Source organism: Tardiphaga sp., assembly GCF_028290495.1.
Lineage (GTDB): Bacteria > Pseudomonadota > Alphaproteobacteria > Rhizobiales > Xanthobacteraceae > Tardiphaga.
The window spans coordinates 1-56,288 of record NZ_JAQGJT010000052.1; the positions used below are offsets into that span (position 1 = coordinate 1).

Annotated in this window: 52 protein-coding genes (1 of these 52 running past the window's edge); 30 read left to right on the plus strand and 22 right to left on the minus strand. The window is 63.5% G+C overall.

Annotated features, from left to right (window positions below; genetic code table 11):
- The 4 genes from JWQ24_RS09930 to JWQ24_RS09945 form a co-directional block, all read left to right on the plus strand.
- Positions 1-1,288: FAD-binding protein (locus tag JWQ24_RS09930; RefSeq protein WP_299807143.1), on the plus strand; the 1,288-nt coding region annotated here is incomplete at its 5' end.
- Positions 1,285-1,608 carry a 2Fe-2S iron-sulfur cluster-binding protein gene (locus JWQ24_RS09935; RefSeq protein WP_299807145.1) on the plus strand — a complete coding sequence of 108 codons (324 nt, stop codon included), beginning with the start codon at positions 1,285-1,287 and terminating at the stop codon, positions 1,606-1,608. The genes JWQ24_RS09930 and JWQ24_RS09935, both read left to right, overlap by 4 nt.
- A gap of 35 nt (positions 1,609-1,643) precedes the next feature.
- Positions 1,644-2,513, plus strand: coding sequence for an ABC transporter substrate-binding protein (locus tag JWQ24_RS09940; protein ID WP_299807147.1), 870 nt, complete (start codon positions 1,644-1,646; stop codon positions 2,511-2,513).
- Positions 2,514-2,541: 28 nt separating this feature from the next.
- The gene (locus JWQ24_RS09945) at positions 2,542-3,666 is read left to right on the plus strand and encodes an LLM class flavin-dependent oxidoreductase (RefSeq protein ID WP_299807149.1); all 1,125 of its coding nucleotides are present in this window, start codon (positions 2,542-2,544) and stop codon (positions 3,664-3,666) included.
- 197 nt (positions 3,667-3,863) lie between these two features.
- On the opposite strand, the gene JWQ24_RS09950 is transcribed toward JWQ24_RS09945, so the two are convergent.
- From JWQ24_RS09950 to JWQ24_RS09965, 4 genes are all read right to left on the minus strand, one after another.
- Positions 3,864-4,901 (minus strand): acyl-CoA dehydrogenase family protein, encoded by a 1,038-nt coding sequence (locus tag JWQ24_RS09950; protein WP_299807151.1) that lies wholly within the window; start codon positions 4,899-4,901, stop codon positions 3,864-3,866.
- 240 nt (positions 4,902-5,141) lie between these two features.
- On the minus strand, positions 5,142-6,152 hold the full coding sequence (locus tag JWQ24_RS09955; RefSeq protein ID WP_299807153.1) for an NrtA/SsuA/CpmA family ABC transporter substrate-binding protein: 1,011 nt from the start codon (positions 6,150-6,152) through the stop codon (positions 5,142-5,144).
- Positions 6,153-6,185: 33 nt separating this feature from the next.
- Positions 6,186-6,890 carry an ABC transporter ATP-binding protein gene (locus JWQ24_RS09960; protein ID WP_299807154.1) on the minus strand — a complete coding sequence of 235 codons (705 nt, stop codon included), beginning with the start codon at positions 6,888-6,890 and terminating at the stop codon, positions 6,186-6,188.
- Positions 6,887-7,669: an ABC transporter permease subunit gene (locus JWQ24_RS09965; protein ID WP_299807278.1), complete on the minus strand. Its 783-nt coding sequence runs from the start codon at positions 7,667-7,669 to the stop codon at positions 6,887-6,889. The genes JWQ24_RS09960 and JWQ24_RS09965 overlap by 4 nt, the downstream gene beginning before the upstream one ends.
- 448 nt (positions 7,670-8,117) lie before the next feature.
- On the opposite strand from JWQ24_RS09965, the gene JWQ24_RS09970 reads away from it, so the two are divergent.
- Positions 8,118-9,191: an LLM class flavin-dependent oxidoreductase gene (locus JWQ24_RS09970; protein ID WP_299807156.1), complete on the plus strand. Its 1,074-nt coding sequence runs from the start codon at positions 8,118-8,120 to the stop codon at positions 9,189-9,191.
- A 122-nt stretch (positions 9,192-9,313) separates the two neighbouring features.
- Here the strand turns inward: JWQ24_RS09970 and JWQ24_RS09975 are convergent, their stop codons facing one another.
- Entirely contained in the window at positions 9,314-9,520 is a 207-nt protein-coding gene (locus JWQ24_RS09975; RefSeq protein WP_299807158.1) for a hypothetical protein, read from the minus strand.
- Positions 9,521-9,850: 330 nt separating this feature from the next.
- On the opposite strand from JWQ24_RS09975, the gene JWQ24_RS09980 reads away from it, so the two are divergent.
- Entirely contained in the window at positions 9,851-10,693 is an 843-nt protein-coding gene (locus tag JWQ24_RS09980; protein WP_299807160.1) for a CmcJ/NvfI family oxidoreductase, read from the plus strand.
- Positions 10,694-10,736: 43 nt separating this feature from the next.
- On the opposite strand, the gene ssuD (JWQ24_RS09985) is transcribed toward JWQ24_RS09980, so the two are convergent.
- Both ssuD (JWQ24_RS09985) and JWQ24_RS09990 read right to left on the minus strand, forming a co-directional pair.
- Positions 10,737-11,885, minus strand: a complete 1,149-nt coding sequence (ssuD, locus tag JWQ24_RS09985) for an FMNH2-dependent alkanesulfonate monooxygenase (protein ID WP_299807162.1) — start codon at positions 11,883-11,885, stop codon at positions 10,737-10,739.
- 12 nt (positions 11,886-11,897) lie between these two features.
- Positions 11,898-13,235 carry an LLM class flavin-dependent oxidoreductase gene (locus JWQ24_RS09990; RefSeq protein ID WP_299807164.1) on the minus strand — a complete coding sequence of 446 codons (1,338 nt, stop codon included), beginning with the start codon at positions 13,233-13,235 and terminating at the stop codon, positions 11,898-11,900.
- Between the two features lie 414 nt (positions 13,236-13,649).
- On the opposite strand from JWQ24_RS09990, the gene JWQ24_RS09995 reads away from it, so the two are divergent.
- Both JWQ24_RS09995 and JWQ24_RS10000 read left to right on the plus strand, forming a co-directional pair.
- On the plus strand, positions 13,650-14,159 hold the full coding sequence (locus JWQ24_RS09995) for an Lrp/AsnC family transcriptional regulator (protein WP_299807166.1): 510 nt from the start codon (positions 13,650-13,652) through the stop codon (positions 14,157-14,159).
- Between the two features lie 161 nt (positions 14,160-14,320).
- The gene (locus JWQ24_RS10000) at positions 14,321-15,064 is read left to right on the plus strand and encodes a MetQ/NlpA family ABC transporter substrate-binding protein (protein WP_299807280.1); all 744 of its coding nucleotides are present in this window, start codon (positions 14,321-14,323) and stop codon (positions 15,062-15,064) included.
- A gap of 19 nt (positions 15,065-15,083) precedes the next feature.
- On the opposite strand, the gene JWQ24_RS10005 is transcribed toward JWQ24_RS10000, so the two are convergent.
- From JWQ24_RS10005 to ssuD (JWQ24_RS10015), 3 genes are read right to left on the minus strand one after another with little or no spacing between them, the layout of a single operon-like run.
- The gene (locus JWQ24_RS10005) at positions 15,084-15,656 is read right to left on the minus strand and encodes an alpha/beta hydrolase (protein WP_299807168.1); all 573 of its coding nucleotides are present in this window, start codon (positions 15,654-15,656) and stop codon (positions 15,084-15,086) included.
- A 29-nt stretch (positions 15,657-15,685) separates the two neighbouring features.
- A complete protein-coding gene (locus JWQ24_RS10010) occupies positions 15,686-17,074 on the minus strand; it encodes an LLM class flavin-dependent oxidoreductase (RefSeq protein ID WP_299807170.1) in 1,389 nt (462 codons plus the stop codon).
- Positions 17,075-17,120: 46 nt separating this feature from the next.
- On the minus strand, positions 17,121-18,278 hold the full coding sequence (ssuD, locus tag JWQ24_RS10015; RefSeq protein WP_299807172.1) for an FMNH2-dependent alkanesulfonate monooxygenase: 1,158 nt from the start codon (positions 18,276-18,278) through the stop codon (positions 17,121-17,123).
- A 662-nt stretch (positions 18,279-18,940) separates the two neighbouring features.
- On the opposite strand from ssuD (JWQ24_RS10015), the gene JWQ24_RS10020 reads away from it, so the two are divergent.
- Complete coding sequence (locus JWQ24_RS10020; protein WP_299807174.1) at positions 18,941-19,132, plus strand: hypothetical protein; 192 nt, start codon at positions 18,941-18,943, stop codon at positions 19,130-19,132.
- A gap of 52 nt (positions 19,133-19,184) precedes the next feature.
- Here the strand turns inward: JWQ24_RS10020 and JWQ24_RS10025 are convergent, their stop codons facing one another.
- Together JWQ24_RS10025 and JWQ24_RS10030 are read right to left on the minus strand one after the other, a co-directional pair.
- The gene (locus tag JWQ24_RS10025) at positions 19,185-20,117 is read right to left on the minus strand and encodes an ABC transporter substrate-binding protein (protein ID WP_299807176.1); all 933 of its coding nucleotides are present in this window, start codon (positions 20,115-20,117) and stop codon (positions 19,185-19,187) included.
- 97 nt (positions 20,118-20,214) lie between these two features.
- Positions 20,215-21,186 carry a sulfonate ABC transporter substrate-binding protein gene (locus tag JWQ24_RS10030; RefSeq protein WP_299807178.1) on the minus strand — a complete coding sequence of 324 codons (972 nt, stop codon included), beginning with the start codon at positions 21,184-21,186 and terminating at the stop codon, positions 20,215-20,217.
- A gap of 446 nt (positions 21,187-21,632) precedes the next feature.
- Here JWQ24_RS10030 and JWQ24_RS10035 point away from each other — a divergent pair, with 446 nt between their 5' ends.
- Positions 21,633-22,505: a hypothetical protein gene (locus JWQ24_RS10035; RefSeq protein WP_299807180.1), complete on the plus strand. Its 873-nt coding sequence runs from the start codon at positions 21,633-21,635 to the stop codon at positions 22,503-22,505.
- A gap of 45 nt (positions 22,506-22,550) precedes the next feature.
- On the opposite strand, the gene JWQ24_RS10040 is transcribed toward JWQ24_RS10035, so the two are convergent.
- Entirely contained in the window at positions 22,551-22,796 is a 246-nt protein-coding gene (locus JWQ24_RS10040; protein ID WP_299807182.1) for a hypothetical protein, read from the minus strand.
- Here JWQ24_RS10040 and JWQ24_RS10045 point away from each other — a divergent pair.
- From JWQ24_RS10045 to JWQ24_RS10100, 12 genes are all read left to right on the plus strand, one after another.
- Positions 22,777-23,598: a PhnD/SsuA/transferrin family substrate-binding protein gene (locus JWQ24_RS10045; protein ID WP_299807184.1), complete on the plus strand. Its 822-nt coding sequence runs from the start codon at positions 22,777-22,779 to the stop codon at positions 23,596-23,598. The genes JWQ24_RS10040 and JWQ24_RS10045 overlap by 20 nt on opposite strands.
- Positions 23,598-24,431, plus strand: coding sequence for an ABC transporter permease subunit (locus tag JWQ24_RS10050; RefSeq protein WP_299807186.1), 834 nt, complete (start codon positions 23,598-23,600; stop codon positions 24,429-24,431). The genes JWQ24_RS10045 and JWQ24_RS10050 overlap by 1 nt, the downstream gene beginning before the upstream one ends.
- A complete protein-coding gene (locus JWQ24_RS10055) occupies positions 24,428-25,159 on the plus strand; it encodes an ABC transporter ATP-binding protein (protein ID WP_299807188.1) in 732 nt (243 codons plus the stop codon). Before JWQ24_RS10050 ends, JWQ24_RS10055 begins: the two co-directional genes overlap by 4 nt.
- 749 nt (positions 25,160-25,908) lie before the next feature.
- Positions 25,909-27,429, plus strand: a complete 1,521-nt coding sequence (locus JWQ24_RS10060; RefSeq protein ID WP_299807189.1) for an MFS transporter — start codon at positions 25,909-25,911, stop codon at positions 27,427-27,429.
- The gene (locus JWQ24_RS10065; RefSeq protein WP_299807191.1) at positions 27,429-28,967 is read left to right on the plus strand and encodes an FGGY family carbohydrate kinase; all 1,539 of its coding nucleotides are present in this window, start codon (positions 27,429-27,431) and stop codon (positions 28,965-28,967) included. Before JWQ24_RS10060 ends, JWQ24_RS10065 begins: the two co-directional genes overlap by 1 nt.
- Positions 28,968-28,970: 3 nt before the next feature.
- On the plus strand, positions 28,971-30,647 hold the full coding sequence (locus tag JWQ24_RS10070; RefSeq protein WP_299807193.1) for a glycerol-3-phosphate dehydrogenase/oxidase: 1,677 nt from the start codon (positions 28,971-28,973) through the stop codon (positions 30,645-30,647).
- Entirely contained in the window at positions 30,648-32,195 is a 1,548-nt protein-coding gene (locus JWQ24_RS10075; protein ID WP_299807195.1) for an FAD-binding oxidoreductase, read from the plus strand.
- Between the two features lie 9 nt (positions 32,196-32,204).
- The gene (locus JWQ24_RS10080) at positions 32,205-32,789 is read left to right on the plus strand and encodes a glycerol-3-phosphate responsive antiterminator (protein WP_299807197.1); all 585 of its coding nucleotides are present in this window, start codon (positions 32,205-32,207) and stop codon (positions 32,787-32,789) included.
- A gap of 89 nt (positions 32,790-32,878) precedes the next feature.
- Positions 32,879-33,517, plus strand: a complete 639-nt coding sequence (gene nthA, locus JWQ24_RS10085; RefSeq protein ID WP_299807199.1) for a nitrile hydratase subunit alpha — start codon at positions 32,879-32,881, stop codon at positions 33,515-33,517.
- A complete protein-coding gene (gene nthB, locus JWQ24_RS10090) occupies positions 33,517-34,173 on the plus strand; it encodes a nitrile hydratase subunit beta (protein ID WP_299807201.1) in 657 nt (218 codons plus the stop codon). Before nthA ends, nthB begins: the two co-directional genes overlap by 1 nt.
- Positions 34,173-34,559, plus strand: coding sequence for a nitrile hydratase accessory protein (locus tag JWQ24_RS10095; RefSeq protein WP_299807282.1), 387 nt, complete (start codon positions 34,173-34,175; stop codon positions 34,557-34,559). Before nthB ends, JWQ24_RS10095 begins: the two co-directional genes overlap by 1 nt.
- 119 nt (positions 34,560-34,678) lie before the next feature.
- On the plus strand, positions 34,679-34,906 hold the full coding sequence (locus JWQ24_RS10100; protein ID WP_299807203.1) for a hypothetical protein: 228 nt from the start codon (positions 34,679-34,681) through the stop codon (positions 34,904-34,906).
- A 27-nt stretch (positions 34,907-34,933) separates the two neighbouring features.
- On the opposite strand, the gene JWQ24_RS10105 is transcribed toward JWQ24_RS10100, so the two are convergent.
- The 3 genes from JWQ24_RS10105 to JWQ24_RS10115 form a co-directional block, all read right to left on the minus strand.
- Positions 34,934-36,352, minus strand: a complete 1,419-nt coding sequence (locus JWQ24_RS10105; RefSeq protein WP_299807205.1) for an HlyD family type I secretion periplasmic adaptor subunit — start codon at positions 36,350-36,352, stop codon at positions 34,934-34,936.
- The gene (locus JWQ24_RS10110) at positions 36,339-38,474 is read right to left on the minus strand and encodes a type I secretion system permease/ATPase (protein ID WP_299807208.1); all 2,136 of its coding nucleotides are present in this window, start codon (positions 38,472-38,474) and stop codon (positions 36,339-36,341) included. The genes JWQ24_RS10105 and JWQ24_RS10110 overlap by 14 nt, the downstream gene beginning before the upstream one ends.
- 171 nt (positions 38,475-38,645) lie before the next feature.
- A complete protein-coding gene (locus tag JWQ24_RS10115) occupies positions 38,646-40,979 on the minus strand; it encodes a matrixin family metalloprotease (protein WP_299807210.1) in 2,334 nt (777 codons plus the stop codon).
- Between the two features lie 423 nt (positions 40,980-41,402).
- Between JWQ24_RS10115 and JWQ24_RS10120 the strand changes: the two genes are divergently transcribed.
- The 3 genes from JWQ24_RS10120 (at position 41,403) to JWQ24_RS10130 (ending at position 43,473) form a co-directional block, all read left to right on the plus strand.
- Positions 41,403-41,918, plus strand: a complete 516-nt coding sequence (locus JWQ24_RS10120) for an acyltransferase (RefSeq protein ID WP_299807212.1) — start codon at positions 41,403-41,405, stop codon at positions 41,916-41,918.
- Between the two features lie 94 nt (positions 41,919-42,012).
- Positions 42,013-42,663 (plus strand): glutathione S-transferase family protein, encoded by a 651-nt coding sequence (locus JWQ24_RS10125; RefSeq protein ID WP_299807214.1) that lies wholly within the window; start codon positions 42,013-42,015, stop codon positions 42,661-42,663.
- Positions 42,664-42,702: 39 nt separating this feature from the next.
- A complete protein-coding gene (locus tag JWQ24_RS10130) occupies positions 42,703-43,473 on the plus strand; it encodes an enoyl-CoA hydratase/isomerase family protein (RefSeq protein WP_299807215.1) in 771 nt (256 codons plus the stop codon).
- A 5-nt stretch (positions 43,474-43,478) separates the two neighbouring features.
- Here the strand turns inward: JWQ24_RS10130 and JWQ24_RS10135 are convergent, their stop codons facing one another.
- From JWQ24_RS10135 to JWQ24_RS10145, 3 genes are all read right to left on the minus strand, one after another.
- Positions 43,479-44,420, minus strand: a complete 942-nt coding sequence (locus JWQ24_RS10135; RefSeq protein WP_299807217.1) for a metallophosphoesterase — start codon at positions 44,418-44,420, stop codon at positions 43,479-43,481.
- A 175-nt stretch (positions 44,421-44,595) separates the two neighbouring features.
- Positions 44,596-45,027 carry a heme-binding protein gene (locus JWQ24_RS10140; RefSeq protein ID WP_299807219.1) on the minus strand — a complete coding sequence of 144 codons (432 nt, stop codon included), beginning with the start codon at positions 45,025-45,027 and terminating at the stop codon, positions 44,596-44,598.
- A gap of 29 nt (positions 45,028-45,056) precedes the next feature.
- Complete coding sequence (locus JWQ24_RS10145; protein WP_299807220.1) at positions 45,057-48,005, minus strand: FAD-binding and (Fe-S)-binding domain-containing protein; 2,949 nt, start codon at positions 48,003-48,005, stop codon at positions 45,057-45,059.
- A gap of 229 nt (positions 48,006-48,234) precedes the next feature.
- On the opposite strand from JWQ24_RS10145, the gene JWQ24_RS10150 reads away from it, so the two are divergent.
- The 5 genes from JWQ24_RS10150 (at position 48,235) to JWQ24_RS10170 (ending at position 53,685) form a co-directional block, all read left to right on the plus strand.
- The gene (locus JWQ24_RS10150) at positions 48,235-49,434 is read left to right on the plus strand and encodes an aminotransferase class V-fold PLP-dependent enzyme (protein ID WP_299807221.1); all 1,200 of its coding nucleotides are present in this window, start codon (positions 48,235-48,237) and stop codon (positions 49,432-49,434) included.
- A gap of 86 nt (positions 49,435-49,520) precedes the next feature.
- Positions 49,521-50,318: an enoyl-CoA hydratase/isomerase family protein gene (locus JWQ24_RS10155; protein ID WP_299807222.1), complete on the plus strand. Its 798-nt coding sequence runs from the start codon at positions 49,521-49,523 to the stop codon at positions 50,316-50,318.
- 156 nt (positions 50,319-50,474) lie between these two features.
- Positions 50,475-51,470, plus strand: a complete 996-nt coding sequence (locus tag JWQ24_RS10160; protein WP_299807224.1) for a tripartite tricarboxylate transporter substrate-binding protein — start codon at positions 50,475-50,477, stop codon at positions 51,468-51,470.
- A gap of 144 nt (positions 51,471-51,614) precedes the next feature.
- Positions 51,615-52,157: a tripartite tricarboxylate transporter TctB family protein gene (locus tag JWQ24_RS10165; RefSeq protein WP_299807226.1), complete on the plus strand. Its 543-nt coding sequence runs from the start codon at positions 51,615-51,617 to the stop codon at positions 52,155-52,157.
- A 10-nt stretch (positions 52,158-52,167) separates the two neighbouring features.
- Positions 52,168-53,685: a tripartite tricarboxylate transporter permease gene (locus JWQ24_RS10170; protein ID WP_299807228.1), complete on the plus strand. Its 1,518-nt coding sequence runs from the start codon at positions 52,168-52,170 to the stop codon at positions 53,683-53,685.
- Between the two features lie 6 nt (positions 53,686-53,691).
- Here JWQ24_RS10170 and JWQ24_RS10175 read toward each other — a convergent pair whose 3' ends face one another.
- The 3 genes in view from JWQ24_RS10175 to JWQ24_RS10185 are tightly spaced (at most 31 nt apart) and all read right to left on the minus strand, a layout consistent with a single transcriptional unit that may run on beyond the window.
- Positions 53,692-54,960 carry a class I SAM-dependent methyltransferase gene (locus JWQ24_RS10175; protein ID WP_299807230.1) on the minus strand — a complete coding sequence of 423 codons (1,269 nt, stop codon included), beginning with the start codon at positions 54,958-54,960 and terminating at the stop codon, positions 53,692-53,694.
- Positions 54,961-54,991: 31 nt separating this feature from the next.
- Positions 54,992-55,969 (minus strand): SDR family NAD(P)-dependent oxidoreductase, encoded by a 978-nt coding sequence (locus JWQ24_RS10180; protein WP_299807232.1) that lies wholly within the window; start codon positions 55,967-55,969, stop codon positions 54,992-54,994.
- Positions 55,966-56,288: the 3' end of a Gfo/Idh/MocA family oxidoreductase gene (locus tag JWQ24_RS10185; protein ID WP_299807234.1), read on the minus strand. 739 nt of this gene lie beyond the right edge of the window; the window shows 323 of its 1,062 coding nt (coding positions 740-1,062); its start codon lies off the right edge, out of view; the stop codon is at positions 55,966-55,968. The genes JWQ24_RS10180 and JWQ24_RS10185 overlap by 4 nt, the downstream gene beginning before the upstream one ends.

A 56,288-nucleotide genomic window follows, 5' to 3' on the forward strand; every position in this document is an offset into this window, starting at 1 on the left:
GGTGTCGAAAACGCTGCGCGGCGCGGTCACGCGCCGCAAAGGCATCCGCAAGGCCGGCGACCTCGTGATTGTCGATCTCGTGCGCGACGGCGGCGAAATCACCGGCGCCGTGGCGTGGCATATTTCGACCGGCGCCACCGTCACCATCGCCGCCAAGGCGACGATCGTCGCGACCGGCGGCCTGACGCGGCTCTATCGCCGCAACAGCGCGTCCGCGAACATGGGCGGCGACGGCTACGCGCTCGCGCTGCGCGCCGGCGCCGAACTGATCGACATGGAGTTCGTGCAGTTCTTTCCGATCGGTCATCTCGCGCCTCGCTTGGTCGGCATGGATCCGATCATGTGGGATCCGTTCCGCTACAAGCTCGGCGGCAAGTTGCTGAATTCCGAGATGCGCGAGTTCGAGGAAGACTACGCCACGCGCGACACCCGCAGCGACGGCAAATACGTGCTGACGCGCGACCTGGCGACCTACGCCATCACCAAGGAAGTGGAAGCCGGCCGCGGCAGCCCGGCGGGTGGCGCCTTTCTCAGCTTCCAGCATGTCCCCGCGGCCGAGATCCGCGCCGCTTTCGGTTCGGTGGTGGACCGGCTCGCCGGCAACGGCATCGATCTCGCGAAGCAGCCGGTCGAAGTCGCGCCGATGGCGCACTATCACATGGGCGGCATCCGCGTCGATGAAACGCTGCAGACGCGCGTGCCCGGCCTTTATGCCTGCGGCGAGGCGGTCGGCGGCGCCAACGGCGCCAACCGGCTGTCCGGCAATGCCATCACCGAAGCCTTCGTGTTCGGCGCCCGCGCCGGCCGCAATGCCGCGCAGCGCGCGGCCACGGTTTCGTTGCAGTGGTCGGAAGAGGCGGCCCGCCCGGCACTCGATCTGCTGCGCAGTGCTGCGAAGCGCGACGCGCCGAATCCGGCGGCGGTGGTGGTGCAGTTGCAGGCGGTGATGGCCGACGATGTCGGCCCGTTCCGCACCGACGGGAAACTGCGCGCGGCGATCGCTTCGATCGAACAACTCAAACAGGATATCGGCGATACGCCGGTATCCTCCGAAGCTGCCTTTGACTCCGTGCTGGTGGGCTGGTTGGACCTGCGCAATGCACTTCTGGTCGCGCAGTCCGTTGCCGTGCCGGCGCTGGCGCGTACCGAGAGTCGCGGCGCGCATCAGCGCGACGATCATCTCAGCCTCGACGATGAAGCGTGGTGCGTCAACCAGATCGTGGATCTCTCGGACGGCGCGATCCATCTGCGTAAGGTCGCCCCCACGACCGGAAAGGCCGCATTATGAAAGCCACCCTCCGCATCCAGCGCGGTGCATTCGGCGAGACGCCGCGGCAGGAGACGTTCGACGTCGATTTCGAGCACGGCCAGTCGGTGCTGGATGGGCTGCGCGCGATCCGCCGCGGCACCGATCCGTCGCTGGTGTTTCGCTTCGCCTGCATCAATGCCAATGCCTGCAAGGAATGCATGATGCAGATCGACGGCAAGATCGACTACGCCTGCACGGTACGCCTCAAGGAAGGTGAGACGGTGCTGGCGCCGCTGCCGAAGAAGGCCCTGATCCGCGATCTCGTCACCGAGATCGCGCCGCCTGACGAGCGGCTGTAGCGGCCCCATTTCCCTTCATCATCACGAGTAATGCCATGACCTATGTCGTCGGGGCCCACCCGCAAAACCTGTCGCTGTCGATTCTGGCGCGGCGGCCGCAGGCCGTCGCATCGTTGCGCGAGAAGGGGCTGCAGTTCTTCGTCTATGCCGCGGGGTCGCAGACCATCCCGTTGATCAAGGCCGGCGTGCTGCATCTGGCCGGAACCGGCGCCACACCGCCGATCCTGGCCAAGGCCGAAGGGCTTTCGGCGGCGGTGTTCGGCATGTCCGGCTCGCGGCCGGAGCGGGGTGGCCTCTTGGTGCGCGCCGACAGCGGCATTCACGATCTGAAGGGCCTTGTGGGCAAAGGCATCGGCCTGATGCCGATCTCCTGGCACACGCAGTTTCTCGCCACCGAACTCGACGCCGCCGGCCTCGCATGGCGCGACGTCCGCGCCGCGGAAATCCTGCCCGCGACGGCAAAGGATGCGTTCATCGATGGCCTGCTCGACGCCATCGTGGCCACCGATCCGCTGTATGCGCAAATCGCCAGCCGCGTGAAAACCCGTGTGCTGGCGTCGCCGGGCACGATCTTCTCCAATCGCTCGGTCTATTGGGGATTGAGCGAACTGGTAGAGGACCGCGCCGGGCCGGTGCGATGGTTGCTCGATGCGCTGATCGAATCCGACCGCGCTGTCGCGGCCAATCCGCAGGAGGCCGCAGCCCTGCTCGACGGGCTGAACGGCAACACCGCCGCGCAGTGGCTGCCGGCGCTGACATCGCGCCCGTGGGGCGTCGTGGCTCCGGATGATGCGTTCCTGCACGAACAGCAGCGCCACGCCGACATCTTCACCCGGTTCGGCCTGATTCCGCGCCAGATCGATGTCACCGACACCGTCGACATCAGCCACTTCGCGACCGCCTGACACGTCCTGCAATCAACGAGGTTTCACGATGGAAGTTCTTTGGTACCTGACCGGCCCCGACGGCCGCTACCCCTGGCGCCCGGACGGCGCGCGCAAACTCAGCTATCCCTATTTTCAGCAATTGGCGCGGGCGGTCGATCATCTCGGATTCACCGGCGCGCTGCTGGCCACCGGCGCGCATGACGCCTGGGTGCAGGGCGCCTCATTGATTCCCTTTACTGAGAACTTCCAGCATCTGGTTGCCGCCCATCCGCCGCTGCTGTCGCCGACTTTGCTGGCCAAGATGATCACGACCTTCGACCAGTTCTCGAAAGGGCGGCTGCGCGTCAACATCGTCAATGGCGACGCCAAGCTGATGGCGCAGAACGGCGTCCATCTCAGCCATGACGAGCGCTACGCCTACACGGATGAGTATCTCACGGTGCTGAGCGGCCTGCTGCGCGGCGAAACGGTGAACTTCAATGGCGAACACATTCATGTAGTCGATGCCGGGCTGTCGCTGCCGCCGTACCAACGCCACGTGCCGCTGTGGTTCGGCGGCTCCTCGCCTGCCGCGCATGAAGTCGCGGCCAAGCACATAGACACCTATCTGTCGTGGGGCGAAACGCCGTCGCAGGCCGAGACCAAGATCAAGGAGGTGAAGCACCTTGCGGCGCGTCACGGCCGGGCCGACAAGATCAGCTTCGGCATCCGGCTTTACGTCATTGTGCGCGAGACCGAAGCCGAGGCGTGGGCCGCCGCGCAGGATCTGTACGACCACATGGATGAGGCCGCGATCGCCGGCGCGCAGGCCTATGTCGCCAATATCGACTCCGTCGGCCAGCAGCGGATGTCGGCACTGCATGGCGGTCGCAAGCCGAAGGATCTGCGCGAACTGGAGATCGAGCCGAATCTCTGGGCCGGGATAGGTCTGGTCCGGCACGGTCCAGGCACCGCGCTGATCGGCAGCGCCGAGCAGGTCGTCGCTCGCATTCAGGATTATCGCGACGCCGGCATCGAGGTGCTGATCGTCTCGGGCATGCCGTTGCTGGAAGAGGCGTATCGGTTTGCCGAACTGGTTCTGCCGCACCTTCCGGTCGATCGCGTCGCCGATGACGGCGTCACCTCGGCCTGGACCAAAGACCGCGACGCGGCGTGGCAGAAGAAAGCCTGACGAATATTTGTCGAGAAATACATGGACCGCGGGCCGTCATCCGCTGTCCCGGCGATGAGTTGGCATATCGTGACGCCCCGCCCTCCGCGATAGCCTCTCGCTGTTTGCTTCGATCATGCTTGGCGGCTGTTCTACGGACCAGACGGGAGAATGCTGGATCGACCAACCGATCTTGCGGCAACGTCGATGATCTTAACTCAGAAAAAGCCCTTGGCCGGCAGCGGCGTGCCGTTGACCTCGTAGACGCCGATCGCCTGCGCCTTGTACGTCACCGGATTGTGCGACGACAGCGTACGCGCGTTGCGCCAGTGGCGGTCGAGATTGTCGGACCTCTTGGTGGCAGACGCGCCGCCGGCATCGAACAGCAGGCTGCCACTGCGGATCGCGAGTTCATCGACGACGATCTTGGCTTTGGCGGCGGCTAGCGCTGCGTCCAGCGCCGGCTTCGTATCCGTCGGGTCCACGTGCCATGCGGCGCCGGAGACATCCAGCGCCTCGGCGGCGGCAAGCACCGCGGCTTCCGCGACAAAGGCGTTGCTGGAGATCAGGCCGATGGTTTGCTGCAGGATCGGATCGTCGGCGGGCTTTTCGGTCGGCGCGTAATAGAAGCTGCGCGCACGCCGCCGCACCAGCGCCGTAGCATCGCGCAGGGTGGCGGCGGCGATACCGGCATTGATCGCAGTGAGAAACAACTGCGCAAACGTGTTGGCATAGGCCGCGCCGTAGCCGATATTCGGCGTGTCAAAGATCACTTCGGCTTTTTCGACGCGGACATTGCGGAAATGCGTGGTGCCGCTGCCGGTCAGGCGCTGACCCGAGCCGTCCCAGTCATCGACCAGTTCGACGCCCTCGCGCTTCACCGGGATGATGGTGGCGGCAAACCGGCCGTCGGCGGGATGCGAGACGCGGACCAGCATGGAATCCGAGAAAAGCGAGCCGGTGCTGTAGTATTTCGTGCCGTCGAGCCGGTATCCGTCGCCGTCCTCTGTGATGACGGTGGCCAGCGTGACATCGCCGACCTTCGCGGTGCCGAGCTCGGTGCTCGCCAGTCCGATGAGGTTGCCGTGCACGATCTCGTCGCGCCACTGGCGGCTTTGCGCGTCCTGCGGCGTCAGCGCCAGACGCTCGACCACGCTGAAATGGTTGCGCAGGATATGGGCGACATTGGCGTCTGCCGTTTGCCAGCCTGATAATGACGGCGAGCAGTTCGCGGACCGTCGCGCCGCCGCCGCCATCGGCCTGCGGAATCCGCAGCGCGCCCAGCCGGGAACGGCGGATCAGGTCGATCTGCTCGTAAGGCAGCACCCGGTCGCGTTCGCGCTCCAACTCGCCTTGCGCGATGTGGTCAAACAAAGCCTGCAGGTCCGGCGAGTTGGCGGTCAAGGGCTGCGCGAAGCTGAAGGCGTGGCTGGGAGCGGGCTTGTTCATGGAGGCTGCCTTGCGTGCTTTGGGTGGCGATGCGATCGAGGGCCGCGTCAGATGTTCGCGAGATGATCGGCGACCGTGATCTTTTCTGGCAGCACCTTGCGTTCCGTCAGCCAGTCGGCGGCGGTCTGCAGCTCCGCGACGAACTTCTTGTCGGTGACGGGGAGGAGCTTGTAGGTGCGCTTGCGTTCGATGAACTGGTCGCGGACCTGGTCGCTGTATTTGGCGACTTTCTGCACCAGCGTCTCGGCCTCGACGATGTTGGTATTGACCCACTGCACCTCGGCCTCGTAGGCGGCGGCGATGGCGCGCACGATGGCCGGGTTGTCCGTCGCGAATTTTCGCGAGGTGACGTAGGAGGAATAATCGATCTGGAAGGGGAGATCGCGGCCTTCGTTGAAGATATCGTGGGCCTTGTAGTCGATCCGCGCGATATCGACGCTCGGGCTCCACATCGACCACGCATCCACCTTGCCCGCGGCCAGCGCAGGTGCTGCGTCCGGCGGGTTGAGGTAGACGAACTTGACCTTGGAGCGGTCGACCTTGTGTTTCTCGAGTGCGGCGATCAGCAGGAATTCGCCGAGTCCGGAGCGGTTGACTGCGACCGACTTGCCGACAAGATCCTCGACCTTGTTGATGCCGGAATCGTCCCTGGCGATGATTGCCGTGGTGCGCGGCTCGTAGAGCGCGAATTGCGCGAACACCAGCGGCGAGCCGGCGATGATCGCCGCGAGTGCAGGGGTGGTGCTGCCGCCGAAGCCGTAATCGGCGCTGCCGCCGGTGACCGCCTGAAGGGTCGGCGCATGGTTCGGGAACGGCCCGAGCCATTCCACCTTGATGTTGTCCTTGGCCAGGATCTTCTCGAACTGTTCGCGTTCCTTGGCGATCAGCGTCAGGCCGAAATAGCCCCAGGTCAGGCGCACAGTGTCGGTTTTGCGGCCGGTTGCCTGCGCGTCGGCCGGGACGGTGGCCGCGAGGCTGAGACCAGTCATGGCGCCGACGCCGAGCAGCGAAGTCTGCAGCAGTTGACGGCGCGACGGCGTGAGAAAGCGGTTCGACATGAATTGTGTTCCTGTGAGAATACGGAGTGAGATTCAGGCAACCTGAAGCTTGGTGACAACGCCGAGTTCGTGCAGCAATTGCCCGCGCGAGGCGGCGGGAAGTCCGCGGAGCGCGCGGTGCTCCGACGCAATCGCGCCGTCGCGCATCACAAGGATGCGATCCGCCAACGCGATCGCTTCGTCGACGTCATGGGTGACGAGCAGTACGCCGGGCCGGTGCCGCGCCACCAGCTCCTTGACCAGCACGTGCATGCGGATACGCGTCAGCGCATCGAGCGCGGCGAAGGGTTCGTCGAGCAGCAGCAGTTGCGGCTCCTGCACCAGCGCCCGCGCCAGAGCGACGCGCTGCGCCTGTCCGCCCGACAGGTTGCGCGGCCAGTCGTCGAGCCGGTCGCCGAGACCGACCTCGACCAGCGCCGCAGTGGCGCGCTCGCGCACGGCGGGACCGGACAGGCCGAGCGACACGTTCTGCCACAGCGTGTCCCACGGCAGCAGCCGATGTTCCTGGAATACGACCGCCGGACGCCCGGGCGCATTGATACGCCCGCTCTGCACCGGATCGAGCCCGGCCAGCGCGCGCAGCAACGTCGTCTTGCCGCAACCGCTCTCGCCGAGCAGGGCCACGAACTCGCCGCGCTCGATACGCAGGTTCAGCCTGTCGATGACGACGCGATCGCCATAGGCCTTTGTCAGCCCGGTGACGATGACCGCCGGATCGCTTGCCGTTGCAAATGTCATCGCGCACCTCTGGCGTAGTTCGGATGCCAGGCCAGCAGCCGGCGCTCCAGCAGCCGGGCCATCGAATCGGCGGCGACGCCGATCAGGGCGTAGATCACGATGGTCAGCACGATCACGTCGGTGCGCAGGAATTCGCGCGCGTCCATCGCGAGGAAGCCGAGGCCGGATTGCGCGCCGATAGTTTCGGCGACCACCAGCGCCAGCCACGCGGTGGCCAGCGAATAGCGCACGCCGGTGAGGATCGACGGCAGCGCGCCGGGCAGGATGATGCGGCGGATCAGTTGCCAGGTGTCGAGGCCCTGCACGCGGCCGAGTTCGACGAGCTTGGGATCGATCTGGCGGATGCCGAGCGTGGTGTTGATGTAGATCGGGAAGGCCACGCCGAGCGAGACCAGGAAGATCTTTTGCGCCTCGCCGACACCGAACCAGACGATCACCAGCGGCACCAATGCCAGAAACGGAATCGCGCGGACCATCTGCACGCTGCGGTCGATCAGCGCCTCGGCGATGCGCGAGAAGCCGACGATGGTGCCGAGCGCGAAGCCGATGCTGCCGCCGATCGCAAAGCCCGCCGCGGCGCGCAGCATGCTGACGCCTAGGTCGTTGAGCAGCGAACCCGACAGGGTCAGTTTCCACGCGGTCAGCAGTACCTTGGAAGGCGCGGGCAATACCTGCGGCGACAGCCATCCCGCCCGCGCCAGCGTTTCCCAGACAATGACGAGGATGATGGGCGCGATCCAGGACAGCAGCAGAAGACTGGGCTTGCGTGCAACAGCAATGCGTGGCGTCGGCGCGACGCGCGCGGCTGCCACATATTCCTGCTGGATGACGTAGTCGATGTTGCTCACCGCATTGATCCCGTTCGTCGCGGTGATGTCCGCGAACTCAATTGATGATATGACGCGCAAGCCAGCGGCGTCCGGAGATTCTGCGGTGAAAACATTCTCCCCCTGATAATAAGTCGGTTTGCTGCGCCAACGCCTTCGTCTGGAGGCCAGTGATGCTCTGCTGGCGTGAGACGTAGAAAACAAGCCTTCACAATTTCCTGCAATGCGTACGGGCAGCGCCGGCCGAAGAAGATTTCATTCGACGGGTAGCCGAGTGTGAAAAATCATTCTCATCCTTTTGAGTGAACCATCTTGATCGCGCGCGCCGTGGCTTTCGCGGCTTGCATTAACTTCGCGCCGTGCGTTTATGGGCCGAACCATTGCAGGCGTGAGGGCAAGCATGAGCATGGCACCGATTCGATTTGGCGTGTGGGCCCCGGTTCACGGACCGCGCGCGGCGCATCAGGATCCCGAGGAGCCTTACAATGCGTCGTGGGAGCATAACCGCGATGTCGTGTTGCAGGCGGAGGCGCTCGGCTTCGACTCCACGCTGATCGCACAGCACACGATCAATCCGCATCAGGAGGATCTCGATCAGCTGGAAACCTGGAGTTCCGCGGCGGCGCTGGCCGCGCTGACGAGCCGGATCGAGATTATCGCGGCCATAAAACCCTATTTGTTTCATCCGGTGGTGCTGGCCAAGATGGCGCTGCAGATCGAGAACATCAGCCGCGGACGCTTCGCGCTGAACCTCGTCAACGCCTGGAACAAGCCCGAACTGGAAAAGGCCGGCATCGGCTTCGCCGAGCATGACGACCGCTACGCCTATGGCAAAGAATGGATATCGATCGTAGCTAGGCTAACGGCCGGCGAGCGCCTGACGCACAAGGGTGAAAACTTCGACATCCGCGATTATGCGCTGCGACCGACAGATCTGTACCGCGTACGCCCGGCGATCTATGTCGGCGGCGAGTCGGAGCCGGCGCGCGATCTGGTGGCTGATCATGGCGACGTATGGTTCATCAACGGCCAGCCGCTCGCCGATGTCGCGGCCCTGATCGCGGACGTGGCGTCGCGGCCACGCGCCGGCGTGCCCCTGCGCTTCGGCCTGTCTGCCTTCGTTATCGCGCGCGACACCGACGCTGAGGCCGAGCATGCACATCAGCGGCTGCTTGACCTCGCCAAGCTGGATGCACCGATCAAGGCGATTCAGCGCGCCAACACCGATCCGAAGGTGGTGATGATGCAGACCATGCAGAAGTCGCCGCGGGTCGGCAGCAATGGCGGCACCGCGGCGGGGCTGGTCGGAAGCTATGACACCGTCGCCGCCCGCATCCGCGAATTCCATGCGGCCGGGATCGAGCTGTTCATGCTGCAGTTTCAGCCGCTACAGGCCGAGATGCAGCGCTTCGCAGAGGAGGTGTTTCCACGCGTGAAGGGAGAGTTGGCCACCCGAACGGTTTCATCGCGCTAGGCGGGGGCGGCTTTCCTCATTGAAAGAAACAGACGAACAGCGCGAGGAAGGTCGCATGTCCGAATACCAGGGCCGTCATTTTCGCTGGATACATTTTCTCGCATCCCGGTCGTCGCGGTCGCTCACATCGCGGGCGCGATGCCGTCGCTTTCGATATCGGCGCGTAGCAGCTGCAGTGCGCGGCTGAGTTGAACAGCCGGCGTTACCAAGGTCACGTCAGCCTCGCCGACGGCGGGCCTCGGTGCTTGCGCAGAATGATAGGTTCCGGCAATCGTCGCGACAGCAAGAACGCCGGCAATGGTAACGGCAAGAACGGGGGGATGTGACATCAAGCGTGAACTCCTGAACGACCAGCATTAACCGCCTGCCCGATGTGTTTTGGAATTCCAAATTTCGGCAGATGATGCGCCAATTGTTCTTTCAGCGCGCCAAAAGCAAGACGAAACCGTCGCCCAAAACGGCGGCGTTCGACTCACGAAAAGAAATGCCTGAGTTTTTCGTCAATCCTAAAATGAAGTTATCCCGACACGCTGGCCGCACGAAATCATTCTCTTATTTTCATGGCGCCGTTGGCGTCCGCGTTTACCGAGGCCAGATTTGAGGGTGGAGTCTGCCCGGACGTCATCAACAGAGCAGTCCTCCGCAACCGGGAGAGAGTCATGGGATTGCAGAACGGGAAAATCACGACATCCTCATTCGTGACCGCCGACGTGAATTATCTGGCGCCGACGAACGGCCGGCCCCGCACCTATACGTTCGAGCCGCCGGCCGGCGAACCGCGCTCCAATGTCGTGCCGGAGCCGCATGCCGTGCCGATCCACGATGCGCGGCCGGGCAGCGATCGCTTCACCATCGATGAACACGGATTTGCGCTGGTGCGGCAGCACAGCGCCGTCGCGGATTTCTACGACGATGACAACGTCAAGAGTGTCTATTATCCGGAGGCCGAGCGTCTCCTGAAGGAGATCACCGGCGCCGACCGGGTGTTCGTGTTCGATCACACTGTGCGCAAGCGCGTCGATGGCGTGGCCGACCGGGAGGGCGGGCCGCGGCAGCCGGTGGCGCGCGTGCATGTCGATCACACCGAAAAATCGGGATTGCAGCGGGTGCGCGATCTGATCCCGAACGAGGCCGAAGAATTGCTGAAAGGCCGCGTGCAGATCATCAACCTGTGGCGGCCGATACGCGGGCCGTTGAAGGATTCGCCGCTGGCGGTGTGCGATGCCCGCACGGTCCGCCCCGATGAGTTGATCGGATCCGATCTGGTCTATCCGCATCGCGTAGGCGAGACCTATTCCGTCAAGTTCAATCCCGCGCATCAATGGTACTACGTGCCCGACATGGTGCCGGATGAAATCCTGCTGCTGAAGTGCTTCGACTCGAAGAAGCAGGGCGTGGCGCGCTTCGCCCCGCACACCGCCTTTATCGATCCCACCGCGCCACAAGACGCGCGGCCGCGCGAAAGCATCGAGCTGCGCACGCTGGTGTTTCACGCCAACTAGGATGGCGTGAAGTCAGGCCGGCGCACATGGCGCCGGCCTGACTTCACGACGTTGCCGCATACCTCGTCGAGAATTCGCCGATGATGTTGGTGCGGGCGCGCAGCCGGGTCGGCTCGATGCCGAGTTCGGGGAAGACGAGCTCGGCGACGCGATAGGCTTCCTCGAGATGCGGATAGCCGGAGCAAATAAAAGTATCGACGCCGAGGTCCTGATATTCACGCAACCGCGCCGCGACCGATTTGGGATCGCCGACCAAAGCGGTACCAGCACCCTTGCGGACCAGGCCGACGCCGGCCCACAGATTGGGGCCGATCACCAGCCGGTCGCGCCGGCCGCCGTGCAGTGCGGCCTGGCGCTGCTGGCCAACCGAATCCATCACCGCAAAGCGTTTTTGCGCAGCTTCGATCGCGGCGTCGGAGACTTCGCTGATCAGGCGATTGGCGGCAGCCCAGGCTTCGTCCTCGGTTTCGCGGACAATGATGTGGATGCGCAGTCCGAACCGCATCTTTCGCCCACGCGCGGCCGATTTCTTGCGCACGGCCTCGATCTTTTGCGCGACATCGGCTGGCGGCTCTCCCCAGGTGAGATACATATCGACCTGGTCGGCGGCGAGATCCTGACCGGCATCGGACGATCCGCCGAAATACAGCGGCGGACGTGGCTGCTGCACCGATGCAAAGTCCAGCCGTGCGCCGTCGACCTTGTAATAGCGCCCGTCGAAATCGACCGTCTCGCCAGCGAGCATGCGCCGCCAGATTTCGAGAAATTCTGCTGCCTGTCTGTAACGCTCGTCATGCGGCAGAAAAATTCCGTCGCCGGCGAGTTCGACGGCGTCGCCGCCGACCACCACATTGAGCAGCAGGCGGCCGTCGCTGAGGCGATCCAGCGCCGCGGTCTGCCGGGCGGCGAAAGCGGGGGAGGTCACGCCGGGGCGCAGCGCCACGAGGTACTTCAATTGCTCGGTCACCGCGGCGAGACCCGTGGCGACGATCCAGGAATCCTCGCAGTGCTGACCAGTCGGCAGCAGAACGCCGCCATAGCCGAGTCGGTCAACGGCGGTGGCAACCTCCTTGAAGTAGCGAAAGTCCGGCGGGCGCTGCTGTCGGCTGGAGCCAAAGTAGGCGCCGTCGCCGTGGGTGGGAATGAACCAGAACATGTTTGGCGGGACGCGGGTGGGCGACGACAGGGTCATAACAAATCTCCTTCAGGCAGGAATAGCGGCGCCGGCGCGCTTCGCGTAACGGCTCGGCGGGCGCTCGAGGCCGAAATGGTCGCGCAACGTGCGGCCTTCGTACTCGCTGCGGAAAATACCGCGCCTCTGCAGCAGCGGCACCACTTCGTCGACAAAGACCTCAAGCCCGGTCGGCAGCACGTCGGGCATCAGGTTGAAGCCGTCGGCGGCGCCGGCTCTGAACCAGGTCTCGATATCATCGGCGATCGCCTCAGGCGTGCCGATGATAAAGCGGTGGCCGACCCCGCCGCCGAGCGCCTTCAGCAATTGCCGAACCGTCAGGTTGTCCTTGCGCGCCAGCGCGACGGTGCCGAGAAACATCGTCTGGTTGGCGTTGGCCGGCAGCGGCAGGTCGGGCAGGGGCTTGTCGAGTTCGAGCCTGTCAGGCGAGACGTGCAGCGTGCCGGCGAGGCGCGCCAGGCTGTATTCGATCGGCACAAGCTCCCACAGTTCGTCCTGTCGCCGCTTCGCTTCCGCCTCGGTGCTGCCGATCACCGTCGCCAGTCCCGGCAGGATCACGATGGAGTCCGACGCGCGGCCATAGGCGACGGCGCGGGCGCGCAGGTCGCGCGCATAGGCCACGCCTTCCTCGACCGACTGCGCCAGCGTGAACACGGCGTCGGCCTGCGCGGCCGCGAGATCGCGGCCGTCGCCGGAGCCGCCTGCCTGCACGGTGACGGGACGCCCCTGCGGCGAGCGCGGCACGTTGAGCGGGCCATCGACCGAATAATACTGGCCGCGATGGTTGATCGCATGCACCTTGCCGGTATCGACGAAGCGCGCGCTCGCCTTGTCGCCGACAAAGGCGTCGTCCTCCCAGCTATCCCATAGCTTGTGGACGACCTCGACGAATTCCTTGGCGCGGTCGTAGCGCGCCCTGTGCTCGAGTACGGCGGGCAGGCCGAAGTTGCGGCCGGCCGCAGCGTCCGCGGTGGTCACCGCGTTCCAACCGCTGCGTCCGCCGCTGGCGTGGTCCAGCGTCGCAAAGCGCCGCGCGATGTTGTACGGCTCGTTATAGGTCGTGGATGCCGTCGCGATCAGCCCGATATGGGTGGTCGCCGCTGCCACACTTGCCAGTACGATGGTCGGCTCCAGCGACTGGATCGGGCGGTAGTCAACGCGGTCGGTGATCGCCGGCGTATCGGCGAGAAAGATGGCGTCGAATTTGCCGCGCTCCGCGACCCTGGCGACGTTGACGTAGTGGCCGACATCAAACCCCGCATGGGGATCGCTCTCCGGCCGCCGCCACGCCGATGCATAGACGCCCGAATGAAGCAGGTTGACGTTGAGGTGTAACTTTCGTGTGGCCATGGCGGTATCCCGGTTCGCGGTGGTTCAGGTGTGTGGCTGATGCTTTGGAAGCAGTAGGATCGTCTTGTTTCAGAATGCGGAGCGGTCGCTTTCATCCATCGATGACGTTGCAGAACGAATGATATTTCAAACTTCGGTCGTAAGCAGCATTGGTAACCGAAGCCCGTTGTGTTTCGGCGGTGCGCGCATTTAGATCGCGCCACAAATAGTTATCGCGTTGCATCACCGAGATGAAGAGACAACGACTATCTCTGGCGCAGTTCAATACGATCGCGGCGTGCGCGGCGTCGTTCGTAGTGAAAACATGCGCGGATGATCGTGATGCAGGAATATTACTTCTGCAGCGCCGTCGGTCGTAATGTCCGCGAAATCTCTCACCCACATTGCAGTGCACATCACTCAGGAAACACTCTTATGGCCGATGATATTACGCCGCCTCTGGAAGTCGCCCGCCGCATCGATGCCATCGATCGCAAGATCCTGCGTGTGTTGCAGGAGAATGCGTCACTTTCCGTGGCCGACATCGGCGAGCGCGTCGGGCTGTCCTCGACGCCGTGCTGGAAGCGTATCCAGCGCATGGAACAGGACGGCATCATCACCGGAAAAGTAGCGCTGGTGGATCAGAACAAGATTGGCCTTGGCATCACGGTTTTTGTTTCGGTGGAGAGCAACGATCATTCCGACGAATGGCTGAAGAAGTTCGCTTTCGCGGTCAGGGCGATGCCGGAGGTGATGGAGTTCTATCGCATGGCTGGCGACGTGGATTACATGCTGCGTGTCGTGGTGTCCGATATGCAGAGCTATGACGTGTTCTATCGCCAGCTCATCGCCGCCGTCGCGCTGAAGAACGTCACCTCGCGCTTCGCGATGGAGAAAATCAAATCCATCACGGCGTTGCCGGTGCCCGCCTATCAGGCGGCCTGAGCTCCAACCAACAGGAAGACGTTGCGGCGAGCGCGATACGGACGATCATGGCTTCTAAAAAGCGAGGAATCAGAATGATGAATGTTAAAGATAGGAGCCGAAGGTCTATACTGCGAACTGCCGCCGTTGCGGCGCTGCTGTTGACCGCCGCGATCGCGAGCATGCCGCCGGCCTGCGCGCAGGAGCCCTCCACCATTCGCGTCGGCGTCACCGCAGGTCCGCACGCCGAGGTGCTCGATGCCGTAAGAAAGGTCGCGGCCGAGCGCGGGCTGAACATCAAGGTCGTCGAATTCACAGATTACGTGTTCCCGAACCAGGCGCTGGCCAACAAGGATCTGGAGGCCAATTCGTTTCAGCACGAGCCGTACCTGAAGAACCAGATCGGCAAGACCGGCTGGAAGCTGGTCAAGGTCGCTTATACCACGGTGTCGCCGATGGGCTTCTACTCAAAAAAGTACAAGAGTTTTGCCGACGTCCCGTCGGGCGGCACCGTGGCGATCCCGAACGACCCGACCAACGGCGCACGTTCGCTGCAAATTCTGGTCGCCAATAATATCCTCAAGCTCCGCGACCCCGGCAACGTGACGGCGGGCATCACCGACATCTCGGAGAACCCGAAGAAGCTCAAGTTCGTCGAGCTTGACGCCGCGCAACTGGCGCGGTCGCTCGGCGATGTCGATGCAGCAGCGGTGAACAACAATTATGCGGTGCAGGCGGGTCTCGACCCCGTGCGCGACAGCCTGATCAAGGAGCCGCTGGAGAGCCCGTGGGTCAACATCATTGCGGTGCGCGAGGAGGACAAGGACAAGCCGTGGGTGAGGAAGCTGGTCGAGGCGTATCGCTCCGAGCCGGTGAAGCAGTTCATCCTGACGCGGTTCAAGGGCGCGTATTTGCCGGCATGGTGAGGCGCGAAGCCCGACACGGCTAGCCGGAACGACGGAACGGCTGCGGCCATGCGCGCTCTGCTGCAGTCGTAAGCCCATCGAACATGTCAAGTACGGCCGGCCACGGGCCGTACCCCGACGCGATGTTGATATGGCCGGCCGTTCCCGCATTGACGAAGTCCGATCCCCAGGCGGTCGCGAGGTCCCGGGCGTGCACAAGCGTCATGAAGGGATCGTTGACGCTTGCCACGACGATGCTGGGAAACGGCAGGCGCGCCGTCGGTATCGGCGCGAAGCTTCGAAGCAGTTCCGGTGTGTGGGCAGGTGAATCGACATCGGCGGGCGCCACCAGCAAAGCCGCGCGGATCGGCAGTTCCGAAAATCGCGACGCCGCATGGGCTGTCAGGATACAGCCGAGGCTGTGTGCAACGATGATCGCGCCCGGGGTGGCGACGGTCGCCAGGGCAAAACGCAGCAGCCATGCCTCGAGATCCGGCGTGTCCCAATCGTCCTGCTCGACCCGGCGAGCCTGCGGCAGCGATTCCTGCAGCCAGCTCTGCCAGTGGCCCTCTGGCGAGCCGTTCAGTCCAGGAATGATCAGCGCTGGTGTCATGCCGGATGCCGTCCTGCTGTGATCGAATGTTACTCCGCGGCGATGGCGACCTGCGGGTCGTGGCGATACAGGCTGGCCGGATGCGGCGTCGTGAGACGCGCGCCTTGACCGAACAGTTTTTCGCGAAAAGTCCCAGGTGCGTACGTCTGCTTGTAGAGGCCGCGCCGCACCAGCTCAGGCACCAGCAGATCGACGATGTCCTCGAAGCTCCCCGGCGAGATCGCGAAAGCGAGATTCAGTCCGTCCACGTCGGTCTGCGCCACCCACGTCTCGATCGCGTCGGCGACTGATTCCGGCGTGCCGACGATGACCGGGCCGATGCCGCCGATGCCGACATGCTCGGCGACCTCGCGCACGGTCCAGGTGCGGTCGGGGTCAGCGCGCGTGATATTGTCCATCGCCGTGCGGCCGGCCTCGTTGTGGACGTGGCGCACTTCCTGGTCGAGGTCGTAGGTCGAGAAATCGACGCCGGTCCAGCCGGACATCAGCGTCAGCGCGCCCTCGTGGTTGATGTAGCGTTTGAGGTCGGCGTGCTTGGCCGCGGCCTCCGCTTCGGTGTGGCCGAGGATCACCGTCATCATGCTGAACATCAGGATAGCGCGCGGATCGCGGCCGGCTTCCACGGCGAACGTGCGGATCGCCGCGACGCGCGGTGCGATCACCTTGGCGGAGGGGCCGGACATGAAGACACATTCGGCGTGCTGGGCCGCGAACAGTTTTCCGCGCAGCGACGTGCCGGCCTGGAACAGCACCGGCGTTCGCTGCGGCGAGGGCTCGCTGAGGTGGATGGCATCGACCTTGTAATTCTCGCCGTCGTGCCGGACCCGATGCACCTTCGATGGATCCGTGAAGATCCCGCGTGCTCTGTCGCGCAGCACGGCGTCGTCCTGCCAGCTTCCCTCCCACAGTCTGTAGACAACCTCCATGTACTCTTCCGCAACGTCGTAGCGGTCGTCATGGGCTTTCTGCTGATTTTTTCCGGCGCCCTTGGCGGCGCTGTCGAGATAGCCGGTGACGATGTTCCAGCCGATCCGTCCTTCGGTAAGGTGATCCAGCGTCGACATCCGGCGCGCGAAAGGGTAGGGCGGCTTGTAGGACAGCGTACACGTCACGCCGAAGCCGAGATGTTCGGTGACGGCGGCCATCGCGGAGACCAGCAGCAGGGGATCGTTGACCGGCACCTGCGCCGCATTGCGCAGCGCCGCGTCAGGGCTGGCGCCGAACACGTCGTAGACGCCGAGCACGTCGGCCAGGAACAGCGCATCGAATCGGCCACGCTCCAGCGTTTTGGCGAGATCGATCCAGTACGACAATTTGTTGTAGTCGCTGGTTCGGTCCTGCGGATGGGTCCACAGCCCCGGCGACTGGTGCGCGACGCAATTCATGGCAAAGGCGTTCAGGCGAATTTCTTTTGTCATGCGCGTTCCCCTTAATTTGTTGCCGTCCACCGATGGATGGCGGCTTTCAGGATGCGCTCTCCGAACGAGACGCGGCGAGCGGCTCGCCAAACGGTCCGGTGTTGGCGCGCTGCGGTGTCTTGCTTCCATGCCGGCGGATCGAGAGCAGCGGGAAAACCAGCTCGGCGAAGCGATAGGCCTCTTCGAGGTGCGGGTATCCGGACAGGATGAACGTATCGATGCCGATGTCCTGATACTCGCGAAGCCGTGCGGCGACGGTGGCGGGATCGCCGACCAGGGCCGTGCCGGCGCCGCCGCGCACCAGCCCGACACCGGCCCAGAGGTTCGGGCTGATCTCCAGTTTGTCGCGTCGCCCGCGGTGCAACTGCGCCATGCGCTGCTGCCCGACCGAATCCATGCGGCCGAGAATTTTTTGCGCGGATGCAATGGTCTCGTCGTTGAGGTGGTGGATGAGGCTGTCGGCGGCTTTCCACGCGGCCTCATTGGTTTCGCGAACAATGACGTGCAGCCGGATGCCGAAGGACAGTTTGCGGCCGCGCCTGGCGGCCGCCGCCCTGACTCGGGCTACCTTTTCCGCGACTTGCGTCGGCGGTTCGCCCCATGTCAGATATTTGTCGACGGTATCCACCGCGACATCGATGCCGGCGTCGGACGAGCCACCGAAATAGAGCGGCGGATGCGGCGACTGCACCGGCGGATAGAGGATGCGGCCATCCTCGATCGTGATGTGTTTGCCGCGGGTGTTGACCGACTTGCCGGCCAGCAGGTCGCGATACACATTGAGAAACTCGCGGGTCACGACGTAACGCTCGTCATGATCGAGAAAGATGCCGTCGCCGCGGTTCTCGATGGGGTCGCCGCCGGTCACGACATTGATCAGCAAGCGACCATTGGTCAGCCGGTCAAGCGTCGCAGTCATCCGCGCCGCGACGCTCGGCGATTGCAGGCCGGGCCGAACGGCGACGAGATAGCGCAGCCGCTCGGTCCACGGCGCGATCGACGAAGCGACCACCCAGGAATCCTCGCAGGAGCGGCCGGTCGGCAGCAGCACGCCGAAATAGCCGAGCCGGTCTGCCGCCAGCGCGATTTCGCGCAGATAGCCGAAATCAACATCACGGCTGCCTTCGGTCGTGCCGAGATAATGTCCGTCGCCGCTGGTCGGCAAAAACCACAGGATGTCTGGAACTGGGGGGGCGGCGCTCATGGTTGGTTCCTGTCGATGCCGGACGGCGAATGCAATGGCAATCATTCGCATCGCGCGCGGTCGCAGGTGGCATTAGAACGCAATCACAGGATGATGCGGAATTCCAAATTGACGGTGTCCAAGGGGCAATCATTCTGCCGGGGTCCATCGAGAGAGAACTCCTGTACCGCGAAGAATATCTAACGGTAGCGCGAGAAGTCGGCGGGCGTTATCAGCGCCTGCGCAGAGCAAACGTGTCGCCGGGATCATCGACTCAAACAACTTGGAACGGGCTGAGGATTGGACGTCAGCGCGAAGAATATGCGTTTGGCATGCGGATGGTGCACAGGCAGTCTGTTGTCAGCACGGCACCTTGCAAAGAAGTACTATTTTACTTCCGGCATGTTGACTTCGTGACGTGGCTGCGCCGAAGTAGCTCGCGTTGATCGGCTTGATCAGTGCAAGACAATGATTTTTCCGCGCCGTTGGATGACTAATCCAGCCGCTTTGGAGAGTTCGATGATGTTGCGGTTGACCGGCCCGTATGAGTTCGAATTAGCAGGCGCGTTTCGCTGCCGGCGTTCGGCTGTGACCGGATTGTGTCGACGATCCATTATCTGAATTCCATCCGACTCACTTAGTTCAGTATTCAAGGCGCCGGCCCGGCCGGCGAAGGAGATTCCATGTCGAAGGCATTTGTTATCGAGGTTCGCTCGGACGCTGCCGGCATTGTCGTCCATGATGGAAGGCATTACCGCTTTTTTGCGGCGACCTATGAATTCGACGATCTGGAAGGCCGCGATTTTCGTTCTCCCGCCGCGGCGCAGCGCGCTGTGCAGGCGCATATTGCTTCCCTGGATCACAGGCGCGCATAGGTCGCATGATGCTGCCGCCGCGTCAGGCCGCGCCCACCGGGCGCGGCCTGGTTCAGGCCAGCCCGCCGTCGAAGCTGCGATCCCAATACGGTTTGACGTCGACCGGTGCGTCGAAAACGCCGGTCTTGGTGAAGACGTCCGCGACCTCCTGATGGCTGCCGATCGCCTCGGTGCTGGTGGATATCAGGGAATAATCCTGGTTGCGATTGTTGAAGAGTTCGAGGATCGCATCGACCGGCACTGCGGTATCCCGTGATTGCGCGGCGGCATAGGTGGGGTAGTTGGTATTGCTCCAGGCGTAAGCATGCTTCAGCCGCAACAGAAAATCGGCCAGCGCGGCGTGCCGCAGGGGATCGTCAATCGCTTTCGGATTGGCCGAGATCAGGAAGTTGCCGGACAGGTATCCGACCGCCGTCTTCAGGGTGCCGGCACCGAACTTGGTGCGCGCCAACTGCCCGTTATAGCCCCAGATCGCCCAGGCATCGAGATCGCCGCGCGAGAAGGCGGACAGGCCGTCGGTCGGCGCCAGATGGACCGCCTGGATGTCGTTGAACGACAGCCCGGCTTCGGCGAGTTGCTTGTAAAGGTAGTAATGCGAGGTCGTGCCGCGCACATAGCCGACGCGTTTTCCCTTCAGATCGGTGATCTTGCGGATCTGGCTGTCTTTCTGCACGAAGGTGCCCTGATTGTTGAGGTCCTCGCGATAGACCGCGATGAACTTGACGCGCGCGCCGGATTTGGCTGCGAAGGCCGCCGAGGTTTCGCTGCCGGAGCCGAAATCAAGGGCATCGACATTGATGCCTTCGATGTGCTGGACACCTGAATTGAATTCCTTCCAGTCGATCTTGTAGGGCGTCGTCGCCAGGCCGGCGGTCTCCAGCAAGGTCTTGTGCAGGCCTTTGTAATAAGCAACGCGCAGGGTAACGCCGGACAGGTCGGGCGTTGTGGCCGCTCGTAGTGCGGAGGGCGCGAGGGTGGCGGCCATGCCGGCCCCTAACGTTGTGCGCAATAGCCTTCGTCGGGTGATCGAATGTTCCATCATGTCTCCGTGGACGTCTTTGCTGGTTTGTGTCGATTCCGACCTAGGAGCCCGGCTTCTTGACCGCGTCAGAGACGACAATCGGCTTCGGGATCAGACCGAGCGTCAGAAACGTGTCGGCGAGCTTTTGCTGATCGCCAATGACCTGCGGATCGATCGGCTTGATGCCGTAGGACTGTCGCTTCAGCGCCACTTCGAGCACCGGCACCGGCAGCCCCACCGACGGACTCAACTGTTCGGCGACCGCCTTGATGTCGGTCTTGGCCCATTCGTCGACTTCGCGCAGACCGTCGAGGATGGCATCGACGATCTGCGGACTGCTCTCCTGGAATTTCTGGGACGAGAAGTAGAACTGGTGGTTGGCCACAGTGTCCGTGCCGTCGCTCAGCGTTCTCGCCTCAGCCTGGGCCTCGGCTGCGGCCTGGAACGGATCCCAGATCGCCCAGGCATCGACCGCGCCGCGCTCGAACGCCGCGCGCGCATCGGCGGGCGCGAGAAAAACGGGCGTGATGTCTGCATATTTGACGCCGGCCTTCTCCAGTGCCTTTACCAGGAGATAGTGGACGTTCGATCCCTTGTTGAGCGCGACCTTCTTGCCCTTCAGATCCGCGACGGATTTGAGCGGACTGTCCTTCGGCACCAGAATGGCCTCGCCCTTCGGCGCTGGCGGCTCATAAGCGACGTAGCGGATCGGCGCGCCGGCTGCCTGCGCGAAGATCGGCGGCGCCTCGCCGGTGTTGCCAAAATCGAGCGCGCCGACGTTGATGGCTTCCAGCAATGGCGGGCCGGACGGAAACTCGACCCACTTCACGCCGAAGCCGAGCGCCTTGAGTTTCGGCTCCAGACTTCCCTTGCTCTTGAGCAGGACGAGTTTGCCGTATTTCTGGAAGCCAACGCGAACGACGTTCTCCTGTGCATTTGCTGCGCGCGAGAAAAATCCCGCGCCGGATGTCGCAGCAATGACACCTACCGCGGCGGCGAGCGCCAGTTTGAACACAATGCGACGTTGTCTCATCTGAGGTCCTCGATATTCAAAGTGAACCGATCGCCGCTGCATCTGCTGCGATAATAAAATCGCTGCGCCGCGGAATGTTGCCTGAGAAAGCTAGGGCGTGGCATCGCGCTCGGTCAATTCCATATTCATTTGCTGCATTGGGCGATAACTATCGCCGCGACCGCCGCCGCAGGCGAAAATAACTCATCCAGATTCTCAACGGTCTCGTTAATGTGGTGCCAGTGCAGCAGGCAATCCGCTGACTAGTCGCGATCGTTCGATCGTAATGCCGGAAAGACATTCTCCACTGCGCGGGTGAAGTCGCCCATTCGTTTCGATTGCGCCCGCCAATTCGAAAGCACTCTCTCGAAGTCATGTCCTAGCCTTCGGCCTTGTCACTGCGCCGCTGTTGCCGGCGCTGCTCATGAAGCAGCCCATCGGTACGCGCCGCCAACCCGAGGTACAACATGGCGTCCGTCAACGATCTCGTTACGAAAATCCGCATTTCACCGAACCCGCCGGTATTCGATCTCCCGGTTCTTGTCGCGCTCGAGCATGGCCTGTTCACCAAGGCCGGCCTCGATGTCGATTACTCCGTGAAATACGGCGATCACGACAAGCTCGAGCACGACGTGCTCAAGCGCCAGAAGGAGGCGTTGTTCGAGGCCGGCTCCGCCGAGAGCTTCAATGTCTGCGAGTGGGGTGGCATCGATCGGCTAGAGCGCGGCGCTGGCCGCGGCAAGATCGCTGCTCTGCGGCCTGCCATTGCAGCGCAGGCGATCGTGTCGTTCGATGCCCAGTTGCAGTCGCCGCGTGACTTGGCGGGCGTCGCCATTGGCATCAACGACTTCACGGGATCGCATTACACGACGATCGGCCTGCTCGAAGGCGCCATCCCGAAAGACGAGATCGTCACGACGCATATCGGTGCGCCGGAGGTGCGGCTGCAGGCGATGAAAGAGGGCAGGGTCCGCGCCGTCACGGTGATGGAGCCGTTCATCAGCCTGGCGCTGAAGCAGGGCGCGCACCTGATCGCGCTGACGTTCTATCGCGGGGCGGAGATCGTATCGCCGGATCTGCAGCCGCTCGATCTCGATCGATATTTCAAGGTTCTGGATCAGGCCGTCGACCTGATCAACGCCGACTTCAAGCGCTACGCCCATTACATCGTGGCGATTGCCAAGGATGACATCAGCCCGGAGGAACTCGACGGGCGCTTCGTGCGCTACACGCACGCGCAGCGCTATTCGCCGGAGCTGTTCGATCCGGCCTATCACTGGATGAAGGACCGCGGCTTCACCGATGGGCGCAACAGCCACGACACCCTCGTCGTTTCCTGATCGTACTGCCGTCGGGCCACGGTGCCCGACGGCATCCACTTTGAGTCACAGAGAACGAGACGCGGACATGAGTTCAAACGACAACAGGCGTACAGCATCCCGCTTGCCGACACGCCGGAACGTGCTGGCAGGCATCGCCGGGCTTTCCACCGCGCCGCTGGTGTTCAGCCCCGCCGTTGCCGCATCGAGGCCGACGGTGAACATCACTTTGCCGACGCCCGGCAGCGCAGGCTCAATCTGGAGGGCGGCGATATCCACGCTGCCGTCGTCGTTGAGTTCGGACTTCGACATCAACTGGGTCGCCGGCGATCCCGGCCAGATGCAGGTGCAGCTTGCCGCCGGGTCGCTCGACGTCGGCGTGTTCGGTGCGATCGGGCTGGCGACGCTGGCACGCAAGGGCAGCGAAATCACGCTGTTCGGTCCCGCGCTCAACAATCACGGCCGCATCATCGTCAAGGCCGACAGCCCGTTCCGCAAGCCAGCAGATCTGGTCGGCAAGAAGATCGCCACTCAGCCGAAGACCACCGAAACCTATCAGCAGGCCCGGCTCGCGCTGTCGCTGATCGGCATCGACATCGAACGCGATTTTGAGGTGTTCTTCGGGCCGCCGACGGCCAATCTGGCACTTTTCGACCGCGGCGACGTCGATGCCGTCATCGTCGTAGAACCAACGGCGACGCGCGCCGTGGGCTCTGGCGCGCGCGAACTCGCCCGGATTGGCGATATCTGGCGGGACGGATCCGGTTCGTCTGCCGCGCCGTTTCTCGTCGGCCTCGCCGCCAACAAGACGTGGCTGACCGCAAACCGCAGTATCGCGAGCTCCGTCTCCCGGCTTTTCGCGGCGGCCAACGGCGCCCTGCAGGACAATCCAAAGCTGTTCGTCGAACATGCGGGAGAAATGGGCCTGCGGCCGAAGGAGGCCACTGCGATCGGCCTGCTGCCGGTGAGGCTTGCCGATGTCTACCCCACCGAATGGGATCAGAGCGTCTGGAGCGCGATCGACAAGCAAATCGAGGTCGCCGTGAAACTTGGTCTGCTGGATGCTGTCCCAAACCGTCCGCTGTATGACGGCCTCGCGCTCGGAAAGGCGTAATGGCCGACCTGGTGCAAGGGCAGGCCGCCGAGCCGCGGTCGGCAACAAGCTCGGTTGCCGGCTCGGGAGTTCGGCGCATCGCAGTTCTTGGGCTGCCGTCGGTCCTGTTCTGTCTTTGCCTGCTGGCACTCTGGGAAACCATGGCGCGCCTGACCGCCAGTCCGCTGGTGCCGGATGTCGGCGAGATTGCAGGCGAGGTCTGGCGACTGGCGCTCGGCGGCTTCGCTCTCCGTCAGATCGGAATCACGCTTGGACGGATCGTCGTGGGGTTCGGCGTTGCCTTCGCGATCTCACTGGTGGTCGGCATCGCTGCGGGACTAAGCCCGGCGTTCCGGCGGTTCTGCGATCCCGCCATCATCCTCGGCCTCACCGTTCCCGGCCTTGTCTGGGCGCTGCTGTGCGTGATCTGGTTCGGCGTCAGCCTCGCCACCCCCGTCGTGGCGATCGCATTGGGTGTGGCTCCGGTGATGATCCTGCACGTGCTGCAGGGCATGCGCGCGGTCGACTCCGAGATTGTGGAAATGGCGCATGTGTTCAAGCTTTCGACGCGCGACAGGCTCGTCCACATCTGGATCCCCAGCCTGATCCCGCATCTGATCGGTGGCGCGCGGGTCGGGCTGTCGCTGGGATGGAAGGTAATCGTGCTGGTCGAACTGTTCGGCCTCTCGAACGGCGTCGGCTACCAGTTGAACTCCGAGTTCAGCTCGCAGAATGTCGCCGGCGTGCTCGCCTGGACCATCGTATTCTGGGCGGTGATGGTGGCGATCGAATACGGCATCCTGCAATCGCTGGAACGGCACTTTTCAGCATGGCGCCGGATTCCAGAACTATGACGGCGGTGATCACGTTCTCGGGGATTGGCAAAAGCTTTACGCGCCATAATTCCGGCCGTCGCGAAAATGTGCTGCACGATTTCGATCTTGAGATCGAGGCGGGCGAACTGGTCGCGTTTGTTGGGCCATCCGGCGTCGGCAAGACCACGCTGCTGCATATCGCCGCCGGGCTGGAACGCCCCGATCATGGCCTCATCGATACCGGCCGTGGCGGGCCTCCGCGTCGCCTCGGCATGGTGTTTCAGCAGCCGCGGCTGCTGGACTGGCGAACGGTACGCGCCAATGTCGATCTGGTGTCGAAGGCGGCCGGCAGGGATACGGCACGGACGAATCGGCTGCTGACGCAGGTCGGCTTGCAGGATTATGCCGATGCCTATCCCGGTGCGCTCTCCGGCGGCCAGCGTCAGCGCGTCGCCATCGCGAGGGCGTTTGCGATCGAGCCGGAAATACTCTTGCTCGACGAGCCGTTCAGCGCGCTCGACGAACTGACTGCGCGGCGGCTGCGCATTCTCATGCAGGACATGTGGCTGGAGGCGCCGCCGACCGGCCTGCTGGTGACGCACAACATGCTGGAGGCCGCTTTTCTGGCCGACAGGATCGTCGTGCTCGGCGGCAAGCCCGCCCGCACCATCGCGACGATCGAGGTAGATCTTCCGCGACCCCGCGATCCCGAAGACCCGCGTTTGTTCGACGTGCATCGCCGCGTGATGTCGCTTCTCTCGCAGTAGATAAAAATCTGTCGGCGAAAGATGCAGGAGATATCGAGCGCATCTTCGAGCGATACACGCGGTGCGATAACAAAGAATAGTTCGCCGCGTGCGGCCGTATTATCGGCAATTACTGACTTTACTCCAAAGGAAATTTGAAAATCGCTGCGCTTTCGAAATTTTCTCAATCTGCATAGTCTTGCTACACATTGAGCGACAGCATGGAGCTGGCGCCGAACGAAAAGATCCATTAATGAAATCGCAGAACATCGCGGTCACCGCGCGCCGGGTCACGTCCGCACCTCCTGGATCCCGGCGCGAAAATCCTGCGATATCACCGATGCCGGACATCCGATTAAGAAAACGGAACATTGAATACGGAACGCGGTTGCATTCCTGTTTGCCGTTTTGATGTGCATGGTGTGCTTCGCTACTTGTCGCGCGATGCATCATGTGTCGGCGCTCGCTGGCATCAAAAGATACCTTCGACGACTCGGCAGAATACGTTCGGTGAGGTCGTAGCTCGCATTCGCAAGAACTGCCGACCCTTGCGCGCAAAACGGGGGAGCGGGTTTTTCTCGCAGGCAACTTCGTCGGCATGCCGGAGTCGCGGCATGCGACGATGTCATGCGATGTGGCCGATGCTCACTGCGTCCCGCGCACCAAGATACGCACAGGTTAGAACGGCGCGTTGAACGACGCTGTTTGACAACCGGAAACCGCCGACATAGGTTGCTTGGACAGAAGCAAGATTTAAGACTGTCTGTAAGATGGTCACCTTGCTTGTGGTTTTTTTGCTGACCCCCTTACAGATTCAAAAAATTCTGGGGAGGTTAGCAATGCAATCCAACACACTAAAAATTCGCGGCATCGACGATGTACTTGCGTACATCGATTCGCGTACCGGTATTTCCGGTAGGGCGGGCGTCATCTGGTGGCTGGCCCTTGGCGGCCTTTTCCTCGACGCATTTTCAAACTCAGCCCTGAGCGCCGGCCTCGGTCCCATGACGCGGGACCTTCATCTCGCCGCCGCGCAAGTTGCTCTCATGACCTCTTTCGCCTCGTGGGTGGCGATCGCCTTCAATCCGATCGGTGGCTGGATGGCCGATCGTTGGGGCCGTGTGCGTCCGCTGATCCTGGCGAAAGTGTTCGCCATCACCGGCGCGGCCCTCGTGATGTTCGCCTCGAATTTCGAAACCATCCTCGTCGGTCGCTTCTTCGTGGGCGCCGCCTACGGCATCGATTTCGCCATCGCGATGGCCGTGCTTGCTGAATTCACGCCGGTTCGTTTCAAGAGCCGTCTGAACACCTGGCAGGGCATGTGGTACACCGCCGTCTGCAGCAACCTGCTGCTGGCGATGCTGTTCTACTCGTGGAACGTCGGCGATTCAATCTGGCGTTACTCCGTGGCTGCCACGGCTGTCGTCGCCGTCGTCGTGCTTGTTCTGCAGTACGTATACCTGGTGGAAAGCCCGGTCTGGCTTGCCCGCAAGGAACGTCTCGTCGAAGCGGCCAAGGCCATGACCCGCATTTACGGACAGACCTTCGTGGCGGCTCCGGTCGAAGAGCGCATTCCGGTCGCCAACCAGGCTCGCCGTGGTCTGGCTAACGTGCTGCTGATCTTCCGCGGCGTCTACCTGCCGCGTACGATCCTGGCGGCGACCGTCCAGATTGGCCAGTCCATCCAGTACTTCGCGGTCGGCTGGTATCTTCCGCTGATCAGTGCGGCGATGTTTGGCAAGGACTTCATCTGGGCAACGCTCGGCGCGCTTCTGTTCAACGTGTTCGGCATCTTCGGTGGGTTCATGTCGCCGACGATCGGCAAGAAGCTGGGCCTGCGTCGTGCTTCGGCCTTCGGATTTGCGGCCGTGTTCGTCATGCTGCTCATTCTGGGTCTGTTCAGTGACAAGCTGCCGATCTGGCTTGCTGCTTTCGTGCCGTGCCTGTTCATCCTGTTCCATTCGGGCGGTCCCGGCGCGAACGGCAAGAGCCTTTCCTCGCTGTCATTCCGCGGCGAACTGCGGGCTGGTGCCAACGGTGTGATCGGCGCCATGGGATCGATCGGTGCAGCCGTTGGCTTGCTGGTGTTCCCGCTGTTCAGGGAATGGTACGGTCTCAACCAGACGTTCCTGATCCTGTCGGCCGTTCCGTTCATCGCCAGCGTCATCTGCTTCTCGATCAAGTGGGATCCGACGCGGACGACGATCAACCCGGACAACGAACCCGATGCGCCGCAGTTCGAAGGCGATAAGGTGAAGGCTCCGCTGAAGCCCGTGGTCGCGAGCGCCTGATGAGTGACGCCCGGGAAGATGTGATCCTGGCGATCGACGAGGGAACGTCCGGCACCCGTGCCGCGACGGTCTCTCGCGACGGCCACGTATCCTGTCTGGAATACCTGCCGTTGCAGGTCGATACGCCGCGACCCGGCGTCGTCGAGCAGGACGCGAACGCCATCCTCGACAAGACGGTGGCAGCGTGTCTGGCGACGATTTCGCAGGCGGCAAGCGAGGGCAAGCGCATCGTTGCGCTTGCTATCGCCACGCAGCGAGCAACGGCCGTGCTGTGGGACAAGAATACCGGGCGGGCACTCGTGCCCGCCATGGTCTGGCAAGATTCGCGATATGTCGGCGCGCTGGATCTGCTCGCACCGACCTGGGACAAGATCCTGTCCCGGCAGGTCGGGCGGCCCGGCGGCGTGCGCTCACCCTATATCTGGGCGGCGCGGCACATCGCGGAGACGCCTGCCATCGCGCAGGCGTTTGCCGAGGGGCGGCTGTGCTTCGGCACGGTCGATACCTGGCTGCTGTGGCACCTGTCGAGCGATCGGATCCATGTCACGACCCCGACGAATGCGACCTCTGCCGGCGCCTACGTGCTGGCTGAGCACCGCTATCAACTCGACTGGCTCGACGCACTGAAATTTCCGCACTCGTTGCTGCCGGAAATCCGTTCTGACGCGGACGACTTCGGACGGACCAATTCCAGCCTGCTCGGCATCGATGTGCCGATCCTGGCCAGCATGGGCGACCAGCACGCCGGCGCGATCGGGTTGGGGTGTCTGGATCGCGGACAATCCATGTGCATCCACGGCACCGGCAGCTTCGTCGACCTCGTCATCGGCGCGGCTCAGCCGTCGAATGTCGGGCTCTACAGCGGCACGATGACGATGGTGGCGCGCCGCGCCCACGATACGTCGCACTTTGCCGTCGAAACCTTTGTGGCGACCACCGGATCCGCGCTTGATTGGGTCTGCGAGAAGCTTCACTGGTTCGAAAATGCGACCGAGATCAGCCGTTTTGCGGCAGAGGCAAAGTCGGCGCGCGGCGTGACGTTCCTGCCGGCGCTCACAGGATTGCGCGTGCCGGAGATGCAGCCCAATGCGCGGGCGTCGCTCACCGGCATCTCGATGGCATCGACGCGCGCGGAAATCGCTTTCGCAATCCTCGAAGGCATCGCGCACTCCGTGGCGACCTGTCTTACGTCTAACGAGGAAGTGTCCGGCGTGGACGTCTCCGAATTGATTGTGGGCGGGGGATTGTCAGCCAGCGATACGCTTCTGCAGATTCAGGCCGACCTCATTGGCGTGCCAATCCGGCGCAAGCCGAACACCGCACGCGCGACGCTGCGGGGCGCAGCCTATCTCGCGGGTTCGTCTGGCCTTTTGTGGGACGCCATCCCACGCGACGAGGGCTCAAGCTCTGAAGAACAGGTTTTCGAACCCGCCATCAGCGCCGACCAGCGCAAGGAGCGGCGTGCACTCTGGCATTCGCGCGTGAAGTCGGAACTCGAACACGCCGGCACCTTCGGCGCTGGTCAATCGGAGTACTGATCGATGAATTTTCTTCCATCATTGAAGCCCAGCCGCGACCGCGCGGCGATGACGGGCGTCGAGCCGCAAAAATTTGATCGCAAAGAGAATCTCGATCGTCTCGAAAGCGACCGGTTCGACATCCTCATCATCGGCGGCGGTGTAACCGGCGCCTATTCCGCGATGGATGCGGCGCTGCGCGGATTCCGCGTGGCGCTGGTTGAGAAGGACGATTTCGCGTCCGGCACGTCGTCGAAATCCTCGAAGATGGTCCACGGCGGCCTGCGTTACATCGAGCAAGGCAATCTTGGCCTGGTGCGTCATTCTCTGCTCGAGCGTCAGCGGCTCCGCCGCAACGCAAGCCATCTCGTGCAGCGCCTTCCGTTCCTGTTTCCGATCATGGAAAAGGCCGGTGTGTTCGACAAGCGCTTCGCCAAGGCGTTCGAGGGCCTGTTGTGGACCTACGATCTCGCCGGTGGCTGGCGTGAAGGCGTGTTGCACCAGCGGTTGAGCAAGGCAGAGGTGCTTTCGCATTGTCCTACCTTCAAGGAGGACGATCTGATGGGCGGGTTGATGTATTTCGACGCTCGCGTCGATGACGCCCGCCTGACGCTGAATCTCGCCCGCACCGCGGCCTTTCATGGCGCGACCATCGTGAACCACACGAAGGCCGTCGAGATCACCCGCGATGCGCGCGGCAAAGTGGACGGCGCTATCGTTCAGGCGGGCGACCGCGAAATTCAGGTAAGGGCGGCGGTCGTCGTGATGGCGACAGGCGTCTGGCTCCGGGATTGGAGCGGCATCAAGAAGGGCGAGGCCAAGACGCTTGAGATCAGGCCGGCGAAGGGCGTGCACGTCGCCGTTCCCTGGCTGAAAATTCGCAACGATTGCACCGTCACCATTCCGGTGCCGGGGCGTAGCCGACGCGCCACCATTACCCGATGGGGCAACGTCTCCTATCTCGGTACGACCGACGAAGATTACACGGGTGATCTCGACGACGTGCTGTGCACGCGCGAGGAACTCGACTTTCTTCTGGAGGGAGCGCGCTCCGCACTGAAGACCGATATTGCTCCGGAAGACGTCGTCGGCAGCATTGCCGGCTGCCGTCCGCTGGTGGCGCCTCCCGGTGGCAAGACGCTGGAGATCAAGCGCAACCACAAGATCGATATCGCGGCGGACGGCCTCGTTACGGTCGTCGGCGGAAAACTCACGACATCGCGCCACATGGCCGAAGAAACCATCGACGCCGCGCAGAAGGTGATCAGCAAAAAAGCCGGATGCTCGACCAAGAAGGCCTATTTGCTGGGCGCGCCCGGCTACGACTCGCAGGCCATCGTGGCCTCCGGCGGCATGCAGGCGCATCTCGGCGAACGCTACGGCACTGAAGCGCGTTTCGTCAGCGACATCCTTCAGGCTGACGAGAAGCTTGCGACGCCGATCGTCGAGGGCCTTCCGCACAGCGAGGCGGAGGTGGTCTACGCCATCCGTCACGAGATGGCCGGCAGCATCGACGACGTGCTGTCGCGCCGGATGCGGGCCCGCTTGATGGCGCGCGACGCGTCCGCGCGAGCGGCGCCCCGCGTCGGCGAAATCCTCAAGTCCGAACTCGGGCTTTCAGACCAGTCTGTTGCGGATCAGGTGAGGACGTACCTCGCCAGTGTCGCGCATGAGAAATCAGTTCTAATGGGAGTTAAATAGATGCTTAGTAAAGATGCAATCCGCCGTGGCTACAACCGTGGCAATTATGTCGTCGGTGCCCACACGCCGCCGGCTTTCGTGGCGCGCCTGACGGGTCCGTCCACGACGCCCGGTTTGCAGCGTGATCCGATTGTTGTCAGTGCCGATGTCGTGGCGCTGCTGCGTGCCGCCGCCGACGAGGTGATGACGGACGCCGCCGATGTGGTGGCCTGGACCCGCGACTGGTGGGCCGGATCGATGGTCACCGAGACCGCGGGCAAGCCTGCCACGCCGAACGGCGTCATCGTCAAGGTGTCGACCGTCAAGCAGGTTCAGGCGGTCATGCGCATCGCCAACAACGCGTCAATTCCGCTCACGGTTTCGGCCGGGCGCAGCAATGTCACCGGCGCGGCGTTGCCGGTTCGTGGCGGCATCGTTCTCGACCTCTGCGAGCTGAACAAGCTCGTTAGCTTCGATGCGGACAGCCAGATCGTTGAAGTCGAAGCCGGCATGTTCGGCGATGTCTTCGAAGAGATGATCCAGCGCGACTACAAGATGACGATGGGCCACTGGCCGTCGTCCTTCGCGATCAGCACCGTCGGCGGCTGGGTCGCCTGCCGCGGCGCCGGCCAGCTTTCCACGCGCTATGGCAAGATCGAGGACATGGTGTTCGGTCTGGACGTCGTTCTCGCGGACGGCAGCCTGATCACGATCGGCGACTATTCGCGCGCAGCACTTGGTCCCGACCTGCTTCAGCTGTTCATCGGCTCCGAGGGCACGCTGGGCATCGTTGTTCGCGCCCGCCTGAAACTGCACCGCCTGCCGGACTACGGCCGCGCCATCGCCTACGGTTTCAAGACCTTCGCGATTGGTCTGGAAGCCTGCCGGCAGATCATGCAGCGCGGCGCCAATCCGGCTGCACTGCGGCTGTACGACAATCTCGAGAGCGGCGTTCAGTTCGGTCTGCCGGACAGCAACGTGCTTCTGATCGCCGATGAAGGCGCGCAGGAGATGGTCGATGCCGTGATGACGATCAGCCAGAAGGCCTGCGAGGAACTCGGCGAGAAGCTCGACGACGCCGTCATCCTGGAGCGTTGGCTGGACACCCGCTACCTGACCGGCAAGAGCGCCGAAGGCTTCAAGCCCAGCCCGGGTTTCGTCGCCGATACGCTCGAGATGAGCGGCCGGTGGAGCGATCTGCCGGCGATCTACGACGAGGTGGTTGCGGCCATCAATGCCGTCCCGGGCACGCTCGCCGGCTCGGCGCATCAGTCTCACGCCTATGTGGACGGCGCCTGCCTTTACTTCTCTCTGCGCGGAGAAGTTGCAGTCGAGAAGCGCGGCGAGTGGTACCGCGCCGCCTGGGACGCGGCGAACGCGGTTCTGATCAAGTACCGCGCTGCCCTCAGCCATCACCACGGCATTGGATTGCTGCGCGCGCCCTACATGGCCGAATCGCTGGGAACGGCGTTCCCGGCATTGCAGACCGTGAAACATGCGTTCGATCCGAAGAACATTCTCAATCCGGGAAAGCTTGGACTGAGTGACAATGTGTCTTCTTCCTCGTAAATAGCGAGGATGGACAAATCACTGGCCTTACGGTTAACGCGACACCCGGTTATCGCGACGCTCTATGGTGCCGAGCACATCGATGATTTCATCGCTGGCGAAGCCGAAATTTCGATCGTCGCGAACTTCGAGCTGCGTAAACTGCGGTCAGTGATTCAGTCCCTTCTGGATGCCGACAAATACCCCATCGTGAACATCGACAGTTGCGATGGGCTTTCCCAGGACAAAGGCGGGATCGATTATCTCGCCGAGATTGGCGCCAAGGGGCTGGTTTCGACGCGCGTTGCGACCGTGCAGCGCGCCAAGAAATCCGGACTCGTGGCCGTTCAAAAGGTTTTCGTCACGGATCGTTCGACCTTTCCGAGAAGCGTTGCGGCGCTGGAGCAAAGCGAGCCCAATCTGGTTCAGCTGATGCCGGCGCCGATGCTGTCCCTGATTTCGGCGTCATCGCGCAAGGCGATGCCGCCGATCATGGCGTCGGGCTTCATTTGCGGCCGCGACGACATTGTGACCGCGCTCGCCAACGGGGCCGTCGCCGTCTCGACCAGCGACAAGAAACTGTGGCGACTGAGCGGCCAAAGCCTGCGCCGGTAGCATTGCCTTGCCGCGATGGAACCGGTGGCCTGGCTTTTGCGCCTTGCTGCCGGCGGCGACTGCGATAGGATGGCCTCGTAGGAGATGCCATGTCCGGTCACGACCACCATCATCACCACGACCATGACCACGAGCACTCGGAGCTGTCCGAGACCGAGTTGCGCGTGCGCGCGCTGGAAAGCATCCTGACCGAGAAGGGCTATGTCGATCCGGCCGCACTCGACGAACTGATCCAGACCTACGAGACCAAGGTGGGCCCGCGCAACGGTGCCCAGGTGATCGCGCGGGCGTGGAGCGATCCGGCCTATCGCGCGCGATTGCTGGCCGACGCCACGCCGGCGATTCTCGAACTCGGCTATGCCGGCCGGCAGGGCGAACACATCGTCGCGGTCGAGAACACGCCCGACCTGCACAACATGGTCGTTTGCACATTGTGCTCCTGTTACCCGTGGCCGGTGCTCGGCCTGCCGCCGGTCTGGTACAAGGCTGCGCCGTATCGCTCGCGTGCCGTAAAGGACCCGCGCGGCGTGCTCAAAGATTTCGACGTCACGCTGCCCGAGGCGACGAAGATCAAGGTGTGGGATTCCACCGCCGAGATCCGCTACCTCGTGGTGCCCCTGCGGCCCGCGGGCAGCGAAGGCATGAGCGAGGAACAACTCGCCGAACTCGTCACCCGCGACAGCATGATCGGCACCGGGCTCGCCCGTCCGCCGGCCGGGGTCGCCTGATGGACGGCGCGCATGACATGGGCGGCGCATTCGGTTTTGGCGCGGTGCAGCCCGAGCCGAACGAACCGGTGTTTCACGCCGAATGGGAACGCCGCACTTTCGCGATGACGCTGGCGATGGCCCGGCCCGGCCAGTGGAATATCGACGCCTCGCGCTTTGCCCGTGAGAACCGGCCGGCAGTCGAATATCTCGGCAAGAGCTATTTCCAGATCTGGCTCGTTGGCATCGAGCGATTGATGGCCGAACGCGGATTGGTCTCCCCTGAGGAAATCGAGACAAGCCAGGTGCTGTTGCCGCGCAAGGACGTGCCGGTGCTGAAGGCCGGCCATGTCGCGGCGATGCTGCGCAAGGGCGGGCCGACGCTGCGTTCGACGGATTTGCCGGCGCGCTTCGCCATCGGCGACCGGGTTCGCGCCCGCGTGATGCATCCACCGACCCATACGCGGCTGCCGCAATATGTCCGCGGCCATGTCGGTGTGATCGAACGGTTGCACGGCGCGCACGTGTTTCCGGACAGCCATGCGATGGGGCAGGGCGAACAGCCGCAATGGCTCTACACCGTCGCCTTCGACGGCCGCGAGTTGTGGGGCGACGACGGCGATGCGTCGGCGACCGTCTCGGTCGACGCCTGGGATTCGTATCTGGAACCGGCATGATGACGCTCAACCCACAGGCCGGCATAGGGGCATTCATCGCCGTGCCCGGCATTCCCTGCGATCAGGATGGGCCGGTATTTCGCGAACCGTGGGAGGCGCAAGCCTTTGCGATGGCCGTGGCGCTGCACGCGGGCGGGCTGTTCTCCTGGACCGAATGGGCGGCGACGCTGGCCACCGAGATCAAGCGGGCGCAGGCCGCAGGCGACGCGGACACCGGCGAGACCTATTACCAGCACTGGCTGGCATCGCTGGAAACCCTGATCGCCGAGAAGGGCATCGCCAGCACCGACACCCAGCATCGCTACCGTGACGCCTGGGACCACGCCGCCGACCGCACGCCGCACGGCGCGCCGATCGAGTTGAAGCCGGAAGACTTCAAATCCTGAGTGGTCGCGGCTTCCGCGACCAGTGAAATTATCCATGGCGTCGGGCGCCGTTTGCGCGTTCCGGCAATGTGTGGGAAGCGGGGTCACCGCGCCGGCATGGCGCTCCAGTAGGTAACCGCATGAGCCAGGCCTTCGAGAGACTGATCGACAAATATGCCGAGCGGAAAGACTTCGACAAGTTGACGGCGTTCCACGCCAAGCGCGTCGAGATGCTGCAGCAGCTTCAGGACGGCACTTACGACAAGAAGCATCTGGTGCCGGAGGAAGATCCCGTGCCGCTGATGGCCGAGATCGCGCGCGAGATCGCCTATCTGGAAAAGGCGCTGGCTGGCCGGCCCGCATCGTAACGTCGTCGCATCGCGACGCTGCGAGGGTTAGCGTTCCCGCAGGCTTTCCTGCTTGTAGCGCAACAGTGGCGAGAGAAGATAGCTCATCACCGACCGTGAACCCGTCTTGATCTCGGTGGTAACGGCCATTCCCGGCGACAGGTTCACGATGTTCTCATCGATCTGCATCGTGCTGCTGTCGAGCGAAATCCGGCCGGCATAGGATAGCTGATCGGACTTTTGACCGCTGCCGTCGTCCTTGGCATTCTTGTCGCCGCCCGCGCCGTCCTGCTGACGGTCACGGGCGATGGCGTCCTGCGACACGCTGATCACGCGGCCATGCAGCAGCCCGTAGCGCGTGAAGTTGAAGGTGTCGACCTTGATCGCGACCTCCTGTCCGACATGGACGAAGCCGATGTCGCGGTTGGAGATCATCGCCTCGATTTCCAGATTGCTGTCGGCCGGCACGATCACCAGCAGCGCCTGCGCCGGCGTCACCACGCCGCCGACGGTATGGACAGCGAGTTGCTGCACGGTGCCGTCGACCGGCGCCGTCAGGTTCTGCAGGACGGTGCGCTGTGCGGCCTTGATCACATCCTCGCTGAGCCCCGCGATCTTGCGCTGCGACTCCACCAGTTCGGTGGACAGCGTGCGTCGGAATTCGGCGCGCGACTGAGCCGCGCTCTCGACGATTCCGGCCAGCGCAATCTCGGCTTCGCGGACGCGGCTCCTCTGCACGGCGAGCTCCTGTTGCGCCTCGGTATAGGCCTGCAGGATTTCCAGGTAATTGACCTTGGAGCCGACCTCCTTGTCGAACAGTTGCTGCCGGATCGAGACGCGCTGCTGCAGGATCGGCAGCACTGCCTCAAGCTTGCTGATCGTGGCGGTCGCGGTGGCCAGTTCGGCGTCTTTCTTGACCTTCTGCAACTCCAGCCCGGCCTGCTTGGCGCGCTGCTCCTCGACCTGCTCGACCAGATATCGCCGCTGGATCGCGACCTGGCTGGCGCTGGCGCCGGCCGGCGGCCTGAACGCCGCGAGCGGATCGCCCTCTGCGAGCACGGTGGCGAGCCGGGCGCTTTCGAGCGTGGCGACGGTGAGGTCGTTCTGCAGATGCTTGAGTTCGGCTTCGGTGACGGTGGGATCGAGTTCGATCATGACGTCGCCGGCCTTTACCGTCTGCCCGTCGCGCACCCGGATCGCGCGCACCACGCCGGTTTCAAACGGCTGGATGGTCTTGACCCGTCCCGTCGGAATGACTCGCCCTGGCGCAGACGCCACAATGTCAATCTTGCCCAGCGAGGCCCAGGCCAGCGCCAGGCAGAACAATGCGATCAGTACCGCGGCCACCGCGCCGACCAGCGGCGGCGCCGGCGTTTCCACGATCTCGAGCGCGGCCGGCAGGAAGGCGAGTTCGTCGCTGCTGCGCTTCGGCTTGATCGGGACCACCTTGGCTTCAGCGGACTTCATGGAGACCTGCCTGCAGCCGGTGCAGCGATGCGTAACGCCCGCCGGATTTGATCAGCTCGTCGTGGCTGCCGTCTTCCACCACGCGGCCGCGATCGATGGTGATGATGCGGTTGGTCCAGCGCACCGTTGAGAGGCGATGCGCGACGATGAAGATGGTGCGCCCCCTGGCGATCTGCGGCATGTTCTGCTGGATGATCCGTTCGCTTTCATAGTCGAGCGCGCTGGTCGCCTCGTCGAAGATCAGTATCCGTGGGTTCATCACCAGTGCACGCGCAATCGCGACGCGCTGGCGCTGGCCGCCCGACAGGTTGGACCCGCGTTCGCCGAGCACGGCGTCGTAGCCGTTGGGCAGTTCGAGGATGAAGTCGTGTGCGCCGGCAAGCTTCGCCGCCTCGATGATGCGCTCGATCGGCATCGCCGGGTCGGCTAGCGCGATGTTGTCGCGCACCGAGCAGTTGAACAGCACGTTCTCCTGCAGGACCACCCCGATCTGCCGGCGCAGCCAGGCGGGATCGACGACATTGAGGTCGATGCCGTCGACCAGAACGCGGCCGCTCTCCGGCACGTAGAGCCGTTGCACCAGCTTGGCGAAGGTGCTCTTGCCGGAGCCGGACGGGCCGACGATGCCGACCACTTGGCCGGCGGGCACGCTGAGCGTGATGTCGTGCATCACTTCGGGGCCATCGAGCCGGTAGCGGAAGGAGACGTGGTCGAAGGTGACGGCGCCGCGGATCGCCGGCAGCGCGGTCTGCCCGGGATTGTGGATCGGCTCCGGCGTGGTGTTGAGAATGTCGCCGAGCCGGGCGATCGACAATCGCGCCTGATGAAAGTCCTGCCAGATCTGCGCTAGCCGCAGCACCGGCGCGCTGACCCGGCCGGCGAGGATGTTGAAGGCAACGAGCTCGCCGACCGTGAGCGTACCGGCGATTACCAGCTTGGCGCCGAAGAACAGCACGGCGGCGGTGACGATGCGGTTGACGAACTGCACCAGTTCGCTGGCGGTATTGCCGAGGCTGAGCACGCGGAAGCTCGCGGTAACATAGCCGGCGAGCTGCTCCTCCCAGCGGCGCTGCATCTGCGGCTCGACGGCCATCGCTTTCAGCGTCTCGATGCCGTTGACGCTCTCGACCAGGAACGCCTGGTTCTCGGCGCCGCGGGTGAATTTCTCATCGAGCCGACGCTGGAACAGCGGCGCGGCAAAGGCCGAGATGCCGATGTAGAACGGGAACGACGCCAGCACCAGAAACGCCAGCCAGGGCGAATACAGAAACATCACCGCCAGGAAGACAAAGGTGAAGAACAGATCGATGATCAGCGTCAGGGCCGAGCTGGTGAGGAAGTTGCGGATGTTTTCCAGCTCCCGCACCCGCGCCACGGAATCGCCGACCCGGCGCGCCTGGAAATAGGCGATCGGTAGCGCCATCAGGTGCCTGAACAAACGCGCGCCGAGTTCGACGTCGATCCGGTTGGTGGTGTGGGCGAACAGATAGGTACGCAGGATGCCGAGCACGGTCTCGAACACCGAGATCGTCACGAGGCCGATCACCAGCACGTCGAGGGTGCTCAGACTGCGATGCACCAGCACCTTGTCGATCACCACCTGGAAGAACAGCGGCGATACCAGCGCGAACAGTTGCAGAAAGAATGAGGCGATCAGGACGCGGCCGAAGGTGTGGCGATATTTGTGGATCGCGCCGAAGAACCAGGTGATGTCGAACCGCCGCGACAGATCGGTCAGCCCGACGCGGCGCGCCATCAGGACGAGCTGGCCGTCCCACACCGTCTCGAAGTCCTCGCGGCTGACCAGTTGCAGCCGCGGATCGGTAGGCGATTGCACCATCGCCTGGTCGCCGACGACCTTGCCGAGAAACACGAACGAACCGTCGCGTAGCACCGCGATGCCTGGCAGCGGGGTCGCAGCCAGCCGGTCCCACCTGGTGCGATAGGCCCGGGCTTTCAGGCCAAGGTCTTTGGCACAACGCAGCATCTCGGGAATCCCAACCGCCTGGCTGCCGAGCCGGTGGTGCAACTGCTGGGGATCGACGCCGAAGCCGTGGAAGCGCAGCAATCCAACCAGGATTGATAGCCCGGAATCGGTCGGATGGGGCTGATCAGTGGACATGGCAGCAGTTCATCAACGCTTCTCTGCGATTTGCAATAGAGAAAGGGAAGCCGCAGTTGAAAACGCCAATCGGAGCTGCCAGTCCTGAATGTCCGGCCAATTTTCGGCAATAACCAGGCGCAACCGGATTTCGCAAACTGGCCATTGCGATCCGGCGGTCAGCGATCGATATCAGGCAAACCGGAAGTTGGTCGTCGTCAGCGTGTTGCGATCGATATTCGCCAGTGTCACGGAATTGTTCGCGTCGATCGAAAACACCGTATTGGCGCCGACCTGGCTTGCATGCGACATCGCTGCAGCGAAGTTGGCGAACACCGACGGGCTGAACTGCAAGACATCCTGCGTCGTCTCGAAGTTGTAGATGCCGTCCACGCCGGAGCCGGGACGAATGGCGAAGGTGGTGGCGCCAGGCGTGCCGATCAGGATTGGGTGCGAGGGGCTAGCCACCAGCAGGTCGTTGCCCTCGATCGTGCCCCACGCCGGATCGCCCTGGTTGACGATCTGGGTGGTGAACCCGCCCGAAGCCGATGTGTACCACATGCCGACCTGGCCCGTGGCGGCATTGCCCCAGAACAGATCGCTGCGGCCGTCGCCGTTATAATCGCCGGTGCCTCGGATCTGCCAGTTCTGATCGCCGACGTCGACCGTGCGATAGGTAAAGCCGCCGGAGCCGTTGTTGGTCCAGAACCCGAGCTGGCCGCTGCTGAGGTTCCTCCACAGAATATCGGCGCGGCCATCGCCATTGAAATCGTCGGTCCCCTGAATCTGCCACGACGAATCCGTCGACTGGCCGAATATAGCCACGCTGAATCCGGACCCAGTCGAGTACCAGAGGCCGGATTGCGACGTCACCGTATTGCGCCACAAGATGTCGGCTCTGCCGTCGTTGTTGAAGTCGCCGGTGCCGGCGATCTGCCAGTTGCGGTCTGTTTGGCCTATGACCTGATAGGTGAAACTGCCGGAGACACCAGTGTACCAGATACCGAGCTGGCCGCTTATCGGGTTGGTCCAGATCAAATCGGACCGGCCATCGGCATTGAGGTCGGCAATTCCCTGGATCTGCCAGTTCATATCACCGGGGTTATTCACCTGATACGTGAAGCCGCCGGAGCCATTGCTGTTCCACAGTCCAACGGCGCCATTGGAAACATTGCGCCACACCATGTCGGCGCGGGAATCGTTGTTGAAATCCCCGGTGCCCAGCAACTGCCAGCTTGGGTCTCCCTGATTGATCGTTTCGAAGCCGAAGCCGGAGCCTCCATCGGGATTCCACAATCCAATTTGGCCCGTCGTGGAATTGCTCCACAGCAGGTCGCTGATGCCATCAGCGCGGAAGTCCAGCGGCGCTGTGGCGCGGCCGGAAACGGTGACGGTGTAGGTTCCGGTTCCGTTGTCAGCGTAGGCGCCGACCGAGATGTTGAAAATCCCTGTGAATATTGGCGTGAACCGCACGCGGGAATCCGTGTTGCTGATGGCAGCGTCATCGTTCTCCGCCGACAGTCCTCCGCCGGTGACTCTGACATAGGGATCCTGCAGCGTGCCATTGCCGCTGCGCGCACCCTGTACGTTGATCCAGTAGCTGCGGCCTTGCTGCAGGGTGACCGAGAAAGTATCGCGATCACCGATGGTCTCGAGCGTGCCGGTGGCGGTAGCGTTGACGCTGACCTGTCCGTAAGCGAGGGCAACTGCACTAGACACATCGCCGTAATCGTCTGTCGGCCCCGGCGCACCGGCTCTGGCGCCGTAGATCGCCTGCATTCCCGCGATGTCATCCGCCTGCGGCGTGGTGATCGAGGGATTGTAGATCGGCAGCATGATCGAACCCACCACCGACGTGTGGTCCAGACCTAGCGAGTGGCCAATCTCATGCGTCGCCACCGCGAGAAACATGCTGGCCGTCCAGGTATTTCCGTTGTCGAAATTGACATCGCCGGAAAGCGCGGAGCTTCCTGAGGTGCCGCTGCCCGGGCTCCATGCGGTAGCAAGGATGTTAGAGCCGGTCGCCCCGTCGATATAGCCGCCGCTGATGCGGATATTAGCCGTTGCGCCCGTGCCCATATTGCCGCCGCCGTCGGCGACCTGGACGAAATTGATATTGGCGACGGTCGACCAGGCGGCGAAAGCCTGAGTCAAGACCGCAGTATAGTCGAAGCCGAGGAAGCTCGACAGAGCGACCGTGTTGCCGGTGAACCAGGGCGCATAGCCGGAGGCATTCGACAAGCCGGCGCCGGCCAGGCTCCAGGTCACCGTTCCGCCGGTGGTGCCGAAGGCCGAAGACGGTCCCCATTTGCCGCCGAACGTGACGTAATCGCTATGAGTGGTCAATTCAGCCGGCGGTGCGCCGTCCCACATGGAATCGGACGTCCCCTGAGCCAGCGGATTGGACGCTTCGGACGCAGGTGTGATTGCGGGATGGCCGATGGTGCTGTCGAAGAGGGGGGCGTCGAAGCGGAACGTATCGAAGGCGGGATCGTCCGTACCGCCCGTCAAATTCCTCGGCCGCATCGAGCGTCTCCCGCTTAATCAAAGCCGACTGATAGCCGACCACATCAATGACTAGGTATATCCGGCTGTAATATTCGAACGCGAGCAGTGTGCCCGCTACGTTACTATCGCCCAGCGATGTGTCAATCGGAAACACAACTTGGATAGCGCTGGTGGGCTTTTGCCAACCCGCGGTAACCACCAGCAAGCGTGTTCGTCCACCCGCACTTGTCCATTCGCGGGTTGATCGTCTGCTCAGGAACTGGCGGGGCCAGCCGACCGGACGCGGTTCTCATCACAGAAGCCCCCTGATAGAAGTCGCATTTGCGCAAACGGCTTGTTTAGCTTGCCGCCGAAAATTCTGGCCGGGATGGCAGGCATGTAGATGGCGTTCACCCCCGGAAATTCCGCGACTGATAGTCCCGATTCAAACAAGGGAGCATCATGTCGATCTTGGGCTCTACGCAAAAACGGCTGGAGAAATTCCCGGCCTTCGGGGCTTTAGCGGTATCGGAGTGCCGGTTGTCGTCTTCTGTCATTTCCCGGGATGTGCTGGACAGCGGCCTCTACAATATCCTGTGGAAGGCCAACCGGGTGTCGCGGATCGGCTTAGTTGCGCTCGACATCTTCTTCGCGATCTGCGGCTTCTTCATCACCCGGCTGCTGCTGCGCGAGCGCGCCACCACCGGGCATATCTCGTTCAAGAACTTCTACAGTCGCCGCGCGCTGCGGATTTTCTCGATCTATTATCTCACGGTGTTCTTCTGCTACTTCATCTTCCACCTGAAGGGGCCGGACACGTTCAGCCTGCTGACCTACACCTTCAATTTCTACCACCCGTTCCATTCCGTGCCGCATCCGCTCGAGCTCACCTGGTCGCTCTCGGTCGAGGAGCAGTTCTATTTCTTCTGGCCGCAGGTCATCCTCCTGCCGCCGCCGCGCGTCGAGGTCCGGTCGTAGGCGAAGCGATGCCGGCTTGACGAAGCCGCGCGCCTGCGTCTCAGTGCGGGACGACGCGGGCCAAGGCCGCGCGCAGCAGGGGACGAACCGCCGCATGATCACGCTCTATCACTGCGCCCGCGCGCGCTCGTTCCGGCCGCTGTGGGCGCTGGAGGAACTGCAACTTCCCTACGAACTGAAGATGCTGCCGTTTCCGCCGCGCGTGCTGGCGAAGGAATATCTGGCGCTCAATCCGCTCGGCACCATTCCGCTGCTGCTCGACGGCGATACGCGGATGACGGAATCGGCGGCGATCGCGCACTATCTGGTGACGAAATACGGCCCGACGCCGCTCGCGGTCGGCGTCGATGAGCCCGATTACGGCGCATTCCTGAACTGGCTGCACTTCGGCGAGGCGACGCTGACCTTTCCGCAGACGCTGGTGCTGCGCTATTCCGAACTGGAGCCGGAGGAGCGCCGCCATCCGCAGGTGGTCGCGGATTATTCCAAATGGTTTCTCGGCCGGCTGCGCGTCATCGAGACGGTGACATCGACATCGGACTTCATGTGCGCAGGGCGGTTCACGGCGGCGGATATCTCGGTCGGATACGCGCTGCTGCTGGCGCAGCGGCTCGGCCTGTCCGCGCAATTCGGACCGGCGGTGGCGGCCTATTGGGCGCGGCTGCAGCAGCGCGACGGCTACCAGCGCGCGGTTGCGGCAGAAGACGCGGCCAGCGACGCGCAGGGGCTGGCGCGGCGGCAGTGAACGGATACCCCTTTTGGGACAATGAATAGCGAGCAGACCATGGCAGTTCTTCTGGAAAAGCGCGGTGCCGCGCTGTGGATCACGATCAACCGGCCGGAGAAACGCAACGCCATGAATGGCGATGTGATCGCCGGCATCGCGCAAGGCTATCGCGACGCCCACGACGACGCCGCGATCCGCGTCATCGTGCTGACCGGCGCCGGCGACAAGGCATTTTGCGCCGGCGCTGATCTGCAGAACACCGGGGCCGCGTTCGCCGCCGATTTCTCCAGGCCCAATGTCGATTTCGCGGACCTGTTGCGGCTGTCGCAAGCGGCCACCAAGCCAGCGATCGCGCGCGTCAACGGCACCTGCATGGCCGGCGGCATGGGGCTGCTGTGCATGACCGACATGGCGGTCGCCGCGGAAACGGCCGTGTTCGGCCTGCCCGAGGTCAAGGTCGGGGTGTTCCCGATGCAGGTGCTGAGCCTGCTGCAGACGATCGCGCCGCGCCGTCTGGTCAATGAATGGTGCATCACCGGCGAGCCGTTCGACGCCCACGCCGCGCGGGCGGCGGGACTGCTCAACCATGTGGTGCCGGCCGCAGAACTGGACGCCAGGATCGACTGGTTGATCGGCCGCATCACCGACAAGTCGCCGACCGCGATCCGCCGCGGCAAATATGCCATGCGCGCGATTGCGTCGATGTCGTTCGACGAGGCGATCGCCTACACCGAAAGCCAGATCGCACTGCTGGCGATGACCGAGGATGCCAGGGAAGGCCTCAAGGCGTTCGCGGAAAAGCGCAAGCCGGTCTGGCCGGGGAAGTAGCGCTGTCAGCCGGCGCGCTTGAGCCTGTGTAGAGTCACTTCTGGCGGACAGTTGAGCCGCACCGGCAACAGGCTGGTGCCGACGCCGACAGAGGTGTAGCCGGCCATGTTCTGATAGCGCCAGGCGCCGGCCCCCATCGCGCGCGGCAGCACCGCCTCCAGTTTGATGGCGAATCCTCCGGGCAGGCAGAGCTGGCCGCCATGGGTATGGCCGCTGAGCATCAGGTCGAAACCGTGGTGGGCTGCCTCGGCATAGGTCTCCGGCGTATGCGATAGCAGTATCGACCAGGCACCTTCAGGAATGGGTGCGGCGGCCTTGGCTATATCGTCGGCGCGATAGAAATGCGGGTCGTCAACGCCGGCGAGATAGATCTGCGCGCCGCCACGCGTGATTGTCTCGCATTCGTTAAACAACATGCGAATCCCCATAGCTTCCATGGCGGGCGTCATGCGAATGGTGTCATGGTTGCCGAGCACGCCATAGATCGGGCCACGCAGATGCGCGCGTAGTTGTGAAATGCCTTCGAGGCTGCGCTCGAACGGGCCGAAGGTCTTGCCGCGGTAGTCGCCGGTCAGAACGCAGATGTCGTAGGCGAGGCCGCCGACGAAGCTGATCAGGTGTTGCAATGCGCCTTCGCTGATATCGACATGCAAGTCACTGATCTGCAGGATCGTGAAACCATCGAAGGATGCAGGGAGGCGCGCTGATGTAATTTCATTGTGCTTGACGGTCACGAGGTCTGCCTGACGCCGAGCGCGCTTGTAAAGTCCGGTCAACTTGAGGGCCGTCCGGACGATCATAGGTGCCGTCAGCCAATTTTCGAGATTGAAAAAGAGCAGGCCCTGACCGAATAGCTGATGATCGTGATCGGTCTCAATCTTCAGTCGTGCCTCGACATGCGGGGCACCGATCCGTTCGATCAGGGGTTGGAGTGATCCGTCGTCCATCAATAGCTGACCTTGCTGCAGCGACGCGTGTCCGGTCGCTGCAGGGCGGCTGATTCTAGCATGGGTAGAGCGCAGCGAAACCCGTCGCCTTCGTGCGTGTGATAGACGGGTTTCGCGAAGACGTTCTGCATATCCTACGTCTTGAATTAGCCGGCGATGCGCGGCGATAGCAGAACTAGCCGGCGTTGGCTTTCAGTCCGGCGGCCTCGATGCCGGCGATGGCGCAGATCTCGTCATTGTCCGAGGTGTCGCCGGAAATGCCGACCGCGCCGAGCAGAGCACCTGATGCATCGTGGAACAGCACGCCGCCGGGGACCGGGATCATCGCGCCCTGTGCCAGCGTGTTGGCGGCGGCGATGAAGTAAGGCTGTTCCTGCGCGCGCGTGAAGATCGCGCGCGAGCCCATGCCCATCGCCAGCGCCCCATAGGCCTTGCCGTGGGCGATTTCGTTGCGCATCAGGCTGGTGCCGTCCTGCGCCAGCGAGAGCTTTACGCAGCCGCGCGCGTCGAGCACGGTGATGACCATCGGCTTGAGTTTCTTTTCGATCACCTTGGCGAGCGCGGCGTCGAGGATTTTTTGGGCAAGTGCAAGGGTGAGGTCGGCCATGAAGGAGTCCTTTGTGAGCTGGCGGTAAACTAGTGGCGGGTGGCGGCGCTGTCGAGGCTCATCGCCAGCACGCGCGCGACATGCAGGGCGCTGCGCGACGCGCCGTCGGAGATCTGGTGCCGGCACGAGGTGCCGTCAGCGACAATGAGGGTGGCGTCGTCGGCCTTGCGCACGGCGGGGAGCAGGGACGCTTCGGCCATCTGCATCGAGACGTCATAGGTGTCGGCGTCGTAGCCGAACGCGCCGGCCATGCCGCAGCAACTGCTCTCGATCGTCTCGACCGCGAGATCGGGGATCAGTCGCAGCACCTGCTGCACCGGCGTGAACGCGCCAAACGATTTCTGGTGGCAGTGGCCATGCAGCAGCGCTCTGTCGCCGACAGGGTTGAGCGGCAGTTGCAAACGCCCGGCCTCGGCCTCGCGGACCAGGAATTCCTCGAACAAAAGTGCGTGCGCGCTGACGCTCTTCGCCGCGTCGTCGGAGCGCAGCGACAACAGCTCGTCGCGCAGCGTCAGCAGACAGCTCGGCTCGAGGCCTACGATCGGCACGCCGCGCGCGGCGAACGGCGCGTAGGTGGCGACCAGACGGTCGAGCTCGGCGCGGGCGTTGTCGACGAGGCCAGCCGACAGGAAGGTGCGTCCGCAGCACAGCGCGCGGCCATCATCCGCCGGCCTTGGCAGATGCACGCGGTAGCCGCCGGCGACCAGCACCTGGATCGCGGCGTCGATATTCTCGCGCTCATAGGCGCGGTTGAAGGTGTCCGCGAACAGCACGACCTCGCGGCCATCGGCAGCGCCGACGGTGTCCGCGTCGGCGCGAAACACATCGCGCCGCCACGCCGGCAGGTCGCGCCTGGCGCTGATGCCGGCAAAGCGCTCCAGCAGGCGGCGCAGCCACGGGCTCTTGTTGCGCAGGTTCGCCAGCGGCGCGAGGCGCGCGGCGAGTGCTGCGTAATGCGGGAGATAGCCGACGAGGCGGTCGCGCAGCGTCAGGCCATGTTTCTTTGCCCGCGCGGCCAGCACCTCGATCTTCATCTTCGCCATGTCCACCCCGGTCGGGCATTCATGGCGGCAGGCCTTGCACGATACGCAGAGCTTCAGCGTATCCGCCATCGCATCCGACGTCAGCGCGTCCGGGCCGAGCTGGCCGGAAATGGCGAGGCGCAAGCTGTTGGCGCGGCCGCGCGTCACGTCCTGTTCGTTGCGCGTGGCGCGGTAGGAAGGGCACATCACGCCGCCCTCGAGCTTGCGGCAGGCACCGTTGTTGTTGCACATCTCCACCGCGCCCTGGAAGCCGCCGCCGGCGCCGGGCCAGGCCGACCAGTCCAGCACGGTCTTCAACTCGTCGATGCGATAGCCCGGCGGAAACCGAAACAGCGAGCGGTCGTCCATCTTGGGTGGATCGACGATCTTGCCGGGGTTCAGCACATTGCCGGGGTCGAAGCGGCGCTTGATCTCGGCGAAATCCGCGACGATGCGATCGCCGAACATCTGCGCGTGGAATTCCGAGCGCATGATGCCGTCGCCATGCTCGCCGGAATGCGAGCCCTTGTATTCCCTGACCATCGCGAAGGTCTCTTCAGCGATGGCGCGCATCGCCTTCACGTCCTTGTCGAGCTTGAGGTTCAGCACCGGGCGGACATGCAGGCAGCCTTCGGAGGCGTGCGCATACATCGTGCCGGTGGTGCCGTGTTTGGCGAAAATGCCGGACAGCCGCTCGGTGTAATCAGCCAGATGCGGCAGCGGCACGGCACAGTCCTCGATGAAGGAGACCGGCTTGCCCTCCTGCTTCATCGACATCATGACGTTGAGTCCAGCGGCGCGGAATTCGGCGATGCCGGTCTGCAAGGCGGGCTGGGTGATCTCGACCACGCCGCCCCATTTGCGCTTCGGGTTATCCCAGCCAAATCCAAGGTCGGCCATCAACTCGCCGAGCTGCTTCAACTTCGCGGTGTTGTCGCTCTGGTCTTGTTCGGCGAATTCGACGATCAGCACCGCATCGGGATCGCCGCGCACCGCCGTGCCGATGATCTGCTTGAACATCTCGATGTCGCGGCCCAGAGCCAGCATGGTGCGGTCGACCAGTTCGACAGCGATAGGCTTGAGCTTGACCAGATGCTGGGCCGCGTCCATCGCCTCATAGAAGCTGCCGAAGTGGCAGACGCCGAGCACCTTGTTTGATATCAAGGGCCACAGCTTCAACTCGACCTGTGTCGTGAAGGCCAGCGTACCTTCGGAGCCGACCAGCAGGTGCGCCATGTTGTTGGCGGTGTTCTTCGGCACAAGCGCATCGAGATTGTAGCCGCCGACGCGGCGCTGCACTTTTGGAAAGCGCTCGGCGATCTCGCTCGCCTCGCGCCGGCCTAGCGCCAGCATGTCGTTGAACAAAGCAGGGCCATCGTCACCGGCATTCACTTCGCCGAAATGCAACAGCGTGCCGTCGGCGAGGGCCGCGTCCATTGCGATGGTGTTGTCGCGCATCGTGCCGTAGCGCAGCGAGCGGCCGCCGCAGGAATTGTTGCCCGCCATGCCGCCGATGGTCGCGCGCGACGCGGTGGAGACATCGACCGGAAACCACAGCCCGTGCTTCTTCAACTGGCGGTTGAGGTCGTCGAGCACGATGCCGGGCTCGACCACGCAGCTGCGGCCCGCGACATCCAGCGAGATGAGCTTGTTGAGGTGTTTGGAGAGATCGATGACGATGCCGTCATTGACGGTCTGGCCGCATTGCGAGGTGCCGCCGCCGCGCGGCGTGACGATACGGCCGTCGTCGCGGCAGATCGCCAGCGCGCGCAGCGCCTCGTCTATGGTGCGGGGCACAATAACGCCGAACGGCACGATCTGGTAGAACGAGGCGTCGGTTGCGTAGCGGCCGCGGTTGAAGGGGTCGAAGAACACGTCGCCCGAGACTTCGCGCGTCAGCCGCGCGGCCAGCGCGCTGTCGGCTGCCGAACTCCGGACTATAGTGGCCTTGGCCATTCGTCTCATCCCGTATCGAAGCACCCCGCGGATGCCCGCCTTTGGCTAGCTGTCTTGCATCCGGGATTCGGCTTGGCAAGCACCGACGTGCTGCAAAGCGAGATAAGAAAACCTCATAGCTGCCCCACGTTTTTCTAACGGTATCTGGTATGCCAGACGGGCGACAAGCCTCCGGAAAAGTGCTATCCGGGCGCCTCAATGAAAAGCTACCCCCTGGGAAGGACACCATATGACTGTGCACACCGGACGGCATTTCCTGCAGATTCCCGGTCCGACCAACGTGCCCGATCGCGTGCTGCGGGCGATGGATATGCCCACGCTGGATCACCGCGGTCCGGAATTCGCTGAACTCGGCCACAACGTGCTGGCCGGCTCGCAGCGGATCTTCAAAACCAAACAGCCGGTCATCATCTATCCGTCTTCGGGAACCGGCGCCTGGGAAGCCGCCATCGTCAACACGCTGTCGCCCGGCGACCGGGTGCTGATGGCCGAAACCGGCCAGTTCGCCGCGCTGTGGCGCAGCATCGCGGAGAAGTTCAAGCTCGACGTCGAACTGGTTCCCGGTGACTGGCGTCACGGCGCCGACCTCACCCAGATCGAGGCCCGCCTGCACGCCGACAAGGCGCACGCCATCAAGGCGGTGATGGTGGTCCACAACGAGACCTCGACCGGCTGCGTCACCCATCCCCAGGAAGTTCGCCATGCGATCGACCGGGCGAAGCACCCGGCGCTGCTGATGGTCGATACCGTGTCCGGCATCGGTTCGCTGGAATATGAGCACGACGCCTGGGGCATCGATGTCACCGTTGCCGGCTCGCAGAAGGGCCTGATGCTGCCGCCCGGCCTCGGCTTCAACGTGATCTCCGACAAGGCGCTGGCCGCCTCCAAGGCGAACAGTTCGTTCCGCGCCTATTGGGATTGGCAGGAAGTCATCAACGCCAACAAGCTCGGCTCCTGGCCCTATACGCCTGCGACCAACGTGCTGTACGGGCTCAAGGAAGCCATCGCGATGCTCGAGGAAGAGGGGCTGGCCAATGTGTTCGCCCGCCACAAGCGTCACGGCGCTGCCGCCCGCGCCGCGGTGAAGGCATGGGGTCTGGAGACGGTCTCCATCGAGGCCCATGACCACTCGCCGGCGCTGACGGCTGTGATGATGCCCGAAGGCCACGATGCGGATGCGTTCCGCAAGGTCGTGCTGGAGAACTTCGACATGTCGCTGGGGACGGGGCTGGCGAAGTGGAAGGGCAAGATCTTCCGCATCGGCCATATCGGCCACTTCAACGACCTGATGCTGATGGGAACGCTGGCCGGCGTCGAGATGGGCCTCGATCTCGCCCGCGTGCCGCACCGCGCCGGTGGCGTGATGGCCGCGATGGAAGTGCTGAAGGGCCGGGACGTCGTCCAGATGCCCAAATCGGCCGTCGCGTAAGGCTCCGTCACTCAAACTTGGCTGGAGCGCGCGCGCTCCGGCCGCTATCGTGCGGTAGCATCAGCTATCCAAGAGAAAGAACCATCATGGACGCCCCGGCACCTGCCACCGAAGACCTGCTCTATTCCGTCGAGGGCGGCATCGCCCGCATCACCTTTAACCGCCCGCAGGCGCGCAACGCGATGACGTTCGCGATGTATGAGCGGATGGCGGAAATCTGCGAGGCGGCCAATACCGACCACTCGATCAAGGCGATCATCCTGACCGGTACCGGCGACAAGGCGTTCGCGTCGGGCACCGATATCTCGCAGTTTCGCGCCTTCAAGACCGCGCAGGACGCACTCGACTACGAGTCGCGCATCGACCGCGTGCTGACCTCGCTGGAAACCTGCCGGGTGCCGACCATTGCCGCGATTGCCGGCGCCTGCACCGGCGGCGGCGCCGGCATCGCCGCCTGTTGCGACCTGCGCATCGGAACCGCCGCGACGCGGATGGGCTTTCCGATCGCGCGCACGCTGGGCAACTGCCTGTCGATGTCCAACATCAGCCGCGTGATGGCGCTGGTCGGCCCGGCCCGCACCAAGGACATGATCTTCACCGCCCGGCTGATCGAGGCGCCGGAGGCGCTGGCGCTCGGCCTGATCAACGAGATCGTGCCGGATGTCGAGACGCTGCAACGCCGCGCGCTGGAGACCGCGCAACTGGTCGCCAGCCACGCGCCGATCACCCTCGAAGTCACCAAGGAAGCGGTGCGCCGGCTGCGTCCCAAGCTGACTCGCGAAGAGGGCCAGGACCTCGTGCTGAAAGCCTATCTGAGCGAGGATTTCCGCGAGGGCATGGACGCCTTCCTGAACAAGCGCAAGCCGAACTGGCAGGGCAAGTAGCCGCCGCGCGGCGGACGCCCCGCGCCCGCCGCGACCTACCAAAGTCGTCTTGTGCATCAGGGCGGCATGCTTGAAGTCACGTCCAATAGACCGCAAGATACCGACCGGGATAAGCGGGCCGTTCGAGCCCGCGCCAGACGATATAGGGATGAGACCATGTCCAAGTTGATACGGGCCACAGCCGCGCTGGCGGCCGTGCTGGTGAGCGCGCCGATCATGTCGGCGTCAGCAGCCTGGGAGCCGACCAAGCCGGTGGAAATCGTGGTCGCGGCGGGTGCCGGCGGCGCTTCCGACCAGATGGCGCGGATGATGCAGGCCGCGATCCAGAAGAACAATCTGATGAAGGCCCCGGTGATCGTGTCGCTGAAGGGCGGCGCGTCGGGTGCCGAAGCGCTGATCTACATGAAATCCAGCGACGGCGACGCCAACAAGGTGATGGTCGCCTATTCACTGATCTACATGTTGCCGCTGTCGGCGAAAATCCCGTTCAACTGGCGCGATCTCACGCCGGTCGCCGTGGTGGCGATGGATCAGTTCGTATTGTGGGACAACGCGGCCGGTCCGAAGACCGTGAAAGAATTCATTGATGCCGCGAAGGCGGCACCTGCGCCGTTCAAGATGGGCGGCACCGGCTCCAAGCGCGAAGACCACGTTCTGACGGTGTTCATGGAAAAGAAGACCGGCGCGAAGTTCTCCTACCTCCCGTACAAGTCCGGCGGCGAGGCGGCGACGCAGCTGGTCGGCAACCACACCGAGGCGAACATCAACAACCCCTCCGACAATCTCGAAGTCTGGCGCGCCGGCCAGGTCCGCGCGCTGTGCGTGTTCGACAAGGAGCGCATCTCCTACACTACCAAGGTCACCGAGACGCAGTCGTGGAACGACATCCCGACCTGCAAGGAGGAGGGCCTCGACGTGCAGTATCTGATGCTGCGCGCGATGTTCCTCCCCGGCAAGGTGACGGCGGAACAGCAGGCGTTCTATGTCGACCTGTTCGAGAAGGTGACGAAGACGGCTGAATACAAGGACTACATGGAGAAGCAGGCGCTGAAGCCGATCTTCCTGAAGGGCGATGCGATGCTCAAGTTCCTCGAAGAGGATGACGCGATCAACAAGGCGCTGATGACCGAAGCGGGATTTGTGGCGAAGTAGGTCCCGTTCCCCGGAGGCGGCGTGGTGCGCCGCAGATCCGGGGCCCAGCTTTCTTTCACCAAACCGTGATCCCGGATCTGCGGAGCGGCATAAAAATGCCGCACCGCGTCCGGGAAACGCACCTCACGCCTTAGAAAAATTCCCATGTCCAATACCGACCTCGAAATCATCGTCGACGATCCCACCGCGCCGGAGCCGGATTCGCCGGCGGTCTGCAGCACGCGCACGGTGGAGATCATCGTCTCGCTATTGCTGCTCGGGCTGGCGGTGACGCTCGGGGTCGATAATTACTCGACCGGCATTTCCTGGGACGATACCGGGCCGCAGCCCGGTTACTTCCCGTTCTATCTTTCGGTGATCCTGGGCGGCGCCAGCCTGTTCGGCCTCGTTACCACGCTGCTCGCGCGCGGCGGATCGTCGGACGCGTTTGTCACCCGCGCGCAACTGCGCCGCGTGATGCTGGTGTTCCTGCCGACCGCCGCTTTTTGTCTCGCGATGCAGTATCTCGGGCTCTATGTCGCGAGCTTCCTGCTGATCGCAGGCTTCATGCGCTTCGTCGGCAAGATCGCGTGGTGGAAATCGGTGCTCACCGCCTTCATCTTCACGGCGATCATGTTCGCCACTTTCGATATCGCCTTCGACGTCATCATGCCGAAGGGACCGCTCGAAGCGGCCTTCGGCCGCTAGGACTGATCTGATGGAAGCCTTCGGACTGCTGCTGCACGGCTTCGCCGTGCTGATGACGTGGAAGATCATGGCGCTGATGGTGATCGGGCTGGTGCTCGGCATCTTCGTCGGCGTGTTGCCGGGGCTGGGCGGTCCGAACGGCGTCGCCATCCTGCTGCCGCTGACCTTCACGATGGATCCGACCTCGGCCATCGTGATGCTGTCCTGCATCTATTGGGGCGCGTTGTTCGGCGGCGCCATCACCTCGATCCTGTTCAACATCCCCGGCGAGGCGTGGTCGGTGGCCACCACCTTCGACGGCTATCCGATGGCGCAGCAGGGCCGCGCGGCAGAAGCGTTGACGGCGGCCTTCACCTCGTCGTTCATCGGCTCGCTGGTCGCCGTGCTGCTGATCACCTTCCTCGCACCGATGATCTCGTCCTTCGCGTTGAAATTCGGACCGCCGGAATTCTTCGCGGTGTATCTCCTGACGTTCTGCTCCTTCGTCGGCCTCGGCCGCGAGGCCAAGCACAAGACCGTTATCTCGATGGCGCTGGGGCTTCTGATTGCCGGCGTCGGCATGGACACCGTGTCCGGCACGTTGCGCATGACGTTCGGCTCCAACGAACTGCTGCGCGGCATCAACTTCCTGGTCGCGGTGATCGGCCTGTTCGGCATCAGCGAGATCCTGCTGACGATGGAGGAGCGCCTCGCCTTGCGAGGCCATGCCGCCAAGATCAGCCTGCGCGTCGTCATCAACGTCTGGAAGGACCTGCCGAAATACTGGATGACGCTGCTGCGCTCGTCCTTCATCGGCTGCTGGCTCGGCATCACGCCGGGCGGCGCGATCGCGGCGTCCTTCATGGGCTACAACCTCGCCAAGCGTTTCTCGAAGGATCCCGAAAGCTTCGGCAAGGGCCGCATCGAGGGCGTGTTCGCGCCGGAGACTGCGGCGCACGCGTCGGGCACTGCGGCGCTGCTGCCGATGCTGGCGCTGGGCATTCCCGGCTCCGGCACCGCAGCGATCCTGCTTGGCGGTTTGATGGTGTGGGGACTCAATCCCGGGCCGTTGCTGTTTGTCGAGCACAAGGATTTTGTGTGGGGGCTGATCGCCTCGATGTATCTCGGTAATGTCGTCGGCCTCGTCATCGTGCTGACGACCGTGCCGATCTTCGCCTCCATCCTGCGGGTACCGTTCGCCGCCGTGGCGCCGATGATCGTGGTGTCCTGCGCGATCGGCGCCTATGCGATCCAGAACGCGATGTTCGACATCTGGCTGATGCTAGGCTTCGGCGTGGTCGGCTATGTCTTCAAGAAAATCGGCATTCCCTTGGCGCCGTTCACGCTGGCGCTGGTGCTTGGCAATCGCGCCGAGGATGCTTTCCGCCTGTCGATGATCGGCTCCGGCGGCAGCGTCGGCGTGTTCTGGTCGAACGGGCTGGTCGGCACGATCACTACGATCGCGATCACGCTGCTGTTCTGGCCGGTGATCGACAAGGCCTTTGCCAGCGTTGGGCGCATGATGCGGCCGGCGACGGCTGCGAGCTGATCGGTCTTAAAGAAACCGCGGCACCGGCAGCGGCGTGATCAGCGTGCCCTTGAACCCCTTGGCGCGGAGTTTCGCGGCCAGCTCGTCGGCGATGTGCCATGAAAAGATGATGGCGCAATCCGGCTGGTCATCGAACATCCGGCTTTCCTCGACCACGGGGATCAGCGTGCCCGGCATGCACTTGCCGATCTTCAGCGAGCCCTCGATCTCGACCACATAGTCGATGGTGTTGGAGTCGAGGCCAACATAATTCACCAGCGTGGAGGCGCGCGACGGCGCGCTGATGCCGCAGATCCGGCCGCCGCTTTCCTTGACGTCGCGGATCATGGCGTGAAGCCGCTCCTTGGAGAGCATCACGTCGTGGCGGAAGGTCTTCAGTCGCGCACGCATCGTTTCGCCGACAGGCTCACTGTCGCGCAGCGCCTTGACGCTCGGTTGCATCGCGTGCGTGCCCTTGCGCGCCGCATAGACGCGAATCGATCCGCCATGTGTGGGGATCTTGACGGCGTGGAAGATCTCCAGCCCGTGCATGCCGAGCAGGTAAGCGAGGCTGCCGATGGTGTAGTGGCGCAGGTGCTCGTGATAGACGGTGTCGTATTGCAGGTCGTCGAGCAGGCCGATCAGATAATGCGATTCCGAGATGAACACGCCGTCCGGCGCCAGCATCTCGACAATGCCCTCGACGATGGCGTGAACGTCCTCGATATGCGCAAAGCAGTTTGCGGCGGTAATGACCTTTGCCGCGCCATGCTTCTCCTTGACCTGCTGGGCGACGTCTTTCGAGAAGTAGGCTTGCAGGGTAGGGATGCCGCGGTCGTTGGCGATCCTGGCCACATCGGTCGGCTCGATGCCGAGGATGCGGTGGCCACCGTTCTGGAAGTTCGAGATCAACGTGCCGTCATTGGAGCCGATGTCGATCGCCAGATCGTCTTTGGTCAGGCCGAGCATCTTCGAGGACTCGGCATAGAGGTCCGCGAAATTCTCGCGCAGGATGCGCGTCATGCCTGACGTGTAGGGATATTCCGGCGGGAAGATGATGACGGGATCGACGGCGACGCCGAGTTGCACCAGTTCGCATTCACTGCAGTACATCAGGTTGGTCGGAAACCAGATCTGCTGCGTCTGCACCGCGCCGATCGGCACCATCTGGTTCACCGGCGGCATGTAGCCGAGCGACAGCACGGTCTCCAGTGGTTCATGGCCGCAGATCTGGCAGCATTCGACCGGGACACTTCCGCCGCTACCGGCGCCGCGTGCGATTTTGGTTGGGAACACGGTCGATCTCCGGGGCGTGCGCTGAAAGGCGTCAGCGGTGAGGGGCGAGGTTTTCGTTGGCCCAGTACCAGTCGACCGTGGGGCCGAGGCCTTGCGCCAGTGTCACTTTCGGTTCGTAGCCGAGCGCTGCGAGTTTCGCGATATCCGGGCAACGGCGCTCGGTGCCGCCGGCCGGCGCGGGTTTTTCGATCAGCTCGACCTCGCGGCCACCGTGCGCGGCGATGCGGCTGGCGAGGTCGGCGATCTCGATCTCCTCCAGCGTGCCGACATGGTAGATGCCGAGATGTTCGCCGCGATCGCGCATCACCAGCACGCCGGCGACGAGATCATCGACATGGCAGAAGCTGCGGGTCTGCCGGCCATTGCCCTGCATCTCGAACGGCAGCCGGCCCGCGGGATGCGCCGCCGACATCGCCTTCACGCGCTGCGCAAATTGCGGGACGACATGCTCCCAGCCCATGTCGGGGCCATAGACATTGTGCGGGCGGAAAATCAGAACGCGCTCGAAAAACTTGCGGCCGTAGTTCAGCGCCATCAGCTCGCTGATGATCTTGCCGCCGCCGTAGGAATAACGCGGGTTGGTCGGGTCGGGCACCACAAGCGGCGCGCTCTCGTCGGTGGGCACACTGGGCGGCGTCTGGTACACTTCCGAACTGGAAGCAAGGATAAGCTTGCCGACGCCTTCGCTGCGGCAGGCATCGATCACATTGATCATGCCCTTGACGCCGACATCGAGCACCAGTTCCGGCGCGCTGTAGAAATATTCGGTGCCGTTGACAAAAGCGAGGTGATGCACCTCATCGACGCCTTTGACGGCGCGGGCGACGACGGCTGCGTCGCGGATATCGCCTCCGATGAATTCGATGTCGCTTGCCACCTCTTGCAGCCGGCGCGGCGCGCCACGCGAGTTGTCATCCAGCACACGGACGGCGTGGCCGTCTCGCACCAGAGCCTTGACGAGGGCGGAGCCGATGAAGCCGCTGCCGCCGGTGACCAGAATTGAACTCACGCGCGCGTCTCCGTCGTCTTCGGCCCGATGTCGAGCCAGCAGCCGCTGTTATTTGCACGGCGCGCCGCATCAATCAAAGTCTGAACCCGTAACCCTTCGGCGAAGCCGGGCGTGCAGGTTCGTTTTTCGACGACGGCGTCCAGGAACGCTGTGGCGAGGCGCGAGACCGGCGCGATCCGGCCGTCGGCGAGGAATGACCGGTCGAGGGGATCGTCGATCTCGATGCGGGCCAGCGCCGTTTCCGGGCGCCGGGCAAGATGCAGCTCAAAGCCGCGCATGTAATCCGGCGTCGGATTGATCAGCGTCAGCGTGCCGTCCT

What these genes read in the sequence shown, in the direction of transcription:
- JWQ24_RS09935 (WP_299807145.1), top strand. Translation starts at nt 1,285, where the DNA reads ATGAAAGCCACCCTCCGCATCCAGCGCGGTGCATTCGGCGAGACGCCG.
- JWQ24_RS09940 (WP_299807147.1), top strand. Translation starts at nt 1,644, where the DNA reads ATGACCTATGTCGTCGGGGCCCACCCGCAAAACCTGTCGCTGTCGATT.
- JWQ24_RS09945 (WP_299807149.1), top strand. Translation starts at nt 2,542, where the DNA reads ATGGAAGTTCTTTGGTACCTGACCGGCCCCGACGGCCGCTACCCCTGG.
- JWQ24_RS09950 (WP_299807151.1), bottom strand. Translation starts at nt 4,901, where the DNA reads ATGGCGGCGGCGGCGCGACGGTCCGCGAACTGCTCGCCGTCATTATCA.
- JWQ24_RS09955 (WP_299807153.1), bottom strand. Translation starts at nt 6,152, where the DNA reads ATGTCGAACCGCTTTCTCACGCCGTCGCGCCGTCAACTGCTGCAGACT.
- JWQ24_RS09960 (WP_299807154.1), bottom strand. Translation starts at nt 6,890, where the DNA reads ATGACATTTGCAACGGCAAGCGATCCGGCGGTCATCGTCACCGGGCTG.
- JWQ24_RS09970 (WP_299807156.1), top strand. Translation starts at nt 8,118, where the DNA reads ATGAGCATGGCACCGATTCGATTTGGCGTGTGGGCCCCGGTTCACGGA.
- JWQ24_RS09975 (WP_299807158.1), bottom strand. Translation starts at nt 9,520, where the DNA reads ATGTCACATCCCCCCGTTCTTGCCGTTACCATTGCCGGCGTTCTTGCT.
- JWQ24_RS09980 (WP_299807160.1), top strand. Translation starts at nt 9,851, where the DNA reads ATGGGATTGCAGAACGGGAAAATCACGACATCCTCATTCGTGACCGCC.
- ssuD (WP_299807162.1), bottom strand. Translation starts at nt 11,885, where the DNA reads ATGACCCTGTCGTCGCCCACCCGCGTCCCGCCAAACATGTTCTGGTTC.
- JWQ24_RS09990 (WP_299807164.1), bottom strand. Translation starts at nt 13,235, where the DNA reads ATGGCCACACGAAAGTTACACCTCAACGTCAACCTGCTTCATTCGGGC.
- JWQ24_RS09995 (WP_299807166.1), top strand. Translation starts at nt 13,650, where the DNA reads ATGGCCGATGATATTACGCCGCCTCTGGAAGTCGCCCGCCGCATCGAT.
- JWQ24_RS10000 (WP_299807280.1), top strand. Translation starts at nt 14,321, where the DNA reads ATGCCGCCGGCCTGCGCGCAGGAGCCCTCCACCATTCGCGTCGGCGTC.
- JWQ24_RS10005 (WP_299807168.1), bottom strand. Translation starts at nt 15,656, where the DNA reads ATGACACCAGCGCTGATCATTCCTGGACTGAACGGCTCGCCAGAGGGC.
- JWQ24_RS10010 (WP_299807170.1), bottom strand. Translation starts at nt 17,074, where the DNA reads ATGACAAAAGAAATTCGCCTGAACGCCTTTGCCATGAATTGCGTCGCG.
- ssuD (WP_299807172.1), bottom strand. Translation starts at nt 18,278, where the DNA reads ATGAGCGCCGCCCCCCCAGTTCCAGACATCCTGTGGTTTTTGCCGACC.
- JWQ24_RS10020 (WP_299807174.1), top strand. Translation starts at nt 18,941, where the DNA reads ATGTCGAAGGCATTTGTTATCGAGGTTCGCTCGGACGCTGCCGGCATT.
- JWQ24_RS10025 (WP_299807176.1), bottom strand. Translation starts at nt 20,117, where the DNA reads ATGGCCGCCACCCTCGCGCCCTCCGCACTACGAGCGGCCACAACGCCC.
- JWQ24_RS10030 (WP_299807178.1), bottom strand. Translation starts at nt 21,186, where the DNA reads ATGAGACAACGTCGCATTGTGTTCAAACTGGCGCTCGCCGCCGCGGTA.
- JWQ24_RS10035 (WP_299807180.1), top strand. Translation starts at nt 21,633, where the DNA reads ATGGCGTCCGTCAACGATCTCGTTACGAAAATCCGCATTTCACCGAAC.
- JWQ24_RS10040 (WP_299807182.1), bottom strand. Translation starts at nt 22,796, where the DNA reads ATGTCGAAGTCCGAACTCAACGACGACGGCAGCGTGGATATCGCCGCC.
- JWQ24_RS10050 (WP_299807186.1), top strand. Translation starts at nt 23,598, where the DNA reads ATGGCCGACCTGGTGCAAGGGCAGGCCGCCGAGCCGCGGTCGGCAACA.
- JWQ24_RS10055 (WP_299807188.1), top strand. Translation starts at nt 24,428, where the DNA reads ATGACGGCGGTGATCACGTTCTCGGGGATTGGCAAAAGCTTTACGCGC.
- JWQ24_RS10060 (WP_299807189.1), top strand. Translation starts at nt 25,909, where the DNA reads ATGGTCACCTTGCTTGTGGTTTTTTTGCTGACCCCCTTACAGATTCAA.
- JWQ24_RS10065 (WP_299807191.1), top strand. Translation starts at nt 27,429, where the DNA reads ATGAGTGACGCCCGGGAAGATGTGATCCTGGCGATCGACGAGGGAACG.
- JWQ24_RS10070 (WP_299807193.1), top strand. Translation starts at nt 28,971, where the DNA reads ATGAATTTTCTTCCATCATTGAAGCCCAGCCGCGACCGCGCGGCGATG.
- JWQ24_RS10075 (WP_299807195.1), top strand. Translation starts at nt 30,648, where the DNA reads ATGCTTAGTAAAGATGCAATCCGCCGTGGCTACAACCGTGGCAATTAT.
- JWQ24_RS10080 (WP_299807197.1), top strand. Translation starts at nt 32,205, where the DNA reads ATGGACAAATCACTGGCCTTACGGTTAACGCGACACCCGGTTATCGCG.
- nthA (WP_299807199.1), top strand. Translation starts at nt 32,879, where the DNA reads ATGTCCGGTCACGACCACCATCATCACCACGACCATGACCACGAGCAC.
- nthB (WP_299807201.1), top strand. Translation starts at nt 33,517, where the DNA reads ATGGACGGCGCGCATGACATGGGCGGCGCATTCGGTTTTGGCGCGGTG.
- JWQ24_RS10095 (WP_299807282.1), top strand. Translation starts at nt 34,173, where the DNA reads ATGACGCTCAACCCACAGGCCGGCATAGGGGCATTCATCGCCGTGCCC.
- JWQ24_RS10100 (WP_299807203.1), top strand. Translation starts at nt 34,679, where the DNA reads ATGAGCCAGGCCTTCGAGAGACTGATCGACAAATATGCCGAGCGGAAA.
- JWQ24_RS10105 (WP_299807205.1), bottom strand. Translation starts at nt 36,352, where the DNA reads ATGAAGTCCGCTGAAGCCAAGGTGGTCCCGATCAAGCCGAAGCGCAGC.
- JWQ24_RS10110 (WP_299807208.1), bottom strand. Translation starts at nt 38,474, where the DNA reads ATGTCCACTGATCAGCCCCATCCGACCGATTCCGGGCTATCAATCCTG.
- JWQ24_RS10115 (WP_299807210.1), bottom strand. Translation starts at nt 40,979, where the DNA reads ATGCGGCCGAGGAATTTGACGGGCGGTACGGACGATCCCGCCTTCGAT.
- JWQ24_RS10120 (WP_299807212.1), top strand. Translation starts at nt 41,403, where the DNA reads ATGTCGATCTTGGGCTCTACGCAAAAACGGCTGGAGAAATTCCCGGCC.
- JWQ24_RS10125 (WP_299807214.1), top strand. Translation starts at nt 42,013, where the DNA reads ATGATCACGCTCTATCACTGCGCCCGCGCGCGCTCGTTCCGGCCGCTG.
- JWQ24_RS10130 (WP_299807215.1), top strand. Translation starts at nt 42,703, where the DNA reads ATGGCAGTTCTTCTGGAAAAGCGCGGTGCCGCGCTGTGGATCACGATC.
- JWQ24_RS10135 (WP_299807217.1), bottom strand. Translation starts at nt 44,420, where the DNA reads ATGGACGACGGATCACTCCAACCCCTGATCGAACGGATCGGTGCCCCG.
- JWQ24_RS10140 (WP_299807219.1), bottom strand. Translation starts at nt 45,027, where the DNA reads ATGGCCGACCTCACCCTTGCACTTGCCCAAAAAATCCTCGACGCCGCG.
- JWQ24_RS10145 (WP_299807220.1), bottom strand. Translation starts at nt 48,005, where the DNA reads ATGGCCAAGGCCACTATAGTCCGGAGTTCGGCAGCCGACAGCGCGCTG.
- JWQ24_RS10150 (WP_299807221.1), top strand. Translation starts at nt 48,235, where the DNA reads ATGACTGTGCACACCGGACGGCATTTCCTGCAGATTCCCGGTCCGACC.
- JWQ24_RS10155 (WP_299807222.1), top strand. Translation starts at nt 49,521, where the DNA reads ATGGACGCCCCGGCACCTGCCACCGAAGACCTGCTCTATTCCGTCGAG.
- JWQ24_RS10160 (WP_299807224.1), top strand. Translation starts at nt 50,475, where the DNA reads ATGTCCAAGTTGATACGGGCCACAGCCGCGCTGGCGGCCGTGCTGGTG.
- JWQ24_RS10165 (WP_299807226.1), top strand. Translation starts at nt 51,615, where the DNA reads ATGTCCAATACCGACCTCGAAATCATCGTCGACGATCCCACCGCGCCG.
- JWQ24_RS10170 (WP_299807228.1), top strand. Translation starts at nt 52,168, where the DNA reads ATGGAAGCCTTCGGACTGCTGCTGCACGGCTTCGCCGTGCTGATGACG.